Source organism: Bacillus sp. SIMBA_031, from assembly GCF_046535225.1.
GTDB lineage: Bacteria > Bacillota > Bacilli > Bacillales > Bacillaceae > Bacillus > Bacillus velezensis.
Genome location: NZ_JAWRXC010000001.1, coordinates 57672 through 114804, shown reverse-complemented (window position 1 = coordinate 114804; position 57133 = coordinate 57672). Strand labels below are relative to the sequence as shown.

Sequence of the window (57133 nt, the reverse complement as noted above, 5' to 3'; positions counted from 1 at the left end):
TCTTGTCTGATGATAAACAGTCCGTCCCATTCACCGTCTTTGACACGCTTTACGGCATCTTTTTCGGACTCCTTCGTCTCCATTGCCTGCAGATCATTGTCTGTATCCGCCGCTTTAAGCTGTTTTGCAAACGCCGGGTACAGCCCGCCCGTTTCATCAATCACCGCGATTTGCTGCTTGCCGTCATCCGATTGAAACACGGATATAATCGATTGCAGGTTGGTCACCGCTAATACTAATAAAACGGTAATGGCGGTCGAAATAATGAATGACTTTGTCGTGATTTTGTTTTTATATGTATGAAACAGCATAATCCAAAATTTACTCATAAACGGCCCCCACCTTTTCTATAAAAATATCATGCAGTGACGGCTCTTCCAATTCGAACTTCCGTATAAAACCTTTCCCTTGAAGCGCCCGGAAAATATCCTGAGAAACAGGTTCATTCGCGACCTGCAGTCTGATCCCGTCATTTGTTTCCTTCCATTTCACGACGCCTTCATGCGTTTTTAAAAAGCTGAGGTCATCATCTGAATGAACGGTGACATTTTTTTTGCCGAAAGACCGCTTAATGTCTTTCAGATTGCCTTGAACGACGGGTTTTCCCTTCTGGAGAATGCACAAATTCTCGCAAAGCTCTTCCACATGCTCCATTCGGTGGCTTGAAAAAACGATGGAAACGCCGCTGTTTTTCAAAGAAATAACCGCTTCTTTCAGCAGCTCGACATTCACCGGATCAAGACCGCTGAAAGGTTCATCGAGAATCAGCAGTTCAGGCTTATGCAGGACGGCCGAAATGAACTGGATTTTCTGCTGGTTTCCTTTCGACAGCTCTTCGACTTTCTTATTCTTGTAATCTGTAATGCCGAACCGCTCGAGCCATGCCATGAGCTCTTTTTCCGCCTCTTTTTTGCCCATTCCTTTTAATCTCGCCAAATAGACAAGCTGGTCACTCACCTTCACTTTCGGATACAGCCCCCGCTCTTCCGGGAGATAGCCGATTTTTTCACTGATGGAATAATTGACCGGCTGCCCTTTCCAGGTGATATGCCCGTCAGTCAGGCTTAAAAGACCTAAAATCATCCGAAAGGTCGTCGTTTTTCCCGCGCCGTTTGCGCCGAGCAGCCCGAACATTTCCCTTTCAGGTATTTGCAGGTTCAAATTGTCAACAGCGGTAAAGCTGCCGAATGTTTTCGTTACGTTTTCAATTGTAAGCACGAATCCAACTCCTTCCTTGACCCATTATATACTATTAATGGGTAAAAATTAATGGAGGATTTTAAATTCTTTATTAGAATATCATTCTATAAAGGGGGTGACATGATGGGACAATATGTATTGACCGCATTCCATGCGTCGGGAGAAACGCTGCTGAATGAACGGATCGAAGCGGATAATGAGGCGGAGGCGAAGGCCGCCGGAGAGGCTTTGTTAAAGGAAAAAAAGCTTGAGAACAGTACTCATCGCTTGGTAAATGAAGCCGGAAAGCTGATTTTATTCCACAGATAACAGAAGCTTTCCGGCTTCTGTATTTTACCGGTTAAATTGCGGCGTCCGTTTTTCTAAAAAGGCGCGGATGCCCTCTTTATGATCATCCGTTTTTCTCATATTTTCCTGGGCCTTTCGTTCAAGAGACAAAACGTCTTTTAACCGGCTGATATGGAGGCTCTGATAAATAGCCTTCGTTTCAATCATCGCTGACAGCGGCGCATGCAGCAATCGGTCGATATACGGTTGTGCCCCCTCCGCAGGACCTCCGCTGAACAGCCCGTCGGCCAGCTTGAGCCGCACCGCTTTTTCAGCCGGCAATTTTTCACCGCTCCAAATCAGTTTTTTCGCTTCGATCTCACCGACGCGTCTCATTAATAAATAATGGCCTCCTCCGTCGGGAACCAATCCGATGCCGATGAAATTCATCGCGAGGCGGGCGTTTTCTTCGGCGAGCACCATATCGGCGCACAGCGCGAAACTCAGCCCGAGCCCCGCCGCGGCTCCGTGGATGGCGGCAATCACAATTTTTTTCATATCATAGAGGGTCAGCGTAATGGATTCGATCATTTTCATGAGCCGTTCATATTCTCCTGAATCATGATCCGACGTCATCATCTGAATATCACCGCCCGCGGAAAATCCCCGGCCTTCCCCCCGTAAAAGCACGATAAGCGCTTCGCTGTCGGCTGCCATAACGCATGCATTTTCCAATTCCCGGAGCATTTGTTCATTCAGCGCGTTGTAACTGTCAGGCCGGTTCAGCACAATCTCTGCGATCTTTCCCTTTTCTTCATAACGAATATACTGCATGTTTACATCCCCCTTGAATCCGCTTACATATTTTGTTCAAATGATATATTCCTTTCCCCGAAGCAAAACTCCTTTATTTTTCAAGGTCAACGGATACCGAAAAATGCATATCATTTGAAACTGAACATACATTTTTATATAGTGAAATTGATATACAAAACAAAAGGGGGGAAAAACGCCGATAATGAAATATGTGATACTCAGCTTATTACTGAGCTTTTTTATGGTGCTGTTCCCCCCTTCGGATGTCGCTCTTCCTTCCCAATTGGTGACAGAAACAGACAGCCATGTACAAATTTCGGTTTACCCGCAGGAAACGGATTCGGCAAAGACGCCGGTTCAAACCAAAACCGCTCCGCAAGGCCTGTCAAAAGGATACGGTGCGTTATCCCGGATGATCTCCCTGTTATCTGTCAAACCTCTTGATCAATTCATTGATTCCACAATGGAAAGGACATGCGCCATCCCGATACAATACCAGTCAAATTACCTCCGGCATCAGACCATTTCTCATTGCCAATCTGTATTTACGGTGTAAAAACAGTATATTCCGGAGGTATTTTTTATGAATATTAAAGAAAACGATCTGCCCGGCATCGGGAAAAAATTCGAAATCGAAACGAGAAATCATGAAAAAATGACGATCATCATTCATGATGACGGCAGGCGGGAAATTTACAGATTCGATGACCGCGACCCTGATGAGCTTCTGGCAAGCATTTCACTTGATGATGCGGAAGCAAGACAGATTGCCGCGATTATCGGCGGGATGGTGTACAAACCGCAGGCGCTTGAATCGATTGAAATGGCGTTCAGCGATCTGATTATCGAATGGTTTAAAGTTGAAAAAGGGGCAAAAGCGGCAGGGCGTACGCTCGGCGAACTGGATGTGCGCCAAAACTATGACGTGACGGTCATCGCCATCATTAAGCATGACCAGAAAAAGTTTTTAAACCCGGGCGCTGATTCGCTCCTTGAAGCAAACGATACACTCGTCCTCTCAGGTGAAAGAAAGCATCTGAAAAAACTGATCCAAGACTTCCTCTCCAGAGACGGAGTGTGATCTATTTATGGATCATCTCGTATTTGAAGTCGGTACGGCATTAGTTCTTGTGGCCATTGCGAGTGTCATCGCCAATAAAATTAAATTCTCGATCATCCCCTTCCTGATCATTTTAGGAATGCTCGTCGGGCCGCACGCGCCCCAAGCGGGCATCATTGACCTGACGTTTATCGAAAGCCGGGAAGTGATTGAATTTTTCGGACGGATGGGCGTCCTGTTCCTCCTCTTTTACCTCGGGCTTGAATTCTCGGTCGGAAAATTAGTCAAATCCGGACGTTCAATCGCCGCCGGCGGAACGATTTATATTCTAATTAATTTCAGTTTAGGGCTGATCTACGGCTTTATCACGGGCTTTTCCTTTTTGGAAGTGCTTGTATTGGCGGGTGTCATCACGATATCATCAAGCGCCATTGTCGCAAAGGTGCTTGTCGACTTAAAACGCACGGCCAATCCGGAAACGGAGCTGATTCTCGGCATCATTATGTTTGAGGATATCTTTCTGGCGGTTTACTTGTCCGTCGTCTCCGGGCTTGTTCTGGGAGACGCGACGTCTGTCGGAGGCGCGCTGATGTCAATCGTAATCGCTTTCGGATATATGCTGCTGTTTTTCATTGCCGCTCGAAAATTGCCGCCTCTGCTGAACAAGCTGCTTGATATCCGTTCAAACGAGGTATTTGTCATCGTCATTTTCGCCGCGCTCTTTTTCATTGCCGGCTTTTCCGAAACGATTCATGTCGCTGAAGCGATCGGCGCGCTCTTGCTCGGACTCGTGTTTTCGGAGACGGCCCATTCTGACAGGATTGAGCACCTTGTCGTGCCGTTCCGTGACTTTTTCGGGGCCATGTTTTTCTTCAGCTTCGGTCTCAGCATTGATCCGTTTTCACTCGGAGATGCGGTATGGCTTGCCCTCGGCGCCGTTCTGCTGACGATTGCCGGAAACTTTATCGCCGGAATGATCGCCGGACGCCGGGCGGGGCTTTCTCATAAAGCATCGTCTAATATCGGGCTGACCATTGTGTCACGCGGCGAATTCTCCATTATCGTCGCAAATCTCGGCATCGCCGGCGGCCTGTCCGCTTCACTTAAACCTTTCGCCGCCTTATATGTTTTGATACTGGCCATCTTCGGCCCTTTGCTCACGAAAGAATCGAAGCGGATATATCTCCTGTTGAACAGCGTGTTCAAATGGAAGACGCCTGAAAAGAAGCCGCAGAAATCATAAAAAAAAAGCTGACCTCTTCATAAGAGGTCAGTTTTTTTGAGCGGGAAGAAATTGCTGAAAAGCCGTTTTTTTATTAATGGAGAAATGCTCTTTTCCCAGAATGGTATTGATGATTTTTTGGTTTCTGTAAACAGACAGCTTCAAATTCGTAGCGCCCGTTCCGTGAGCATGATCAAGATTCGTTAATGTGAAAAAATGATGCCGCCTGTCGTCCTTAAAGACAAGACGGGAATCGGCCGTCACTTTAAACCGTTTCTCATCCTCCCATTCGATATCGGGGGCAATTGCCGTAAACCATTCCGGAATATGAGGTTTAAAGCCGGTCGCCAATATCACTTTTTCTGAATCGGCCGTAAAGGTTTCATCCATCTGCCATTGATGAAAGCTCAGTACGCAGCGCCCGTTTTGCTTTTCAATTTTTTCAAGCTCCGCCATCGGCTGAATATACACGTCAGGCGAACCTCCGCTGATCGATCTGTGATACAGGGCATCGTAAATGGCGGCAAGTGTGTCAGAATCAATGCCGTGGCGCAGTCCGTCCAGCTCAGGGAGTGTGTTCAGCCGTTCTTTAAAAGGCAGGCGGTTAAAATATTCCACATAATCAGGTGTAAACATTTCCTGCCCGAGCTTGGCGGTTTCCAATTCTCGAAATCCGGCGGAGCGTGTCACCCATTGCAGCCGGCTGCGGCGGTATTGTTCATCGTGCAATAAGTCAGAAAAGATCTCCGCGGCGCTCTGTCCGGAGCCGACTACTGTAATTGATTCGGCGCCGGCGAGCTCGTCTTTCCGAAACAAATATTCCGTGCTGACCATCGTGTTCTGACGCGCTTCGTCAGCAATCTCTGCGGGAATAAGCGGCTCAGACCCCGTCCCCATGACGAAATGCTTCGTTTGATAGACACTGATGCTTCCGTCCTCAATGTTCTTGACGCTGACGTCATAATGGTCGCCGGCATTTTTCACACCGATTACCTCTGAGCCGAAACGGCATGATTTGATTTCTGAAGCCGCCCAGCTCAAATAGTCGTTAAATTCCCGTCTCGGAATATCAAATTCATTAAACGTATAAAACCGGTACAGCCGGTCATGTTCATGGAGAAAGTTTAAAAACGTGTAGCGGCTTTTCGGATCGGCGAGCGTGACCAGGTCCGCCAGAAACGCCACCTGTAAATCCGTCCCTTTAATTAATAGACCGGGATGCCACGCAAATTCTTTCTTTTTATCGAAAAAAAGAGCGTCTGTTCCTGGTATATCCTCTAACAATGCGGCAAGCCCTAAATTAAACGGCCCGATTCCCGCTCCTATGACATCATACATAATTACACCTCTTACGAATAACAGTCTGATGGTCTTTTCCCGTTTTTGCAGACGGTTAAACATAAAAAAACGGCACGCTGATTCCGTGCCGTTTTTGATATTATAATGCAGATTTGACGAACATCTCATCTAAGTATTTGATTTTCTCTTCTGTATAATGCTCGAATCGGTCATTATATGATTTCGGATCTTTCGGATTGGCGAAGTGCGTGATTTTTCCGGTTTCCGGATGAATGAATTTGCTTGCCGCGCCGCAGCCGATACCGATAATCGTCTGCACTTCTTCCATAATCATAATGTTGTAGATGCTTTCCTGACCAGGGAAGGAGTAGCCGACATTTTCAAGGTTTCCGAGAATGTTTTTCTGCCGGTACAAGTAGTACGGCGTATAGCCGTGCTCTTTTGTCCAGCGGACGGCGTCATCCATCATGCGGGACACTTCCTGTCTGTCGGCAACCTTATACTTATGCTTGTTTCTCGTCATTTCTGACGCCCGTTTAAAAGAAAGCGTATGAACGGTCAAAGATTCAGGCATCAGCTTTTCCGTTTCCTCAAGACTGTGCCTGAACTCAGCCGTCCCTTCTCCCGGCAGGCCGATGATCAGGTCCATGTTGATGTTATTCATGCCGTGTTTGCGGGAAAGATGATATTTTTCGATGGTTTCTTCAACTGTATGGTGTCTGCCGATGGCCTTAAGCGTTTCGTTTTCATAAGATTGCGGGTTAATGCTGATTCTGTCAATCTTATACTTATTTAAAACGGCCAGCTTTTCCTCCGTAATCGTGTCGGGACGGCCCGCTTCAACGGTAATCTCCCTGGTATTCGCGACATCCGGGAAAGAGCGGACCATTTCTTCATATAAAAGATCCATTTCTTCAGCGGTAATGCTTGTCGGCGTGCCGCCGCCGAAATAAATGGTCGTCACTTTGATATCATGCCGTTTCAGCCATTCTCCGATTTTCTGCATTTCATAGTGAAGCCCCCATAAAAAGGAGCCGACTCTTCCCGCCTGTCCTTGAATGGCATAAGCCGGAAACGTGCAGTAGGCGCATTTCGTCGGGCAGAACGGGATGCCGATATATATGCTGACTTCATCTTTGACGCGGTACAGATCGGGAACCGCAGCGAGCTGGCGGTCGACGATCTCCTGCATCAGATTGATTTTTTCATCATGGATCAAATAATCTTTTTTCAGATCGGCGTGCGCCTCTTCTTTTGTCAGGCCGCTCTGCAGCTTTTTATGAAGAAGTTTAGTAGGCCTGATGCCGGTTAAGATTCCCCATTTTTGTGTCATGCCCGTATGCGATTGAAGAAGATTTAAGTAGACATATGACAGCGTGTTTTTCACCTGTTTAAATACTTCTTTTTCGCTCCATCCGGCAAGAAGCGGTTTCGTGTGATGTTCCTTTTCGCCGGTTCCTTTGATTTCTCCGGATACCGACACGCTGTCTGCATCTTGAGAAATGGCAAGTGAGATGACGAGATCAGAGGGCTCCTCCGTTTCGCCGTACGCAAGAACACACTCTTCAAAAAATAAATTCGCGATGTTTTGCAGCGGACGATGCAGCCTGTCATCCGTGATGCCGTCTATTTTTATTTGCAATGTGATCACCTTATTTTTCAGATTCAAAACTTTCTTTAGTGTACAGAAAGAACAGGCTAAAATCAATCCGCGAAAAAGCCGCAGACCGGCGGTTCGCGTCTGCGGCTCTTGATTACGGCCGTTTCATATGGAACTTATCGAGAAAGCCTTTGCGGTGCTGCATGCGGAAATATTCCTTAATCATATAGGCGACTCCCTGTTCATCATTTGACCTTGTCACCCAGTCCGCTTTTCTTTTTAATTCATTTGAGGCATTCCCCATCGCGACGCCGAGACCGGCCAGCTCGATCATCGGCAGATCATCTTCCTGATGGCCGATAGCCACAACCTCTTCCATTGAAAGCCCGAGATCAGCGGCGACCATCGAAAGTCCGCTTTCTTTTGAAACCCCTTTAGGCACGATGTTCAGTTTTTCTCCGTTGACGCGGATCACATCGACGGCCGGGAATGCTTTCATTATCGTATCCGTTATATCAGCCTGCAGGCCATCTTCGGCATGCACTTCAATGACGGGCGCTGAAACCGGCTCATCAAGGAGCAGGTCACTTAATGATTCGACAAACTGCACCGGATAAAAAATCGGGTCAGACGGGTGAATCATCGTTTTCCCGACCAGATTGGAGTTCACTTTCTTCTTGTTTCCGATCGAATATTTTTCGTGAAGAAGCCGGATATTGCATGGATAGCTTTCCAGCACCTGAACAATATTAAACGTGTGATCTTCTGATATTTTCTTTTCAAAAAACGGCTCATCTATTTTTTCAGAAATGTATGCGCCGCTGTGGGTAATCAATTTTGCATTCAGCTTTAATATTTTCGCCACTTTTTGAGCGGAGCGAAAATGGCGGTTTGTGACCAGTGTGACGTAAATTCCTTTTTTCTTGACGTATTCGATGGCATCCTTTGTCGTCTGATGAAGTTTGCCGTTAGAGCGAAGAAGCGCTCCGTCTATATTTAACGCCAGCATTTGTTTTGACACAGAGAAGTCCCCCTCCTTGATGACTGTACTTGTCATTAGGATATGACCCTGTCTCTTTGTTTAGAACAACCTTTTCTCCGCAGCAAAAAAGCCTGCCTCAAGCAGACTTTGAACTGTCGTTTTGTTGGGATACGATCGATTTGCTGCCTTCTCCCCAATGTGTATTTCTATTTACGAAATATATCAGGAACCCCTTATTTGACCGTTGATGCGCTCGTTTCACTTACTCTCTGTTGCTACCCCTTAACATACCAGGCAGTATAGGCGACCGTATCCTTAGATCATCTGTAAGTGTAGGCGCTTTCAGAGTTATTATCTCAATTATATTATTAAAAAACAAGGGTTTTTTTAACTAAAAAAATCAGAAGAAATATCTATGCTGAATGTATGATAAAGTTGAAAGAGAACATACATTCTCATATAATAAAAGAAAAAAAGCGGTGACTGTCATGTCTCTATTAAAAGATATTTATAACGAAGAATTTGCAGAAGCACTGTTCAACAGAATCAAATCGGCGTATCCGGCTTTTGAGCGGGACAAGTGCCGGGCGCTGATGTTTCAGGAAGATTGGTCCGGACTGACGTTAAAACAGCGGATGCGCCGGATCACAGACTCTCTATATGAAACACTGCCGAAGGATTACATACGGGCGCTTGACGTCTTATATGAGACAGCTCCCCACTTCTCAGGGCTCGCCGGGATTATTTTTCCCGATTATGTCCAACAGTACGGAACGGATCACTGGGACGAATCCATGAAGGCGCTTCAGTATTTCACTCGTTTTTCCACTTCCGAATTTGCGGTCCGCCCGTATATCAGGCTTGACCGGGAGCGGATGTTCAAAGAGTTCCTTTCCTGGACGGAGCATCCGGACGAACATGTCAGAAGGCTTGCCAGCGAAGGCTCAAGACCGCGCCTGCCATGGGGAATCTCCATTCCGGCTCTTCTTGAAGATCCTTCTCCGATTCTCCCTGTTCTGGACCGCTTGATGCAGGATGACTCGTTATATGTCAGAAAAAGCGTGGCGAATAACCTGAATGACATCTCCAAAACACATCCGGATCTTCTGGTACAGATCGCAGCCGAGCGGTTCGGAAGCTGTCCGCACACGGACTGGATTTTGAAGCACGCCTGCAGGACACTGTTAAAAAGAGGAGACAAACAGGCGCTTGCGGTTTTCGGGTTTGAAGACGCCTCCCGGATTTCATTGGAACGTTTTACATTGAATTCGGAAACGGCCGCCATCGGAACAAGCATACATTTTTCTTTTCAGATCCGCTCATCCGCCCGGCAAAAAGTCAGGGTTGAATACGCGATTGATTTTGTAAAGAAAAGGGGGCACCGCAGCCGCAAGGTGTTTAAGATGTCGGAGTCCGCCATGGATAACGGAGACGTAAAAACCTTCAGCAAACATCATTCCCTTAAAGATTTAACCACCCGCAAGCATTATCGGGGAATTCACACTCTGTCTGTCATCATTAACGGAACGGTAAAAGGTTCGCTTGATTTTTCTGTTGAATAAAAAAACCCCTCCATTTCATAGATGGAGGGGTGTGGAGCTTATTCCGGGCTGCCGTAAAGCTCTTCAAGAGGTTTCATAATGATTTTGTTTAACTCGCCGATCAGCATGCTCATGCGCTGTTCCGCTTCCATCAGCTGAGAAATCAATTCATGCTGCTGTACGAGAGCAACCGTTTTTTGTGCCTGCTCTACCTCTTCCTGAGTGATTTCTTCACCTGACATCTGTTTCTGCTGAAGCTGCAACTGTACATTGCGGAAGTTATCAAACATGCGTTTTGCGGATTCATCTGCGTTTACTTGATCATAAAGCCCTCTCAGACGGCTGTATTCATCACTGTTTCGCAAAGCTTTTTCAAGATCATATGCTGCATCATAAAAATGAACTGCCATAATAACCGCTCCTTTCTTCCTTTCGGACATACCACTCCACTATAACAGACTGCGGAGCGACTTTCATCATCGGCGTATGTTTTCCTTAGAAAAGAATGACAAACAAAGCCTGAATTGCTCCGATTATCCCGCCGAGCAAACCGCCTAAATACGTTATCATCTTAAATTCTCTCTTGGAAATCGACAGCACCATTTCCTCCAGCCGTTCAACGGGAAACTGATCAACCTGCTCTTTGACCACTTCCTCAAGACGCAGCCGTTTCAGCACATCCTCCAAATGAGCGGCAATACCGCCGAGTGCCGCATCAAGCAGCTTCGGCGCGTACGTCCCCGTAATCTCCCCTTCATAACGGGAGATGATGTCACCGAGCCGGCATTCGAAAAAGGGCGCGGTTTGAAGTGCGGCCAAAGCCCGCTTTTTCATGCTGAACAGCAGATCTTTCGCATTCCACTTTTCATCGGCCTCATAAAGTGTATAAGATTTGAGCTTGCCCCATTCTTGAGAAAGCAGATCAGCCAGAAGCTTTTTCGTTTCCTCATTGCGCAAAAACTTTAACAGCTCAGGCAGCACACGGTCTGCCAAGCTTGAATTGCCGAGGAACATCTGCACCATGCCGCCGAGCATCCCCCGGGAATTCAAAAAGTCGTCAATCATATTTCCGAGCCTGTCTTTCCCTTCTTCGCTTTCAAAATAATCGATGCTCCGCTTCAGGATATAATCTGCGGCCAGCGGGATTTTTTCATCCAGCTTTTCCTGAAGCTCATCAGGAAGCCAGTCTTTTATGGCGCGGTGCTCATATTTCCGGTAAAGGTCCGAAAGCTTTTCATCGGTAAAACGGTCAATCCAGGCATCCGTCTTTTCCTGCGGATTCCGGATGCCCGCGGCGGCCAAAGCTTCGTGCATCGTCATCTCGGAAGCGGCCATTTTTTGCGTGAATTGTTCGGCGAAAAGAAGCGCCTGGTTTTTAACGGTATCTGATAAAAGCCGCTTTTTTATTCCTTCCGGGGTTAAAAGGTGGTTCGTCACCATGAGCCCCATTTGTTTTGCCAATTCATCCCGCCTTTTCGGGATCAGCCCCGGCGTAAACGGAACCCGTTTTCCGAACAGGTAATACGGCCGGTACGGACGAAATAACATCTGAATGGCAAAATGATTTGTCACCGCACCGATCGCGGCTCCGATCACAATCATAAATAGAAACGTTCCTGCTATGCCCATTCCTTTTCTTCTGCCTCCATCTAATGTTCTATTTTCTTGATGATATATCTATTCGTATTATAGAGGCTGGCGGGCATGCGGGCAAATGAAGAACCTGAATTGTTGTTTGTGAGGAATAAGGCAAGATGCTGTTTCGTACTCTTTACAGTAGATCATCTTTTATGATGCGCTTAGCATATTTATTGGATGGAAGGGCCGTTCCATCAGCGGCTTTTTGAATAAAGGGGGAGTAATAATATGACAACACTCGGTTTTATGTCTGTATCCCGCCGGCACGAAGAAGATTACGCCGGGGAATTGGCTGAAAGAGCGCCTCAATATAATGTGCGCTTAGCCCGCTTTACACCGTTTGATATATTTCCGGATTCTTTGCGCGTGAAAGCGCTCGTCTATCACCCGCAAAGCGGAAAGTGGAACGAAACGGAAATCGATATTCCCGAATATATTTACGACCGCTGTTTTTACGGAAAATCCGCTGAAGCGCAAAAAGCCAAACCGATCGTCGAATGGCTGAAAAAATATCGGAAAACGGAATTTATCGGCCGGGGGCTTCCTGATAAATGGACGATCACGGATGCGCTCCAAAAGCATCATCTGATCAGTCCCTATATTCCTGAAACGGCCGAAGTCAGCCGCTATGAACAGGTGCAATCATACTTAGCCAAGGAAAAAGCATGTATACTTAAGCCCGCTTTCGGCGCGGGAGGCAGAGGCATCATCCTGCTTGAAACAGGCAAAAAATCAATTACGGCCACTTACTATATCGGAAAAAACAAACAAACAAAATCATTTTCCAATCACGTGTCTTTTAAGTCTTGGTGCAAAAAAGTGCTGCAGCACCGCTATTTGCTTCAATCCTACTTAAATATCCAGGATAAAGAGCGGCATCCGTGCGACATCCGCATTTTCATGCGCAAAACGGAGTCAGGCGTTTGGGAAACGGTCGGAAAAGCGGTCAGAAGGGGTTATCAGAACGGTCTTTTATCTCATTTGCCCGGAGGATCCGAACCGATTAAGTTTGACACATGGTTTGAGGAAATTCCGAGAAAGCAGCAGGCCGTTTTATTGGATGATGTCTTTTCGATCACCCAATCCGTCCCTTATTTCCTTGACGAACGGTTCGGGCCGCTGTTTGAGCTGGGGCTCGATATTTGTTACGCCAAAGACGGACGCATCTGGCTTTTGGATGTCAACTCAAAGCCGGGACGGAAAGCTATTTTAAGCGTGGCTCCGGAGGCGAAAGAGGATTTGTATACGAGTCCGCTGAGACGCTTCCGTGAGCTTCAGTCACAGGAAAGCCGGAAAGGAGTATTACCGCGTGAATCATAAAGGGATGATTGTCGGCATCGATAAAAAAAGCAAAAATACGCTGTTTCTCCCCTCCTCCATGAAACGGGAAGGGCTTTTATCCGCTGCCTTCGGGACCAAGGTTGTCAAATGCCGTGTAGCCTTTTCTCAATCACTTGAAAAAAGCGCGCTCCTTTCTGAAGATTTGTTTGAGGAGCTGTTGATACCGCATAAAAGCCGGGCTGACTTTCTCATACACGGCCAGACGGTGCACATCGGACCGCTGATCGGCGTTTTCACAGCCGGGTTCACATCATCGCCGTCCCGCCCATTAAGAGACCGTACAGCCTTCTTTTCCAAGATGCTCTCTCTTCATGAACAGGCGAACGGATATTGTTTCGTTTTCGGGGCCCATCAGATCAACTGGGAAGAAGGCACCGTCCAAGCGCTGATTTATAAAGAAAACAGCTGGAAGCGGACGGCCGTCCCGCTTCCGAATGTCGTATATGACAGGCTCCCCAGCCGAAAAACGGAAGAAGTTCCGCTTTTACAGCAGACAAAACAGAGGCTGATGAATGACTATCAGATTCCGTGGTTTAATCCGCAATTCTTTAATAAGTGGGACATTCATAAGCTTCTGGAAAAAAACAGTCTCACCGCTTCACTTCTGCCAAAATCTGTCCTGCACCCGAATGCGGAAGCGTTAGAGACGTTATGCAGCACGTTTGGCACCGTCTATATCAAACCTGCAGACGGCGCACTCGGAACGGGGATTTACAAGGTGGAAAAAACAGATGCCGGCTTATCTGTCAAACACACGAATGAGGAAAAAACGGTGGTGACGGCAGAGTATTCAGATGCGGCATCCTTCATGACATCATTTAAAGAAAACAATGACCCGTCCGCATTTTTAATTCAGCAAGGCATTGACCTGATCCGGCTGGATGGGCGCCCCGTCGATTTCAGGGTGCACACGAATAAAAACGCCGAAGGAAAATGGACAGTGACGGCCATTGCGGCAAAAATTTCCGGTGAAAACAGCATCACGACGCATCTGGCAACCGGCGGAGAAGTCAGGACGTTAGCTGAATTATACGGTGATCCGCGCGAGAGAGTCGGCATGATGCGGAAACTTTCAAAAGCCGCCTTGGCGGTCAGCCGCGTGTTAAATGAGCACATTGAAGGTTTTATCGGCGAAATCGGTTTTGACCTCGGTGTCGATCATTCAGGGAAAGTTTGGATGTTTGAAGCCAATTCCCGCCCCGGGCGCAGCATTTTTTCCCATCCGAAGCTGAGATCGGTCGATTACCTGACAAAACGGAGAAATTTTGAATACGCGTCGTATTTATCAGAACGGTCCATCACCGCCCCGGAAAAACTTTGGCGGTGAGGCTGTCTTTTTTAGGTTTACCCGGGACAGGCAATGAACGATGAGCTACAATGAACAAGATCAACATTTCCCATAAGGAGCGTGAACGTCATGATTTCGCACTTCAGCTGGAAACCGTTATTCAAAAAAGAGAAACTGCCCGGATGGCGGATTTCATTTTACTGGCAGGGTACGCATTACGAAGGGATTTACCATAAGTCCGGAGACATTGAATGGGGACACACACATCCGGGAAAAGAAGAGCCGGCTCTCGTAAAAGAGCTGCATGAATTAATGCTTTATCACATATATGACTGAAAGCTAAAAGCTCAGCCGCACCAGGCTGGGCTTTTCTTTTTCCTTCCGCTATTTACCACACCGTTTTCCGAATGAGATGCCGTTTGATTCACCATAATACGTAGTACAAAGCGGCAAACAGCATTGGGTGAAGCCGAGCTGGCAATGGTTTTCATTCCGGAAATCATCGGCTGGTGCAATTCCAGCAAACCCAACCATATTACTTTATAAAGGAGATCATACAAATGGCAAACAACAACTCTTCAAACCAACTAGTAGTACCTGGCGCTGCTCAAGCAATCGACCAAATGAAATACGAAATTGCTTCTGAGTTCGGCGTAAACCTTGGCGGAGAAACAACTTCTCGTGCAAACGGTTCTGTCGGAGGAGAAATCACTAAACGTCTAGTATCTTTCGCACAGCAGAGCATGGGCGGCCAAGGCGTACAATAACTCAATAAATGGCTTACAGAAGGCGCGGGATACCGCGTCTTCTTTTATGCCGTCACCCTTTTTTCCTATCCCACATACCCTAGGAAAAAAGGAGGGAAAACATGTCATTCATTGCCTCAGTCAATTGGGAGCTGTTTCAGTTCGTAAGTGTTTCTTTGGTCAATGAATATGTTGCCCACCATTTCCCGTTTATTCACAGGTATTCTTTTCCCCGCTGCTTTGAATGATATAATGAGCGGCGAGGAGGTTTTTTACATGAACATCGCTTTATTCGGAGCAACGGGAAGAGTCGGACAGGCTTTTATAAAAGAAGCGCAGAAACATGGACATATGGAGATATTCGCTCTTGTCAGATCAGCCGGAACAGTCCTTCCCATTCCTGAAAAACAAATCATAACAGGGAATGCGAGGCGGCGGGAAGATGTAAGCCGATTGATTTCCAAAGCGGACACAGTCGTGAGCTGTCTCGGCACGGACGGTGACGATACCCTTTCAGCCGCTATGACCCATATAATAGACGGCATGAAACGGCATCATGTTCAGCGTCTGATTACGATCGGCACCGCGGGTATCCTTCAGTCACGGCTTATGCCTGATCAATACCGTTTTGAATCGGCAGAATCAAAACGAAAATCAACAAGAGCCGCAAAGGAACACGCCCGCGTATACGAGATGCTGCTGGCAGAGGATCTTGACTGGACGATCATCTGTCCCACCTACCTTCCTGACGGAGATGCTGCCGGAGTTTACCGGTTCGAACAGGATCGCCTTCCTGAAGACGGCGCTGAAATCACCGTCGGAGACACGGCGCATTTTCTGTACCGTGAGCTGATCAGCCCTCAGTTTGTCAGAAAACGGGTGGGACTGGCTTACTGAATGAAAAAAAGGGCGAATCTTTAGATTCACCCTTTCCGATTACACCGCGGACTTCGCCGTTCCTTTCTGCAATTCATACATTTGATGGTACTGCCCCTTTTGCGCCATTAATTCGTCATGGCTTCCCTTTTCAATAATACGGCCCTTTTCCAGCACGAGAATCTGGTCTGCGTGTCTGATCGTGGAAAGCCGATGGGCGATAATAAATGTCGTGCGCCCTTCTTGAACCACTTGCAGCGCTTTTTGAATGACTGCTTCTGTTTCGGTGTCAATGTGCGCCGTCGCCTCATCCAAAATTAAAATGGCCGGATCGAACACAAGCGCTCTTGCAAAAGAAATCAGCTGACGCTGGCCTGAGGACAGGGTGCCGCCTTTTTCGGTGACGGGCTCTCTGATGCCCTTCGGCAAAGATTGCAGAAGGCTTGCGGCACCGACTTGGCGAAGCGCTTCTTCCGCCTGCTCCAGAGAAATACGCTGATCATCGAGCGTCACATTGGAGCCGATCGTGCCCGAGAAAAGATACGGGTCTTGCAGCACAATGCCCATATGCGACCTCAGCTCCTGCCTTGACATGCCGTATATGCTCTGACCATCCAGCAGAATATCCCCTTTTTGAGCATCATAAAAACGGAACAGAAGATTCAGGATGGAGCTTTTGCCGGACCCCGTATGGCCGACGAGGGCGACCGTCTCCCCTTTTTCAGCTGTAAAGCTGATGTGTTTCAGCACCTCTTCTCCCTTTCGATATCCAAAAGAAACATCGCGGAATTCCACAGTTCCTTTCGCCTTTCTGTCTGCGGGAGCGCCTTCTTCTTCCGTTTCCTCCTCCTGTAAAAGCTCGAATACCCTGGCGGCAGAGACACGGGCCAATTCAAGCTTTGAAAATTGGTTGACAATCCCCGTAACCGGCTGGAACAAACGGTTTAAATAATCAACAAATGCATATAAAACACCGATTGAAACAATTCCGGCCGCACTCAGACTCGCGCCCCCGAAATACCAGATCAGCCCGACAAACGCCAGATTGCGCAACACATTGACAAGACTGTGGGACATGAGGGAATTTAAGGACAGCATTTTGTTTTTGTAGCGGAAATGAGCTTCATTCAATTCTTCAAATTCCTTCATCGTTTCCTTCTCTCGGCGGAACGCCTGAATAATCGGCATCCCTTGAATGGACTCGTTCATTTTCGCATTGATGTCACTGTTAATGGAACGGATTTTTTGGTTGAAGACGGATGCGTATTTGCGGTAGACAACCGACCAGATCATTAAAATCGGAATAATCAGCAGGCAAACGGCGGCCAGCCTGACGTCAAGCATAAACAGCGCCGTAAAAATGCCGAGCATATAAACGCCGCTTGTGATAAATGTCGACAGCACCGTTACATATAAATCCCTGACCGCTTCTGTGTCATTCGTAATGCGGGCCACGACTTTTCCGGCAGGCAGATTATCAAAGTAGCGGATCGGCATTTTCTGAATGTGTGAAAATACATCCTGCCTCATGCGCTGTATGATCCGGTTCGCTCCCATCTGCAGCAGATAATGCTGGCCGTAATGAAAACATACGGAAAACATGAGCAGTCCCGCGTAAATGGCGGTCAACGTCAGCAATCCTTTTATTTCGGGACGGTAAAATTGAAAAATCTCCTGTCTTGATAACGTAATGGCGGGATATGACCTGCTTTCTTTACCGTTTGATATTGTCAGCCGGCCGTCAGACACTGAACGGTTTCCGTCAAAACTGACGGGACGGTCAACAAAATAGTAGCCCGCACCGACTTGATAAATGTGCGCCTCTCCGGTTTTGTCCGCCCCCGGTTTGAGCCGGTCCTCCCTGACATAATCATGCCCCCGGAACCTGACGGCGCCCGGATCGTCCGCAGAGGCTTTAATCCATGTTTTTTCAATGCCGAGAATGTGGTCGTCAATCATTTTTTTTCCGATAAACGGGCCGGTCAGCTCAGTGCCGACCGCAATAATGAGCAGGACGACCGCCCATATCAGCAGCTTCTTATATTGAAGCGCGTAATTCCATAATCTTCTCCCGGTCTTCATGCGCCCGTCCCCCCTTCTTCAAGAGAGGACAGCTGCTGCCTCTCATATTGTTTACGATACCAGCCGTTCTGCGCCAATAGCTCCCGGTGCGTGCCTCTTTCAGACACCCGGCCTTCATCCATGACGAGAATGAGATCTGCGTGTTCAACTGCCGAGAGCCGGTGGGTGGTGATAATCGTTGTTTTATGCCGCCGTTTTTTACGGATGCTGTCAATGATGGCGGCTTCCGTTTTCGCGTCTACGGCAGAAAGCGAATCATCTAATATGAGAATGTCAGGATCGGTCAAAAGCGCTCTCGCAATTGAGATGCGCTGCTTTTGTCCGCCAGAGAGCGCTACGCCCTTCTCACCGACAAGCGTCTCAAGCCCGTCGGAAAGCATACCGATATCGTTTTCAAAATGCGCATCTTTCAGCGCGCTGCCGATTTCCTCTTCGTTTACATCCTGCCGGCCGTAAAGCAGATTCTCTTTTACAGTCTTTGAAAATAAAATATGATCCTGCGGCACATAGCCGATCCACCCGCGGAGCTCCTCGAGCGGAATCTCCTGAATCGGTACGCCTGTAAACGTGATTGCACCCGCCCCGGGCGGATATTCACGCAACAGCTGCTTAATGATCGTCGTCTTTCCGCTTCCCGTCTTCCCGACGATGCCGAGTGTCTGCCCTTTTTCTACGGAAAAAGATACATCGGAAACCGCCGGTCCCGCTCCGCTCGGATACGTGAAAGTCACTTGTTCAAAAACAAGACGCCCGGGCTCCTTGATGCCGGCGGGGTGCTTTGGTGCCGTCACGTCAGGCTCATAGGAAAGCGTCTCATTCACACGATCCAAGGAGGCATTTCCGCGCTGCATGATATTGATTAATTCTCCGATCGCAAACATCGGCCAGATCATCATTCCGAGGTACACGTTAAACGATACCAGCTCTCCCAGCGTCAGCCGGTTTTGAAAAACGAGATAAGCGCCGTAGCCGAGACCGATGAGATAGCTGAGGCCGACGAGAAGTTTCACAGTCGGTTCAAAAAGTGAATCGATAAACGCCACCTTCATATTTTTCTCATATACATCCGCCGTCATATCACCGAACCGGCTGACATCATTTTTTTCCTGCACGAATGCCCGGATGACCCGGACGCCGGATACCGACTCCAGCACCTTGTCATTTAATGATCCGAAAGCATCCTGCGCTTCCGTAAACCGCTCATGGATCTTTTTTCCGTACAGGCTGACCGCAGCCGCCATTATCGGCAGCGGAATAATCGCGGCAAATGTCAGCTTCCAGCTGATGAGAAGCCCCATTGTCAAAAATATCGTCAGCATATACATCGTCGAATCAACGAGCGTTAAGACCCCGAAGCCCGTCGTCATACTGACGGCCTGCAAGTCATTTGTCCCCCGCGCTATTAAATCGCCCGTTCTGTATTTCTCGTAAAACGGCGGTGACATTTGAAGAAGCCTTCCCATCAGCTTTGAACGGAGAATCTTCTCCATGACATTCGCCCCGCCGAAAAGCTGATACATCCAAAAATAAGACAGTAAATAGACGGCTGCCGTTAATGCGAGAAAAACACATATGTAAAACAGCATCCCGCTTTTTGTAAACACGCCCGCCTTCATATCGTCTATCGCGTTACCGAGAAGTTTAGGCGGAAACATTTCAATGACATTCACAATCAATAACAGAACAATCGCTGTCGTATAGCGCAGCCAATAGGCTTTAAAAAACCACGCGAGCTTTTTTAATACAGTAAACAAATACCGTCATCCCCTTTCATCAATCAGCCGCCCTCAAGCTTTTCCGGATTGTTTTTCATTGTTTTCGCTAATACCGCCACATGCATCACACCTGTCTTTCTTTCATTTTTTTGTATAAAAAAAGACATGAAGCCTCAGCTCCATGCCTCTTATTATTATAAATAAGGTACAGACCCGCCGTTTATGCGCGACTGCCCCGTTTTTAAGCAAATGTTCAGAAAACGGAAGCTGTATGGGAGTCACGCCGGTATTCAGCTGAAGATGAGTTGACAAGCATTAGTTTTGACATGATCCATACCTCCTTTTTCCTATATTGTTCCTTCATCATATAAACAAATCCTTTTTTTGTCAATGCAGGTTTTACATTTCTGCCATTCGGGTATTGTAAAACAAACCTTTTTTACTGAAAGGATGAGGCCGATGTTTCACGCGGACCGGTTGATAGCAGCTTTTGACGGAAGTGATGATAGTAAAAAAGCGCTCCAAAAAGCCATAGACCTTTCAAAAACGTTTCACGCGGATTTAACGGTCGTACATTCCCACAATGCAAAAGATACCCAGACGATTGTTGATCCCCCGAGGCCGGGAGCCGGGGCAACGTATATCGGCGGCGGGATTGCAAGCGTTCCTGACCCGCTCCAGGCGGAAAGAATCTCCCCTGATCCGATGATTTATGAAGACCGTACGGAAGAAATCGTTGCGGAAGCGAGAATGCTGATGAACGACAGCCAGATTGACGGGGATATCGACATTTTAGAAGGTAATCCCGCTGATGCCATTATCGAGCATGCCGACCGTATATCGGCGGATTTGATCGTCATGGGGAGCCGGGACCAGAACAGGCTGAAAAAACTTTTATTCGGAAGTGTCAGTGAAAAACTGTCATCGAAATCCGATATTCCCGTGCTGATCGTAAAATAATTCTTTCTGTAAAGCAGCTTAATCAAAAGCTGCTTTTTTTACAGCTCCCGGCTGTTTCTTCTTTTTTTCGGCATCACAAAAAAACTCGCCATGATCAAAAAATCGATGCACAATACAACAGACCAGCCCTTTAACAGTACGCTTAGCGCTTCGGTGCGGGAAGCGTCCTGAATGAGAAATACCGTTCCGGCTAAAAGAACGCCGCCGATGACAAATGCTAATACATGTCTTCCCCATCCTTTCGCATAATGTTTGGCATAATCCAGTCCGTACCGTTTGACCGGTTTTGCCCCTTCCTTGACCACATAATAGCGGAACCGCTCATCCGCCCATTGAATCATGCTTTTCCCGAAGGCGACAGACACTCCGATATAAATGGCCGCCACCGCATGCGCCATAGTCGCCGCCGCCCCTCTGTATAAATCAGCTGCGGCCGCCAGAAACAGTACGGCATCCAATAAAGGAATGAGAGCGAAAAAAAACATTCCGAGCTTTTGCCGCCTGAATATATAGCGCGCCACCAATCCGAAGATGACAGCCGCCCAAAAAGCAGCCTCACAAATGACAATCAACCAAGCAATCGCGTTCAATCCGGTTCCCCCTTATCGTTTTCTAAAATGCATTGTATCACTGCTTTTTATTTAATACAACTGTATTACAAAATTGCAAGAAAAAATATTTCCTGTTACACTGGAACCATGCCTAAAATAATCGATCATGAAAAAAGAAGAAAACAAATAGCCGAAGCCACTTGGCGGACGATTTTGGAGCGGGGAATGGAAGGAGCGACAGTGAGAAACATCGCCCAGGAAGCGGGTCTTTCTTTAGGCGCGCTGAGGCACTATTTCACCACCCAGGATGAGCTTTTAGGGTATGCGATGACACTCGTAAAAGAAAAAGCGGCCGCCAGAATTAACGAAGTTGCCATGAAAGATCTGCCGCCGAAAGAAAAAGCGGTGCGTCTGATGCTTGAAATCATCCCGACAGATGAAGAAACGATGGCTGAAATGGAGGTATGGTTCGCTTTCACAGCTTATGCCAGACATAAGGGAGAAGAGTTTCAACCCCAGCAGGACGGGATCTTGGCATATATCCGATGTCTGATTGACTGGCTGGATGAAAATAAGCTTCTGAAACCGAATCTTGATAAAGAGATCGAAGCGGAGAAAATGTACGCCATCGCCGACGGATTGGCGCTGCATGCCATGCTTGAACCTGAGCGTCTTTCAAAAGAGAAGATCTCCCGTGTGCTCGTTCAGCATATCGAATCTCTTTTTATCTGACTGAAGCAAAAAGGCCGGATGTGTTCCGGCCTTTTTTCAGCTTATGACTGAACGCCGAGCTCCTGCTGAATGTGCGACTGAAAAGCCTCCTGAATCGTTTTGGCTACAGGTCCCGGCACTCCGCTTCCGACCGGTTTTCCGTCAAGGGTTACGATCGGGATTAGTTCAGCCGTCGTTGACGAGATGAAAATTTCATCCGCATCCCTGAGTTCGTCTTCGGTAAGAGCCTGCTCCCGCACCTCAATCCCGTTTTCTTTCATCAGCTCTAACAGTTTCATCCGCGTAATGCCGTTTAAAATCAGCTCATTTGCAGGATGCGTCCGGACAGTGCCGTTTATGACGGCGTATACATTGGAAGAGGTTCCTTCCGTGACCGCTCCGTCCCTTATCAGCACCGCTTCATAAGCGCCTGCTTCATAGGCTTTTTGTTTCATCATCACATTATACAGTAAATTCAGACTCTTAATGTCACACCTCAGCCAGCGTTTGTCTTCCGCCGTTATGGCCTGCGCTCCGGCTTTTTGTTCATTTTCCGGTTTTTTCACTGAAAAGGTGTATGCCGTCGTCTGCGGTTCCAATCCTTCGTCATACTGGTGCTTCCGCGGCGCCTTCCCTCTCGTCGTCTGTATATAGACCCCGCCGTCAATGAGTTTGTTTTCCTGTACGAGCTTTTGCAGATCCCATTCTATGTCCTCTGCGGAGAAAGGCAGGGTGATGCCGATTTCTGCGGCGCTTCTGAAAAGACGGTCAATATGCTCGCGCAGACCGAATAAGGCGCCGTTGTACACTCTGATGACCTCATACACACCGTCACCGAATTGATATCCGCGGTCCTCAATATCAACTGCCGCTTCTTCACGATCAATCAACTGGCCGTTTACTAATGTCTTCATGTAAACCCTCCTCATCGTTATCTGCCGTGATGTGCATTCTCAGCTGTTATTGTCAACTATTCTATCATACTGAACGAGCCGGCCGCAGAGTTTATTTTTTTCTTAAAATCTTATTATTCGACATCTTTTCTATGTCTTTTCCAGTTTTGTTCCTGTATACTTGATTCGACATACATATGCTGTTAACTTATGGCACTTCGCAAGCCTCCGCTGTTATCGGCATTATGCAGAAATTTATGCTACTGGAGAGATTGTTATGCGCAACACAAAAGAAGGTGCTTCCCCTTCTCTGTTTTCATTGGCTTTTAAACTTACGAGTTTAGCAGTTTTGTGCGGACTGCTTCTGGTAATCGTCATAATGGGATATTCCGCTTCCGCCGCAAAAAACAAACAGGTCACTGTGACCGCAAACGGGCAGCTTCGGGATGAAGCAGAAAGCCTGCGGCTGAAAAATGATTCTCCCGACGTCTTAATGAAACATTTGCAGAGAGAGCGTGACCCAGAGAAAAAAACGGTATATTTAACCTTCGACGACGGGCCGTCTCCATATACTGAACAGCTGTTGAATGTATTGAAGGCAAATGGCGCAAAGGCCACTTTTTTTATGCTTGAACCGCGGATGAAAGCCTATCAGCATTCCGTGCAAAGAGCGAAGCAGGAAGGAATCGCGCTCGGCCTGCACGGCGTGACGCACGATAATCACCTGTTTTATCAAACACCGACATCACCGCTGAACGAAATGCAGCAGGGACGCGATACACTCGAGGCAATCACCGGAGTAAAAACGGATCTTGTCCGCACGCCTTACGGCAGTAAACCGTCATTGACGGATGCCCAGATTAAGAATCTCGAAAAAGGCGGATTCGTGTACTGGGACTGGACGATAGACAGTGAAGACTGGAAGTACAAAAACGCACGGTACGTGCCGGAAGTATTAAATCAGCTCGCATATTTGGAAAGCGTTCATACGAGCAGGCCGCATGTCATTTTAATGCACGATCTGCCTGCGACGGTGCACGCTTTGCCTAGCCTGATCCAAAAACTGAAAGCCCAGGGCTACTCCTTTGATGTTCTGACGGATCAAATGATTCCCGTCCATGAATAAGAAAAGCCGGATCTGTATATGATCCGGCTTTTTTTATGTCGCGGCGCTGATTCGTTTTGCAAATTCACCGATCTTCTCATGGATGACAAGGTCAAATAAATGGTCGCAATATGTCGGCTCAAGGTTAATAATCACCTGCTTCAAACCGGGAATCCGGCCCGCATCCTCAGGGACAAACCTTGCCGGCGCCACTTCAAGCGAAGTGCCGATCACAAGAAGAAGATCAGCTTTATCAAGCTTTTCATAAAGGGTTTCAAAATGCTGAACGAGATCGCCGAACAGCACGACATCCGTCTTTAATACGGTGCCGCATACCGCATGATTACCGATTTCCGCCGTACATTCCGGCACTTCGTCCTTCAGCAGATGAGAAAGCCCGTAGCGAGCTCCGCAGCGGGGGCATGCGGCGGTCTGAATTGAACCGTGAAGCTCATAGACACTGCTGCTTCCCGCTTTCTTATGCAGCCCGTCAATATTCTGCGTGAAAATGTCTACCTGCTTTCCCCGCTTTTCAAGATCCGCCAAATACGTATGGCCGGCATTCGGCTCATAACTTCCGCTCATTTTCATCTGAAAGAGCTGTTTGAATTTAGGCCAGAATTCACACGGACGGCGTTCAAAGTATTCCCTGCTCATCGCTTCCATTCTGGAGGTGTCTTCGGTCCATATACCGCCCGCCGAACGAAAATCAGGAATGCCGGATTCCGTGCTCATTCCCGCTCCCGTCAGCACCACGATACGTTCCGCCTGATTGATCAATGTCATAAACGCTTCCACTCTTCCACCGCCTTTTCTTTTTATCATATCATGAAAAAAGAACGGCGCCTGTTATGCCCGTTCTTTTTCTCCGGAATGATCCTTCACATGAACCGGATCATCGTGGCTTTTTTGTTTTACGAATACATTCTGGCCCGGATAGGCGAACTCCACGCCTTCCTCAGCAAAAATATCAATAATCCGGCGGTTGATATCCTGCCGCACGTCCAGGCTTTCCGCCCAGACGATGGTCTTTGTGTAAAAGTTGAAAAACAGATTGTAATAGCTGTCCGCAAACACGTCAAAGTTAACCATAATCGTATCATCATGCACGCCTTCATGTTCACGAAGCATTTCTCTGAGCCTTGTGATGCACCGCTCTAGACGATCAATCGGCGTCGCATAAGAAACACGAACGGAAAACGTGACCTGGCGCTTCGTCATCCTCGTCCAGTTTGTGATGGCTTCCATGGACAGCGTTGAATTGGGTACGGTAACAAGCGCCCCCTGCGCCGTGCGGAACCTTGTGCTTCGGAATGTGATATCTTCAACGCCCCCCGTCACAGATGACGTCTCGACCCAGTCGCCGATCGTAAACGGCTTTTCCGTAATGATGATAATGCCGCCGAAAAAATTGCTGATCGTATCTTTAGCCGCAAGCGCGAAGGCCAATCCGCCAAGTCCGAGTCCGGCCACGAACCCGTTTACATCATAATTGAATTCCTGCGCGATTACACTGACGCTGAGCGCGAGAATGACAAAGCGCAGCACCTTGGATAAAAACGGCGCCAAAATGTCATCCATATCAAGCTCAAAGCGCTGATTGACTTTATGAAATAAAAACGAAGACGCCGATGTCAGATTGCAAAGCCCCCAGGCGATCAGCGCAACGATCAGAGAGCGGTACAATTTTTTGACAATGTCCATCTGCCCGTCTAAAAACGGCGAATACTCAATCGCCAAAAACAGACCCAGCGCCGCGAAAAACCATCTGGCCGGCTTGTCAAACGCTACGGCAATCTGTTTGAATATGTCGGTTTTCGGCTTGTTCGCCAATTTGTAAATGAGCTGAAAAAAGTATTTGACAAACAGTTTTCTCAAAACGAGAAAAGCCGCTAAAATTCCGATGCTGATACTGATCTGCGAAATATGGTCAAGCGTAAAAAAGCTCTGAAATTGTGTCATCATGGCATATGCTCCTTTGTCTTGTCGAAAATCTATTATACTAAAACATTCGGACATCAGCTTCTTTTAATGTCTTTAGGCAGCCTGAAAAACCCCGGCATCAGAGCACAGCCGGGGTTTTCACACATTCGTTCATCTTTCAGCCAGATACAACAGGGTCAGGCACTATTTCTTCTTTGATTGTGTCTGTTTCAGGAGAGTCGCTTTTTGGATTTCAGCATCGGTTTCGGCCTTAATTCTTTCTTCCACTTTCAATCTCCCTTTTCCCATGATCTCGCCTCCTTTTTGCCATTATAAATCATCAATGCGGATTGTAAACCGAAAAAAGCACTATCTTTATTCCAAAAAAATACTGTTTTGCACATTCACCAGTTTGAATCGCTGTGCATATACGAATCTGATATAATAACAGAAATGCCCATGAGGGGAGCTGACAAGCTTGTATACCATCGCTCATCGCGGCGCCTCCGGTTACGCGCCCGAAAATACATTTGCGGCATTTGATATCGCTGCCGAAATGAACGCTGATTTCATTGAGCTTGACGTCCAGCTCACAAAAGACGGTCAGATTGTCGTCATCCATGATGACAAAGTCGACCGGACGACGGACGGCTCCGGTTTTGTAAAAGATTTTACGCTGAAGAAGCTGCAGTCTCTGGATGCCGGCAGCTGGTATGGGGCTGAGTTTAAAGGGGAGCGGATTCCCCTGCTCGAAGAGGTTCTGAAGCGTTATCATTCTGAAATCGGATTTTTAATTGAACTGAAGGGGCACGTTTCTCAAGTCGGTCTTGAAAAAGCAGTCGGCCAGCTGTTAAGCAGGTTTTCCTTTTCCATCCACCCTATCGTTCAATCATTCAGCCTCAAGTCGATTCAGACCTTTCACGGCATGTATCCGTCCGTTCCGACTGCAATTATTGCAAGACCCAGCTTTGGGATGTTTTCCAAAAACCAGCTGAACGCCTACAAATCAGCCGTAAATTATGTCAATATTAAATATACCCGTCTGAATCGGTTCTTGATTTCCACCGCTCACAGACACGGCCTGAAAGTATTTGCCTGGACGGTCAGAAATCAAAAGACGGCCGAAAAGCTGCAAATGATGGCAGTTGACGGCATTGTAACTGATTTTCCGGATTTTATTTCTAAGGATGGCTGATTATGAAACAATACATCGCAATTTTTATCGGAGGCGCGCTTGGCGCATTGCTCCGCTTTGAAATGAGCGCGCACATTCACAGCGGTTCTTTCCCGGCGGCCACTTTCCTCGAAAACGCGGCGGGAAGCCTTTTACTCGGTCTTATTACGGGTTATTTCATCATTCGGGCTAAACGCCCTCTTTTGACCGCCTTTTTAGGAACCGGTTTTTGCGGAGGTTTCACAACGATGTCAACCTTCGCAAAAGAAACCATTTTTCTGCTGCAATCGTCTCCCGCAGCGGCTTTTTGTTATGCTGCCGCGACTTTATTCGCTGGTCTTGCCCTTGCATACGCCGGCATTTTTTTGGGACGGCGGATTGCCCTTCACGCAGCGGGAAGGGGGCATGATACACCATGACGATTGTCCTGATGCTTATCGCAGCGGGTATCGGAGCGGTATTACGGTCTCTGCTGGGTAAAACAATTTCAGAAAGAACAAAAAGTTTTCCGATTCCGCTTGGAATGGCTGCGGTCAACCTGCTCGGCTCCTTCGGCCTCGGCATGTTCACCGGACTGGGCCTGGATAATCCTTCCGCCGGCATCATCATCGCGACCGGCTTTTTCGGTGCGTTTACGACCTTTTCCACGTTCAGTATTGAAGCCGTGCAGCTGATGATGAACAACCGCATAAAGGAAAGCCTGCTCTACATCGCTGTTTCAGCAGCCGGAAGCCTTTTGGCGTTCTGGTGCGGCTTCATTATCATGTCCATTTAAAAAAACCTTGAGCTTATTTTTCGCTCAAGGTTGCGTTATGAAGCATGACCGTTTCAGGCACAGGCAGCTGGCGGTTTATTGTTCCCTGACCGCCCGGGCGGCCCTGTTCTTCTTTGAGTTCAAGCTGTTTAATAAACCGGCCGTCCATTTCTAATATGAGGGCAGTGTATCCCCCGATTTGTATCGACTCACCCGCACAGATGTCAATATTCCGTTTCAGCACAAGACCGCCGATCGTGTCGACTTCCTCTTCAATCCCTGCGCCGAGAAGATGATTCACCTGATCAATCCGAACCTTTCCGTCCAGCACATAATGGCGTTCGGACAGCTTTTGAATCTGCGGCTGTTCGTCCTCATCAAATTCGTCTCTGATATCGCCGACGATTTCTTCAAGGATGTCTTCGGTCGTCACAAGACCGGACGTTCCGCCGTATTCATCAGACAATATCGCCAAATGAATCCGTTCTCTCTGCATTTTTATCAGCAGGTCGTGTATCGGGATCGTCTCGATGACTTCAATCACCGGGCGGACGTAAGATGTGATGGATACTTCCGCTTTTTCATCTTCTGTCATAAACAGCAAATCTGAAAAGAGATGCTTCGTATTGATCATGCCGATGACACTGTCTTTGTCCCCGTCCGTTACGGGCCAGCGCGTATATTTGTCTTTCAGCATCATATCAAGCATTTCCGGCACGTCCATATCAGTGGAAATAGCCGCGATTTCTTTTCTCGGGATCATGATTTCCTTGGCGATCCGATTATCAAAATCAAAAATTTTATTCACAAATGTATATTCAGACGGATTGATTTCTCCGTTTTTTAAACTTTCTGACAGCAGAATCCGCAACTCTTCTTCAGAGTGGGAGCCTTCATGCTCAGATGCCGGCTTTAATCCGGCCAAACCGGTCAGAATTCTCGCGGAGCCGTTCAGCACCCAAATAAACGGGAACATGAACACGTAAAATAACCGAAGCGGTCCGGCAATCCATAACGTCAGCTTTTCCGCTTTTTGAATCGCAACCGTTTTAGGCGCAAGCTCACCGACGACGACATGTAGAAACGTAATCAGCCCGTACGCCGCAGCAAAAGCAATCACATGCTCAGCAGAATCCGGGAGCCCCATGCCCTGAAACACAGGATGAAGCATCCGCTCAAATGCAGGCTCTCCCAGTACGCCGAGCCCGATGGATGTGAGTGTAATGCCAAGCTGCGAGGCGGATAAATACTCATCAAGATCCGTAATGATACGCTTTGCGAGCACCGCCCGTCTGTTCCCTTCTGAGATGAGCTGATCGATTCTGGATCTCCTCACTCTGACGATCGCAAATTCACTCGCCACGAAAAATGCCGTTAACGCAATGAGCACACCGATTAAAATCAAACTGTCAATATCGTCCATTTCACCTTATCCCGAATTGAAGGATAAGGACGTCACCTCCTGATTTCATCGTTTTTTCTTAAGCGAGAGGAACGAAATGGGTGATTGACTACACAGAGGGCCCCATCCTGCCACCTCCTAAGTCAAAGCATGATTGTCATTTGTATATTTTATTGTATCACAACTCCATTCTTTCATCATTTTCAGATTTTTTCATCATATAAAAAACAGCCTTCAAAAAGAAGGCTGCCGTTATCTGCTTCGGAAATGATTTTCTAAACAAAGCGCCGTATTAATCCCCCCGAATCCCATGCTTAAGCTTAACGCATGGTGTACGGTATGGGCGCTCGGCCCGTCGGTCACCCACTGAAATGAATCGTCAATCGGCTCCGTTAAATTTCGGATCGGATGAAGCTTGTTTTCCCGCATTTGCAAGAGAGCAGCAATGATTTCCACCGTTCCGGCCGCACTCAGACCGTGTCCGGTAATCGATTTTGTCGCATTAATCCGCGCGTGCGACAGGCCGCTTTCAGAAAGCGCCCGGCATTCAGTCTTATCACCGATCGGTGAACCGGTGCCGTGCGGGTTGATGTAATCGATCTCTTTTGCTGAAAGACCAGCCCGCTCCAGCGCCTGGCGGATCACCGTCATTTCGCCCTCTGCTGAAGGATTCGGGTTGCGGTTCGCATCGGAAGCCATCCCCCAGCCCTTTAAGCCGGCCCACGAACGGGCGCCCCTCTCTTCGGCAGATTCAGCGCGTTCCAGCACAATCGCCCCGCACGCCTCTCCGAATATAAACCCGTCCGTATGCCGGTCAAACGGGCGGCAGGCGGCTTCAGGCCGTTCAGCGTATGTATCAGTGCCCATCGCTCCCAAAGAACGGAGAGCATGACACTCCATGTACGACAGATCGGCCAGCGCCCCGATCACGATACATCGGTCAAACAGGCCTCCTTTGATTCCTTGAGCAGCCTGGATAACCGCCGCCTGGCCGCTTGCCGACGCGCCGCCGACCGTAAAGGCCGGCCCTTTTATCCCGAATTGCTCCGTACAAAGCCCCGACAAATCACTATCCATAAAAGAAAGCCCGTATGTCGGATTTACAAATTGCGGCGTTTCACCGTTTTTCTCAAAGGTCTGCAGCAATTCGCGCTGCGTCATATTCGAGCCGCCGATGATCAGACCGGTGCGGCTGTGGTCAGCGCCGTCTAATTGAGCGTCATGCCACGCTTCATATAAAGCGATAAGCGCCGTCTTTCCTGATAATGCGGCCCTTCGGTACAAGCGCTTGGACAGCGCGTCCGGCGGCGTTAATTCGCTAAGCTCCGCGCCGATAAACGAACTGCCTTTCTGCCGGCCGGGCCGTTTCATCACATCAAAGGCGTGCCGCCCCTCCATAAGCGCATCGAGAAACGCCTCCTTGCCTTGTCCGACCGCGGTTAAGACTCCGATTCCTGTAATGCTGATGTCTGACGTGCCATTATTTCTCCTCGACATTTGTCCGCTCTCCCATCTTTATGTATTGGAAGCTATGAAGAAAAATCTTGATACAGTGCTTTGAAAACATCGCGCGACTGTCTGATCTGTTCTGAAGGCACGCTGAAAGATAATCGGAAATAGCCGCTTTTTCCAAATCCGCTGCCGGGTACGATCAATAGTTTGTATTTCTGTGCGGCATGCATGCAGAACGCCACCTCGTCTTCAATCGGTGATTTCGGAAAGACGAAAAAGCCTCCTTTCGGCATTTCAAATTCGAAGCCGGCTTCTGTGAGGATGTCCACCATAAGGTCTCTCCGCTTTCTGTAAGGTTCAGCGTCAATCGAAAGATCATCCATTTTCGCCACGGCGCGCTGCATCATGACCGGAGCGTTCACAAAGCCGAGCGTCCGGTTGCAGAAAACGAACGCATCCGTCAGAAGATCGCCCTCAGGCATTTGGGCGTCTGCCGCGATATACCCGAGCCTTTCCCCCGCAATGCCGAGATCTTTACTGAACGAACTGACTAAAATCACGCGGTGATACGCCTGAAACGGATTCGCCTGCTCTTCTCCGTAGATCAGCTGGCTGTACGGTTCATCAAATAAAATAAATATGCTTTGGCCGTTCCGCTCTTCGGCTTCTTTTAATAAAGCGCCTAATTCGTTAAGGTTTTTCTGGCTGAGCACAGTCCCCGTCGGATTATGCGGCGTATTAACGATCAGTCCTTTCGTACGGGGGGTGATCGCACCTTTAACCGCTTCAATATCAATCTCAAATGAGTCAGTCAGCGGGCAGATGACGGGTCTGCCGCGGTAATTTTCAACATACGCTTTATATTCCGCAAAATAAGGCGAAAGAAGGATGACTTCTTCCTCCGGGTTTAAAATGCTCTTCAGCGCGACATTCAGCGCCCCGCCGGCTCCGACCGTCATGACTGTATGCCTGGCGGAAATTTCTGTCTGAAACCGCTCTGACAAAAAGCGCGCAACCTTTTCTCTCGCCTCCGGAAGCCCCTGGTTTTGTATGTATCCGTGCCGCCCTGTTTCAGCCGCTTCGCAAAGCGCCTTCTTAAATGTTTCAGGCGGCTCCGCAACCGGATTTCCTATCGAAAAGTCAAATACCTTATCGGCGCCGAACTCTTTTTTCAGCCGAGCGCCTTCATCAAATAGTTTGCGTATCCATGAACCTTTCTCCAGATTCTGTGTCACTTCCCGTGATAAACCAGCCACTGTCATCTGTCCCTTCTGTCTTTTTCTTCCGTTTCTATTTACAATGATTATGAAAGATTTACATGGCGCAGTCAACGCTTTTTCAGACAGCCCGCCGCGCCGTTTCAGGAGAAAGACGGAAAACAATAAACTTGTGCAAACTCCCCTTCATATATTAAACTATTCTCATAACTATAACGTGATGGTTGGGGAGGGATTTAGATGGGGCTGAGACTTATCGCATCAGTGAATTAGCAGAGCTTGCCGGTGTAACGAAACGCACGGTGGATTACTACACAAACCTCGGGCTTTTAAAGCCTGACAGGTCTTGTTCGAACTATCGTTACTACGATACACTTGCACTTAATCGGTTAAAGTTTATAGTCGCTTGTAAAAAGCAGCGATTGGCCCTGTCTGATATAAAAGATCGACTGGAGAACCAGTTTCCCTCTTCAGCCCTGCCTGACGATATTGGAAATCTGGCATCGGAAATTGATCACATGAATCAAAACATCTCCGTGATCTTGAATCGGTTTGAAAAGCTTGAACCAGAGGAGCGCGCCCAGCTGAAAAAAAGGCTGGCTCCTGAAAAGCTTGCAGTGCTTCAATCATTTATGCTGCTGTTAAGTTAAACCATTATCTTACTAACAGGAGGTGTTACCTTCATCTTCCCAAAAGAAGTGAAGGTTCTAATTGGACATTGTGAATTTGATTTTAGTCGCGGTTTTAATCGCGCTGACGGCATTTTTCGTAGCATCTGAGTTTGCGATAATCAGAATCAGAGGCTCACGGGTTGACCAGCTTATAGCAGAAGGAAATAAAGCCGCAATCGGTGTCAAAAAAGTGACCACGCATTTAGATGAGTATTTATCGGCGTGCCAGCTCGGCATAACATTGACTTCCATCGGTCTTGGTGTCTTAGGCGAATCAACGATTGAACGCTTGCTTCATCCGCTTTTCACAAAGATAAACGTACCAAGCTCATTATCGCATATTATTTCATTTATTCTCGCCTATGCGATCATTACATTCTTACACGTGGTCGTGGGAGAGTTGGCGCCGAAAACAGTCGCCATCCAGAAAGCGGAAGCCGTTTCAATGCTGTTTTCGAAACCGCTGATTTGGTTTTACCGCATCATGTTCCCGTTTATCTGGCTTCTGAACAACTCTGCCCGTCTTTTAACGAAGACGTTCGGTCTGGAGACGGTGTCTGAAAATGAGCTTGCCCACTCTGAAGAAGAGCTGCGCATCATTTTATCGGAAAGCTATAAAAGCGGTGAAATCAACCAGTCTGAATTTAAATATGTGAACAAAATCTTTGAATTTGACGACAGACTTGCAAAAGAAATCATGATTCCGCGTACGGAAATCGTCAGTCTGCCGCATGATATCAAAATTTCTGAAATGATGGACATCATTCAGATTGAAAAATATACCCGGTACCCTGTCGAAGAGGGTGACAAAGATAATATTATCGGCGTTATTAACATTAAAGAAGTGCTGACCGCCTGCATCAGCGGCGAAGTATCAGTCGACTCGCCGATTACCGATTTTGTCAATCCGATCATCCATGTGATTGAGTCGGCACCGATTCACGATCTGCTTGTAAAAATGCAGAAGGAACGGGTTCATATGGCGATTCTGTCGGATGAATACGGCGGAACCGCGGGGCTTGTCACGGTTGAAGACATTATTGAAGAAATCGTCGGGGAAATCCGTGATGAATTTGATATCGATGAAATCAATGAAATCCGCAAACTCGGCGACGGCCATTACATGCTTGACGGCAAGGTCCTGATTGATCAAGTGAACGAACTCCTCGGCATCCATTTAGAAAATGACGAGGTCGACACCATCGGCGGCTGGTTCCTTACCCAGAAATACGACGTCGAACAATACGACTCGATTATCGAAGAAGGCTGCGAATTTATCATTAATGAAATTGACGGCCACCACGTCGCATATATCGAAGTGAAAAAACTGGCGTTTGATGAACTGCTGGAAACCGCCGAACAAAAAGAAGCATAACAAAAAAGCTTGCGCGTCTGATACAGACGGCAAGCTTTTTTCGTTTACAATTGTTCAAGTTTTTTCTCAAGCTCTTTAATTCTGGCATTCAGCTCTTCTGTCATGGCCGCAAGCCTCTCCTTCGGCGCAAGATCGGAAAAGTCCTCCAAAAAAATCGGCTCGCCGATGATAAGCCGCATTTTTCCCTTTTTAAACAGCGCTTTTCCCGTAGACGGCCCTTTATATGCGGCCGGAACGAGCGGCGCTTTTCCCATTTGGGCGATGGTCACGGCCCCTCTTTTCAGCGGGACGTCTTCTGATGTTCTCGTACCGCTCGGAAAAATCCCGACAATCTTTCCTTCCTTCAGAAGCTTAATCGGCGTTTTAATGCTGCTCGGGCCCGGATTTTCACGGTCAACCGGGAACGCGTGAATCTTCTTCAAAAAACTTCCGATCCACTTTTTCTGAAACAGCTCTTTTTTCGCCATATAATGAATCTGATGGGGCAATATCCCGACACCGAGCGTGAGGACGTCCACCCAGCCCGCATGCGTGCACGCGATAACGAATCCTTTATCAGACGGAAGATTCTCTTTATTGTACACTTTCACTCCTCCGCGCAGGGATAGAATGCATTTGATGGCATTTGCACAAAACTTATACATAACGCACTTCCTTTGTTGTAATGATCAAAAGTGTTCTCTCTCTATTATAACAATATTTTTTATTACCTGGTACTAATAATTATATTTTTCCTCCGCCGATCTCTATCTTTTATGACGGATTTTGGGTACTATAGAGAAATGGTGTTTGATGAGGTGAAAATGAATTTAAGCCGTTTGCATGGAACGTGCAACTTTAAACCTTTCTTATGCGTGTATAACATAGAGGGGAGAAAAGGCAGTGACGATCGATGAAATTTACCAAATGTATATGAATGATGTTTACCGGTTCCTGCTCTCCATGACAAAAGACAAGCATCTCGCTGAAGATTTGCTGCAGGAAACCTTTATGAGGGCATACATACACATTCACTCCTACGACCACAGCAAAGTAAAGCCATGGCTTTTTCAAGTGGCGAGAAATGCGTTTATAGATTATGTCAGAAAACATAAAAAGGAAGTGACCATTTCCGATGACTTAATTGGGAGCCTTTTTCAGACGGCTGTTCAAAGCCCGGCTCATCAGATTGAAATCAAGGAAGTGCTGACAGGGTATATGTCCGAACTTCCCGACAATTATCGGGAGGCCTTAACACTGTATTATTTAAAAGAACTGAATTACAAAGAAGCATCCCATATTATGAATATTTCAGAGGCTAATTTTAAAAGTGTTTTATTTCGTGCCAGACAGCGGCTGAAAGCACTTTATAATAGAGGTGTTAATGATGAATGAAGAATTTAAAAAGCGTTTTTACCAATACAAAAATGGAGAAATGAGCGACCGAGAAATGGCCGCCTTTGAAGAAGAGCTGGAAAAGCTGGAAGTCTATCAGGAGTTGATTGAAAGCGAAATGCAGGACGACCGGGAATGGGACGTCGGCATCAGCCCGGAAAAACAGAAGGCCATTTTATCATACGGAAAACGCAAATCGTATTTGCGGATTTCAGTTCTCGCCGTCATCTCCACTTTGATGATTTTGCCGCTTTGCACTTTAGGAAGCTACCTCTATTACGGTCTGGGAGGAAAAGAAAGCACCGGCAATCAATTAATGGAGACCGCGGCAGTGACGGTGGCGACCACAATGCCGAACGTCCTCGTCGATACCTCCGGACTGAAAAGCCAGGTGAAGCTGTTTGGAATGAATACGGAATTTCCGCTGCAAAAGCAGATCGGCACAAAAACGAAATCCGTCGGCGGAGAACGGATTGAAATGTTTTTAGATACGGTCAAATCGCCTGCCGTTAACTACTATGATCTAGACGCGGCACAGGCAAAGCATTATTTCGCCCATCCTTCCGGCTTAAAGGAACGCACGATCGACAAAGCCGGACAGACATTAAAAAAATTGCCTGAAGGAAGCGTGGCGGAGGTCTATCTTTCTTATGACCGGGCCTACCCTTCTTCTCAAGTATATTCGACTTTTAAAAAATACGATGTGAAGTTTTTATGGAACGCGGTCGAAACGGAGAAAAATCTGAAAGACAGTCCTTATGCCGAGCCGTTAGGATTTCCCGGGAAAGATTCCAAGATGGTGTCCTCTTTCGAAACGCAAGGACAGACAGACCGTGAACAATTTATCAATGCCCTTGAATTTATGTCCCGCCATAAAAAATGGGCGCATGCAATATCGAAACGCAAAGACATGAATCTTGGCAACCGAATCGACTATGTTGAACATCACGGAATGAACGTATACGGCTCTGTCGTGACGGGGCCGACAAAAGAAATCGAACGTCTGCTGAAAAACAAAACAGTAAAAGCAGCAAACATCGGTGAGGTGGAATTATGGAATTGGTAAGAATTTTTAAAGAGCATAATGTTTTCGGCTGGATATCAGTCGGTACCGCGATTTTGTCGCTGCTGCTTTTGAACGTGGCAATCATCAGCAATGTGACTTTCTATTCTTATCAGATGCTGCCGTTTGCGATGGCCGCCGTGCCGTTCGGCATCATTGAGCTGTTTATTAAAAAAGGACGGACGGGCCCGGGACTGCTCGGTGTCATTCTCAATCTGTTCGTCATTGTCTGTGTATATACGATCGTTGCGGTTGATACGAATCTGCAATTCGGTTTTTAAACATAAAAACAGGCCCTTTTACGGGGGCCTGTTTTTTTAAAATGAAAGAACGCCGATTAAATGCAGCAATACGACGATGATAGCCAGCGGCACGAGATATTTCAGAAGGAAATACCACACCTGAAAGAAACGATAGCCGATGGCGGAACCGCTTTTCATCTCGGCAAACAGCTCCTGCTTCGGTATTTTCAGCGGGACGAAGATTGATATTAATAAAGCGCCGAGCGGAATCAGCACATTGCTGACGGTGAAATCCGCAAGATCAAAAAACGTTTTTCCGAACAAATGAACATCACCGAGAACACCGTATGATAAACAGGATGGAATTCCGACTAAGAAAATGAGCAGACCGCTTGTCCACGACAGCTTCTTTCTTTTCGTTTCATCACCTTTCCCGACAGTCGCCACGATAATTTCCACCATCGAAAAGGCCGAAGTCAGCGCGGCAAAGAAAAAGACCGCCAAAAAGCTGATAAAAAACAGCGAGCCGAACGGCAGCCGGTCAAACACAGCCGGCAGCACGGTAAACAGCAGTGTAGGCCCTTCATCCGGTTTAAAGCCGAACGAAAAAACCGCTGGGAAAATGGCCAGTCCCGCAAACAGCGTGACGAGCACATTCATCATAACAATGGAACCCGCCGAACCCGGAAGATTTTGGGTTTTCGGCAGATACGAACTGTATGTCACCATGACCGAAACACCGAGCGTTAATGTAAAAAACGCCTGTCCTAAAGCATATAGGATGGATTCTGGCGTCAAATCTTCAAAGTGCGGAACCAATAAAAATTTAATCCCCTCAACGGCATGATCGAGCGTGACTGATCGCAGCACAAGCAATAGAAACAGCACGAATAAAATCGGCATCAGCACCGCACTGACACGTTCAATTCCTTTCTGCACGCCTTTTGCGACGACCGCCACCGTCATGATCATAAATACAAGCTGCGCAATGAGAGTCTGGATCGGATTTTCAATGACCGTCCCGAACACCGTGCCGTACTGCTCCTGAGTGAGCCCGGATAAAGAACCGGTAACGGCTTTTAACACATAAAGCAAAATCCACCCGCCGACAACACTGTAAAAAGACAAAACTAAAAAACAGGCCGCCACACCCACATAACCCGTGAGGTGCCATACCGACTTCGGCGCGGCTTGTTTGTAGGCATCAATCGCATTTGTCTGGCTCCGTCTTCCGAAAATAAATTCACCGAGCAAAAGCGGATAGCCTAAAAGCACGGTAAAGAGGACGAATACAAGAAAAAAAGCGCCTCCTCCGTTCGTACCCGCTACGTAAGGGAACTTCCAAATGGCTCCCAGGCCGATCGCCGAACCGGCAGCGGCCATAATAAATCCTATTTTTGAGGCCCATTGAACCCTTTTTTGGTCAGACACGACTTTCCACTTCCCTTCCGCCCTATATTATCCCTTATTCGCTGCGATAACTTAAGCCCATTTCAATATGTTTCATTATTCCGAAAAATAAAAAGGAGCGGCGGGTGCCGCTCCTTACAAATCCCCGTTTAATTTCGAATGCTTTCTTGAATATAAGAAATAAATCACCAGACCGATGATCAGCCAGATAAAGAAACGGAATATGGTGGTGGCGCCAAGGTTAATAATCAAAAACACGCAGAACAGAATGGACAATACCGGAATAAAGGGAACCCCCGGACATTTAAAAGCCCTTGGCAGATCAGGCTGTTTCTTTCTCAATACGATAACCGCCACGGAAATCAGGACAAACGCGGCAAGCGTGCCGATGTTCACCAGCTTCGCCAGTTCATCAAGCGGGACGAGCGAGCCGAGTAATGCCGACAGGATGCCGAACACCCATGTCACCACGTGCGGCGTTTTATGCTTCGGATGGACTTTTGAAAGCGCCCCCGGCACCAAACCGTCACGGGACATGGCAAACATCACCCTCGTCTGGCCGTACAGCATGACGAGCATCACCGTTGTCATTCCCAACACTGCGCCGATATCAATAATCCCGGCCACCCAATTCTGTCCGGCCATCTGCAGGACGAGAGACACGGGATGGTCAACGCCCTCAAAGCGGGCAAACGGAACGACGCCCGTCATAATCGCCGATACGGTCACATACAGCACGGTGCAGATGATTAATGAAAAGATAATTCCTTTCGGCAGATCCTTCGCCGGATTTTTCGTTTCTTCAGCGGCGGAAGAGACGGCGTCAAAACCGATAAAAGAGAAGAAAACGAGCGCCGCGGCACTGAAAACACCGCCGAAACCCATCGGTATAAACGGCTGCCAGTTGTGAGGTTTGACATATACGGCCGCAACGGCGATAAACAATAGAACAACCAGAACCTTCAAAATGACCATGATATTATTGACCCGCTTCGATTCCCTAATGCCTAAGTAGAGGAGGAATGTAATCGCAAGCACGATAACAAATGCGGGGAGATTAAAGAATGTGACCGTGCCTTTAATGGATCCCGGCGCGGCCGTTAATGCGGTCGGAAGATGAATGCCGAAGCCCGCCAAGAATGATTGAAAATAGCCGGACCAGCCGACCGAAACCGCGCTGACGGCGAGCATATATTCCAAGATTAAATCCCATCCGATGATAAACGCGAGAAGTTCACCCAGTGTCGCATAAGTAAACGTGTAGACGGAACCTGAAACCGGGACGCTTGAAGCAAATTCGGCATATGACAAAGCCGCAAATAAACACGCAAGAGCGGCGATGACAAATGAAACAGTCAGCCCCGGCCCCGCCGTGACAGCGCCTGTTCCGGTTAATACAAAAATTCCCGTTCCGATGATGGCCCCTATCCCCAGAAGGGTCAGATCAAAGGCCCCTAACTCTCTTTTCAGCGACTTTTCCCCGCTCGTTGCGGCAAGCAGGTCCTGAATGCTTTTCTTTCTGAATACGCTCCCCTTCATCTGCTTCACTCCTTGTAAATCAATATATGTTAGAATATTCAGATAACAATAGCGATAATGACTAAATTCTTATTTTTCGCATGAAATGTTTTAGCACATCATCCCTTTCTCCTACATCATATTATAGCGAAAAATATAAAAATGAAAATAACTTTTTTGAAAATTCTATATATTATTTTTCATAAAGCAAAACTCAGCGGATTCTCTTCTGTGAAATATTAACATTAGTGATTCAGCTGGCGACTTCCATTTTTTTAAAATCGTATTCATATATACGTTCAAATAAAAATCCCGCACTTTTTAAAAGCGCGGGATAAGACTTGCGTATTATGTCGAAATAAATCTGCCGCCATTTACGTGAATGGTTTGCCCCGTCATATAGGAAGATTCGTCTGAAGCCAGAAGCACGTAAGCTCCGGCGTGTTCCGCAGGCTGTCCCGGTCTTCCCATCGGAGTGTCCAGACCGTGCTTTTCCACCTTTTCTTCAGTAAACGTCGCCGGAATCAAAGCGGTCCAGATCGGGCCCGGGGCCACCGCATTTACTCTGATCCCCTGATCGGCCAATGACATCGCCATTGAACGCGTAAAGGAAACGATGCCGCCTTTCGTGCACGAATAGTCGATCAATGAAGTGTCTCCCTGATAAGCGGTAATCGACGTTGTATTAATGATGGCGCTCCCTCTTTTGAGATGAGGCAGCACGGCTTTTGTCATATGAAACATAGAAAACATGTTTGTACGGAATGTCTTCTCCAGCTGTTCAGCTGTAATATCAAGAATCCCGTTTTGCGGATGCTGCTCAGCCGCATTATTAACGAGAATATCTATTTTTCCGTAGTGATCTAAGACTTGCCGGACCGCCTTCTGACAATGCGCCTCATCACCGACGTCTCCCGGAATTAACAGGCATTCGGCCTGGTATTCTTCCGCACGCTTTTTCGTTCTCTCGGCATCGGCATGTTCGTCTAGGTACAGGATGGCAAGATCCGCCCCTTCCTTCGCGTAAGCGATCGCAGCCGCTGCGCCGATGCCGCTGTCTCCACCCGTGATGACGGCGACTTTTCCTTTTAATCTGTCCGACCCTTTTACATCCGGGTCCTCCAAGAGCGGTTTCGGCTCCATGTCTGACTCAATACCGGGCTGGCGTTTTTGCACCTGCGGCTTTTGTCCTTCCGTCTGTCTGTCCATCGGATTCATATTCTCACACTCCTCCAATTGGTATTACTGAGACGATACCACGCAGCGCGGGGAGTTAAACGGACAAATATGCCGGTAATTAAAGCTGCTGAGCCGTTTCGGGAAAAGCGCCGGTGTATTTCGCAGACGGCCTGTAAATCATGTTGTCAGCGGACTGTTCAAGCACGTGTGCGCACCAGCCTGCCATTCTGCTCGCTGAAAAGGTCGGCGTAAACAAATCATTGTCGACATCAATGGCCTGCATCACAGCCGCTGCGTAAAACTCCACATTCGTATACAGCTTCCGTCCGGGCTTATATTGCTCTAACAAACGGATGGCTTCCTTCTCCACATAAAGCGCCAAGTCAAGCGACGGATCATTTCCCGCCACTTCTTCAGCCTTTATGCGCAGCGCTTCCGCCCGCGGGTCTTTTGTTTTGTACACCCTATGTCCGAAGCCCATCAGGCGTTCTCCCTTCATAAGCTTCGCTGCCAAATACGCTTCTGCATTTTCTTTTTCCCCGATGTCTTCAAGCATTTTCGTGACGCCTGAAGGTGCGCCTCCGTGCAGCGGCCCTTTCATCGTACCCAGTGCGGCAGTGACGGCAGACACTAAGTCCGATTCAGTCGAAACGGTGACTCTCGCTGAAAAAGTCGATGCATTCATCCCGTGCTCCATCGCCAGAATCATATACGTCTCAAGCGCTTTCTTTTGGGCTGCGGACGGCTGCCTGCCTGTCAGCATATACAAATAGTTTTCAACGTGTCCGTATCGCGCCTCAGGTGACAACGCTTCCTGCCCTTGTTTACGGCGGTATCTGTACGCAATAATCGTCGGTGTGACGGCAATCAGTTTAATCGCTTCTTCCGGCTTGGGCGGATATGTAAATGAATCTGTGCCCAAACCTGAAACAGCCGTTCTCAGCACCGCCATGTCGTCCATTTCATCCGGAAGCGTTTCCAGTAAGTCGATCAAATGTTTCGGAAGCCCGCGCTCGGCTGCAAGTTCTTCCTGAAACGCAAGCAATTGCCGCTCATCAGGAAGCGTCCCGTTCAAAATGAGATACGCCGCTTCTTCAAAACTGAATTGCAGCGCGATATCCTTTGCGTCATAGCCGCGATATATTAAATGCCCCTTTTCTCCGTCAATATGGCTGATAGCCGTTTCTGCACAAGTAATCCCTTTCAATCCACGATAAATCAATTTCATTCCCCCTTATCCTCTTTCTGTTATTATAGTAAATATAATATTTAAAAAATAATGAATATTTTTAAGGGAATTAATTAAAACTTTTAATCAGAGGAGTGCATCTATGGATTTTAAATGGCTTCACACCTTCGTCACCGCGGCAAAATATGAGAATTTCAGAAAAACGGCGGAAACGCTTTTTTTATCTCAGCCGACCGTCACCGTTCATATAAAATTATTAGAGAAAGAAATCAGCTGCAAGCTGTTTCAGCGGAGCGGCCGGAAAATACAATTGACGGAAGAAGGAAAAGCATACGTGCCGTTTGCCATGAGGCTTTTGGAAGACTATGAAAACAGCATGGCGGAGCTGCACAGGGTGCGCCAGGGCTACTCGCACACGCTGACACTCGCTGTTTCGCCGCTTATCGCCGACACCGTTCTCCCGTCTGTCATGAAGCGTTATACAGAGGACAATAAAGAAACCGAAATGACGGTCACCATTTTCGAATCGGAAGAAATCGCCTCTCAAATCAGAAACGGCTCAGCCGATATCGGACTGAGCTGCTTAAAGGTGCAATCATCTTCCCTCACTTGCCGCCCCCTGTACAATGACCCCGTTGTCCTCGTCGCGCCGCCCGGCCGAAAACCCGGGACAGGGAAGGCGGATGAAGTGAAAGACCTGTTCGGACAATATCTGCTTTTGACCCATAACCATCCTGACTATTGGGATGATTTGCTCCGCCAGGTCAGAATACAGTTCTCTTTCGTCAGGACAATGAAGGTGACACAGACTCATATTACGAAACGATTTATTAAAGAGGGGCTGGGCGTCTCATTTCTGCCGCTGTCAGCGGTACGGGCCGAACTCGCCGCAGGCAGCATGATTGAAATTCCGTGCGAATTCACCCAGATGCCGAGCGCGGGCGCGTACGCCATCGCCCTCTATGAAAATGAAAAAAAGAAAACCTTTTTAGATTTTTTATCACATTTTCATTTTTAGGTGAAACAAATGGAGCTCTGTCCCGTCTAAATAAAAAACCCGTTCTGATGAACGGGTTTCTATCGCTGCTAGAATCTTTTCGCGCCAAGGTAGCGAGGTTTCCAGTAGCTGTTATTCAGATCACTTGTTGTGACGCCGTCAGAACCGGCATGGATGAACTTGTTGTTTCCGATGTACACACCCATGTGTGAAGGGCCGGCCTGATATGTTGTAAAGAAGACGAAGTCTCCTCTTGACGGGCTGGACACGCTCTTCATTGAGCTCCAGTATCCCGCAGTGCTCGTTCTCCCGACACTCGTCTGTTTGTTTAATAGGTACCAGATAAATCCGCTGCAGTCAAAGCCGGAAGTCGTTGTTCCGCCCCATACATACGGCGTGCCGGTTAAAGATTGCGCATCAGAAATCAGCTTGTTTACATTCAGGCTCGTCTGTGCAGCATTATGGCTGGATGAAGGCTGCTTTGATGACGAAGATCCTGAAGACGTTGAACCGGAAGTTAATCCCTTTACTTTAAGAACTTGTCCGATGCGGATCAGGTCCGTTTTTAAACCGTTTAAACTTTTTAATTGGTTTACCGTCATTTTATATTTATTCGCAATTTTCCAAAGGCTGTCGCCTTTTACGACTTTATATGTAGACGATGATGACTTGCTGCTTGAGCTTGAACCTGAGGATGATTTACCGTTAATCGAAAGCGTCTGGCCGATGTAAATGATATCCGATTTTAATTTATTCTCAGATTTAATGGAATTAATTGACGTTCCATACCGATTTGAAAGTCCCCATAATGTATCGCCTTTTTTTACCTTAATCGTTTGCGCAGATGCCGCGCCCGCAAACAAAGTCGTCCCCAAAACCACTGCCGTTGTTGCTGTAACAAGTTGCTTTTTCATATTTTCCTCCCTGAATGATTCTATCTATTTTATTTGTCTCTTTTTTAAAGTTTTTATCTGTTTCCTATTATAAGGTTCAATTTCCACTAGAAATAGACTTGACTTCCCGTGACAAATTTCTTACTAATTCGTTTTAGAAAAAAGTTTTTAAGGGTATTAAATATTTCAATTTGATTTCAAACGTGACGAAAAACGAGTCAATTTGTCATGTTTTTTTCCTGTGATCCTCGTATTTTGGAAAAACAAAGCAGTTTACTTTCCAAATAACTCCTTGTTAAAAAAATCCTCATCTTTTTCAAAAAAGTGAATGGTTTTCACTCTTTCTTGAAAACATAAGTTACACCGGAATTTACATTTCTAACAATATTTCACCTGAAATTTACAGGAGAAACAGGCGCTCTTTACAAACACCCCCTACCATTAGACATGCAGACACGATTAAAGGAGGACGAGTGAGAATGAGTCTATTTAAACAGGTTCGATCAAAACTTCTGCCGGCGGCAGCCGTATCTGTACTGACAGCCGGTCTGATTGCGGGCGCGGGGCTTCAGCACTCCGAACAGGCTGCGGCAAAAAAACAGCCTGACAAAAACGAAATCAGAAACGTCATCTTCATGGTCGGCGACGGAATGGGCGCTCCCTATATGAACGCCTACCGTTCGGTCATTAACAAAGGAAAGCCTTCGGATGGTATGAAACTGACGGCATTCGATCCCAATCTCACCGGTATGATGATGACTTATCCTGACGATCCTGATTCCAATATTACCGATTCCGCAGCGGCTGGCACGGCAATGGCCACAGGCGTGAAAACGTATAACGCGGCGATCGGAGTCGATAAAAAAGGAAAGCGGGTAAAATCCGTCCTCGAAGAAGCGAAACAAAGAGGGAAATCCACCGGACTTGTCGCAACTTCGGAGATTGCGCACGCCACCCCTGCGGCATTCGGAGCCCATAACAAATCCCGAAAGAACATGGATGACATCGCAAGCAGCTACTTTGATGACCGCATCAACGGAAAACAGAAAGTCGATGTGCTCCTTGGAGGCGGCAAGTCAAACTTTATCCGTAAAGACCGCAATGTAACAAAGGATTTCAAAAAAGCGGGATACAGCTACGTGACATCAAAACAGGAGCTCAAAAAGGATCGTAACAAGAAGATTCTCGGCCTGTTTGCCGATGGCGGACTCGACAAAGCAATCGACCGCTCAAACGCCGTCCCTTCATTAGAAGACATGACAACGGCAGCGATCGACAGGCTGAACAAGAATAAAAAAGGGTTTTTCTTAATGGTCGAAGGCAGCCAAATTGACTGGGCGGGACATGACAATGATATAGTCGGCGCAATGAGTGAAATGAAGGATTTTGAAAAAGCGTATAAAGCAGCAATCGCATTTGCCAAAAAGGACAAACATACGCTTGTCGTTGCCACGGCTGATCATACCACCGGCGGATTGACGATCGGCGCGAATGACGATAAAAACTGGCATGTTGAACCGATTCTTGCCGCCAAAAAAACACCGGCGTTTATGGCTGACCAAATCAAAGCGGGCAAATCCGTATCTTCCGTGCTTGCGCGTTATACAGACCTGAAATGGTCAAAAGCGGAAATCAAACAGATCGAAACGGCCTCAAAACAGGATGCTGACAAGAGCGTCTACAAAGCGATCATTAAGCTCTTTAATGCGAAAACCAACAGCGGCTGGACAACCGGCGATCATACGGGCGAAGAAGTTCCCGTTTACGCATACGGTCCGGGAAGAGAGTCATTTACGGGGCTTTTAAACAACACGGATCAGGCCAAAAAGATCTTTCACATCCTGAAACACGGAAAATAAAAAAGGATGCGGGGGTTTCCCCGCATCCTTTCTTCTTTTACAGATATCTCCGGTGCACTCCTTTGCCGTCATACGAAAACATCACTTCTCTGTCTTCAAGAACAGATTCGATGTGCACGCTCCTGCCCCACAGCTGGTACAGATACGGCAGCACTTTCTCCAAATATTTCAGATCAAGCTCAATTCCCTCATACCAATGTTTAATATAAAGCTCATTATTCTTCAGGTAATCCCCGTCATTGACGGTCAGATAAGGAAATCCCCCGTTCACCCGCATGTTCACGAGCTGATCTCGCACGGCCTTCCATTCTTTGTCGATCACTTTATAGTCCCTGCCCTGCTTTTGGAATAAATACAAATCCTCACGCATTACGAGATCTTTCGTCAAATAATTGCGGATAAATGATATATCCGATTCAATTTCCCTGACCTCAAACATTTTCTCGCGTCCGGAACCGGGCTTTACTCCTGTTTTTTTCATTTCATCTGTCGGGTTGTCATAACGCTCTTCGATGTCTTCAAAAATTTTCAGCCCTAAATAATACGGGTTGATTCCCGTTTTTGACGGCTGAACGACGCCTGCGTTCAGCTTCGCAAATTCGATGGCTTCATCTGAAGTCAGGTCAAGCTCGCGGATAATCCGCTGATGCCAATAGGATGCCCAGCCTTCGTTCATGATTTTCGTTTCCAGCTGCGGCCAGAAATACAGCATTTCTTCTCTCATCATGGTTAAAATGTCACGCTGCCACGGTTCAAGCTCCCGCGAATGTTCTTCGATAAACAGCAGAATATCTTTTTCCGGCCGGGGCGGAAACGGTTTTTTCCCTTTTTTCTTTTTCACCTGCTTCGGCTTATCCATTCCCCATAAATCATCGTAAGGCGATGGCGCGGTTTCTTCTTCGTCCTCCTCTTCGTCATCGACGCTCCACAGCAGCTTCGGCCTGACGAGCGACGGATCGATATGCTCCTGAACCGCCAGAATGGCATCTAAAAAGGACTCCACCTCTTTTATCCCGTGAATTCTTTCATAATGCTTAATCCGCTCCGCCGCAGCCGCCATACTCTCAACCATGTCCCGGTTCGTATTTTGAAAGCGGCAGTTATGTTTGAAAAAATCACAATGGGCAAGAACATGGGCTACAATTAATTTATTTTGGATCAGCGAATTGCTGTCCAGCAAAAAAGCGTAGCAAGGGTTGGAATTAATGACAAGTTCATAAATTTTGCTCAAACCGAGATCATAATGGAGTTTCATCTTATGAAATTGTTTACCGAAACTCCAGTGGCTGAATCTCGTCGGCATGCCGTACGCGCCGAATGTATAAATAATTTCAGCCGGGCAAATTTCATATCTCATCGGGTAGAAATCAAGGCCGAAACCCTTCGCAATCTCGGTTATTTCCTCAATTGCCCGCTGTAAACCTTTTGTCTCCTCCGCGTTCAACCGAATCCCCCCTACTTGGACTTATTTATAATGTATGACCCCTCCTCTCAAAAGATGAAATAACAGACCGGTTTCCGGCTGAAAACTTTCGGCACATCCGCGCCGTTTGCTTTATATGTAAGTGGGTAAAACACACACCATACCCCAAAAAAAAGGAGCGATTCTACTTGAATACAGCAGACATGCTTACGACGTATCTCAGCAAACTCCCGAATCTGGTCATTGCACTGCTCGTCCTGCTTATCGGCTGGGGCATTGCCAAAATCATTGAAAAAGCCGTATACAAAGGTTTGCAAAAAACAAAAATTGACGACAGACTGTTCGCCGAAAAAAAGCCGGCGCGCTATTCCTCAGAAAAAGTCATCAGTAAAGTCATTTATTTTATCGCATTAATCATCGTTTTTATTCTATTCTTTAACATTCTGCATCTGACAACCGTGGCTTCGCCTTTTGTCAGCATGCTGTCAGCGATAACGGCGGCTGTGCCGAGCATTTTAAAAGCCGGCTTGATTCTGCTGTTGGGCTGGGCGGCCGCTTCGCTTTTCAGCTATCTCGTCAAAAAAGCGGGCATGAAACTCGCTGAAAACGGCCGGTTCAGAAAATGGACAATGGTGTCTGAAGAAGCGGAGATGAGCAGATCCGTTACGGCCGCTTCACGAATCGTTTTCTACTTCGTCTTGCTCTTGTTCCTGCCCGGCGTCTTGGCCGCTCTCCAAATCAAAGGAGTATCAGGGCCGTTTACAAATATGATCCAAAGCGTTTTGTCCTTTATACCGAAAGTATTCGCCGCGGCGCTGATTGTTTTAATCGGCTGGCTTGTTGCCCGTCTCGTCCGTGATATCGTCACAAACTTTCTGGCGAGTATCGGCACGGAAAGGCTCGCCGCACGTATGGGGCTTTCTATTTATCTGAAGGATACAAGCCTGTCGGCAATCATCGGAACGATTGTCTACGTGCTGATTTTCATTCCGGTGATCATTTCTGCGCTTGACCGGCTTGATGTGGCGGGTATTTCTGAACCGGCGTCAGCCATGCTGCACACGGTCTTCACAATGCTCCCTAATATCATCATCGGTATCGTGCTGATCATCGCCGGCATCTGGATCGGAAAATGGGTCAACAGCATTGTATCCGGGCTCTTGCACCGGGCCGGTTTCGACTCTCTTCTCGGTAAAATGGGCTTTGAACAGGCGGGTACCCCGAAGCTGACGCTTTCTCAGACGGTCGGCATGATTGTTCAGATCATCATCGTCCTGCTCTTTACGGCAGAGGCGCTGCAGCTTGTTCATCTCGAATTTCTCGTCGTTATCGCAACAGGTATTATCGCTTACCTGCCTAATGTTCTGGCCGCTGTATTTATTCTCGGAATCGGGCTTTTGGCCGGACAGCTCGTCAGCAGGCTGCTTGCCGGCATGCTGAGCGGAAAGGAATTCAGATTCCTGGCGCCGCTTGCGAAATATACCATTATCACTCTCTCAATCTTTATGGCGCTGGATCAGCTCGGTGTCGCCGACACGATCGTAAATGCCGCGTTTATTCTGATTCTGGGCGGTTTCGCGCTTGCCTTCGGACTTTCATTCGGTCTTGGCGGAAAAGAATTTGCCTCCCGTTATCTCGCAAAATTGGATCGCAAAATTGAAAAACATCAATCGGCTGACGATCGTAAGCCGCCGATGTCTTAACAAAAAAACGTGTGCTCAGAAGGAGCGCACGTTTTTTTTTGAGTTAAAGGGGCAAATTCCTTTTTTTTCATTTTAGATTCATATATGATAGACTGTAACAGAAGCAAAATCTCTTTTTCCGAGGTCATTCTATGAAATTAACGAACTATACCGATTATTCTTTACGCGTTTTGATTTTTTTGGCTTCCAAACATTCCGACGAACTTTCCAACATAAAAGAAATCGCAGATACTTATTCCATCTCTAAAAACCACCTCATGAAAGTCATTTACCGCCTCGGCCAGCTCGGGTATGTCGAAACGATCCGGGGCCGGGGAGGCGGAATCCGATTAGGAATGACACCGGAAGACATAAACATTGGAGAAGTCGTTCGAAATACAGAAGACGACTTTAACATCGTAGAATGCTTTGACTCCAAAAAAAATCTCTGTATCATATCTCCCGCCTGCAACTTAAAGAACCTTCTGAATGAAGCCCTGCAAGCTTACCTGGCCGTTTTAGACAAATATACGTTAAGGGATCTGGTCAAAAACAAAGAGGAGATTATGAGACTGCTCAGAAGCTGAAGGAATGTCCGCATTCCTTCTTTTTTTTTATGCCGGCGTAAGAAAAAAGGACTATTTCTATTAATATGATAAACGATTGCAGACAAGTGCCGATATAAAGATTATCATTACTGATATCCTCACCTTGCGGCTGCAACGAATGGGGATAGTAAAATCATCGCAGGAAAAGGGAGATTCATTATGAAAAAAAAGGTAGCGGTCGGTTTGACTGCATCTGCGATCGTCGGGTCTGCGTTAGCTGTAACACCGGCAGAAGCACAAACGATTAAGGTTAAAAGCGGAGATTCATTATGGAAGCTTGCCCAAAACTACAATACAAGCGTGGATGCCATTACATCAGCCAATCATCTAAAATCCACCGTTATTTCTATCGGGCAGACGCTCAACATTCCTAACGGCAAATCAGATTCCGGCAGCAAAAAGCCGTCTTCAAAGAACAGCGGCACGACTAAAAGCGTCTATACAGTGAAAAGCGGCGACTCGCTGTGGCTGATCGCATCTGATTTTAAAATGTCCGTACAGGAACTGAAAAAATTGAACGGTCTGACAAGCGACTTAATCCGCGCCGGACAGAAGCTGCAAGTGACGGGGAAAGTTTCCTCAAGCACCGATCAGAAAAAAACCACACCGGGCAGCAGCTCAAACAGCAGCAAAAAGCAGTCATCATCTTCCGGGACGTATAAAGTCAAACTCGGCGATTCACTATGGAAGATCGCAAACAGCGTCAATATGACCATTGCGGAACTCAAAGTATTAAACAATTTAAAAACGGATACGATCTACGTAAACCAAGTCCTGAAAACAAAAGGAACGTCTTCTTCGGGAAACACGCCGTCAAAAGACAATTCAAACCAAAATAAAAACCAGACGCAAACGTCCTCCTATACAGTAAAAAGCGGAGACTCACTCTGGAAAATCGCAAACGCATACAACATGACGGTTCAGCAAATCAGAAGCATCAACAAACTGACTTCAGACATGCTTCGGGTCGGACAAGTGCTTAAGCTGACAAAAACGTCATCTTCCGGCTCTTCGTCTTCACCGTCAACTCCGAACCAGTCCGGAGATACAGGGAAAACCACTACATATACCGTAAAAAGCGGGGATTCTTTATGGGTGATCGCCCAAAAGTTCAATGTGACCGCCCAGCAGATCCGCGAGAAAAACAATCTGAAAACAGATGTTCTTCAAATCGGACAAAAGCTGACGATTACCGGGCAGCAGACAAACACGACACCGAATCAGTCCGGCAACACAGGCGGCACAGGTTCAACAAGCGCGAAGATTAATGTAATGATCGATGCCGCAAAAGCTCAACTGGGCGTACCGTATGTATGGGGCGGGACAACGCCGAGAGGCTTTGACTGCAGCGGTTTCATTTATTACGTTCTCAATAAGGTCACTTCTGTATCCAGACTTTCAGCCGCAGGCTACTGGAATACGATGACATCAGTCAGCCAGCCGGCGGTCGGTGACTTTGTCTTTTTCTCAACTTATAAAGCCGGACCTTCCCACGTCGGTATTTATCTCGGGAACGGCCAGTTTATTAATGCCAACGATTCGGGTGTCGTTATTTCCAGCATGAACAATTCCTATTGGAAACAGCGCTACCTCGGCGCAAAACGTTTCTTCTGATATCTGACAAGCTGTACGGCCTCAATTAGGCTGTGCAGCTTTTTTTACAGTCTGAAAATATTAATGCTGATCACATGTTTTGTCACGGGATGGAAATACACTTCAGCACGGGATGAAAACGTTTCTTTTGCTGTTTGCACCGTTACGCGAAACACATCTTTCGTCTGTTCCCGGTTCACTTTTGTACGGCCCATGTACGAATAATCAGTAAGCTCGGCCCCCTTGTATTCACGTTCAAGCTGGTTCCATGCGAGCTGCTCCCATTTTTCAACTGATGGATCAAGGTGTTCTGTATGCCCTTTTTCAGCGATCGAGGCAATGAGAATGCCGCAAAACAAGAGGGCAAGCGCAAATGGAAGGGATTTCATCTTTATGTTCTCCTGAGTCGTTTTTTGTCAATCTTAGCGTGTCCAAAGAAGAGACGGATATGCGGTTTTATTTTATGTCTCCCTCATATTGCTATGCCGCATTGATAAGGACACCAACTTTTCCCCCGTTGCATCCGGGCTTCAGCGGCATAAACTAACGGAGAACTTCTCATTGAAAGGAGAAGCGTTAGATGGATCATGCCGATTATGACAAAGCCTTGTATTACACACACCGATCTCAATGGGACAATTTGTTAATATTGATGGTTCGTACAAAAGATGATTTATTATCAAAGCGTATTGAGCACTTTCTGCACGCGTATCATTTCGAATATGATCATGCGGTGCTTGAAAAAGAGCTGTATTCTCTTCTCGGGTATATTGATCATGCGGCAGAGCTCGCTTATGAAGATCAATTAGCCATGCTGACATAAAACAATCCCGGCGTCAGACGCCGGGATTTCTTGTGTTTGTGAACATATTCAGCTCTTCGATCATCTCTTTCAGGCTGACCGCCATATCCTCAGATACGGTCCGGCGCTCCATGTCAATGTGAATCGGGTCTAAGACCAGCTGTTTCGGGATGACATTTGCATAAACGCCCCGCATGACCGTCCGCATATTCGCCAGCGCGTTCATGCCTCCTTTTCCTCCGCCCGCCGCGGCAATGATTGCCACCGGTTTGTATGCCCAGTGATCGCTGCTTAAAAAATCGATGGCGTTTTTTAAAGCGCCGCTCATGCCGCTGTGATACTCGGGAGATAATAAGACGACGGCCGCCGACTTTTTCACCTGCCGCCTTAACTCTTGCACTGAAGGCAGCTCGTTCTGTTCTTCTTCACCGTTATAAAGCGGCAGATCACTTTCGCTCAAATCAACATAATCGGTATGAAACCGGTCTCTGATATAAGAAGCGGTAATTCTAGTCCGCCCGTTTTTTCTCGGTGTTCCGCTGATCACTAATATGCTCATGATTTTACCGCCTTTCCAAAAACATTATATTTTACCGCATACAATGCCGCCTGCGTCCGATCGGAAAGATTCAGCTTTGACAGCAGGTTGGACACGTGGGTCTTCACTGTTTTTTCTGAAATAAACAGGGCCGCCGCAATTTCCTTATTGCTTTTTCCTTTGGCTATTTCTTGAAGAACATCTTTTTCACGAGGGGTCAGGTGATAATATTTTTCCTTATCCTGATCATCCTGAACCATATGGGTCAGCACATGAGGCACAATATCCGCCGACAGCCGGTAACGTCCGGAATATACTTCCCGGAGCGTTTTCACTAAATCATCGGGCTGGGCGTCTTTCAGCTGATACGCTTTTGCGCCGGCTTTAAGGGCGGGAATGACATGCTCCTGATCAGAATAGCTCGTCAAAACGACGATACTGATGTCCGGAAATCGTTCAGCCGTAATTTTTGCCGCTTCTATGCCGTCCATATCAGGCATTGATAAATCCATCAGAATGATGTCCGGCTCCGTCTTTTCAGCTTGCTGAAGCGCTTCAGCACCGGTGGACGCCTCACCGACAACTTCAATGTCTTCCTGAGTGGCGAAGAAATAGCGCAGTCCTTTGCGGACAACGTGATGATCATCAGCAATCACAATTTTCATCAATCAGACCTCCTGTCCCGAAACGGAAGCCGAACGGAGACAATCGTTCCGGCGCCAAGCTCGGATTGCAATGTAAAGCGGCCTCCGATCGCTTCGGCGCGCGCTTTCATGCCGGCCACGCCGAGCGATGGGAGCACAGCATGCGCATCAGCGCTGAAGCCCGCTCCACGGTCGCTAATGTGAAGCTCAGCGCAATCCGGCTTTTTAACGGCGGAAATGATAACCCGGTCCGTTCCCGCATGCTTTTTACAGTTATTCAAGGCTTCCTGGGCGATCCGCCAAAGCGCGTGTTCCTGTTCATCCGTAAGCTCCAGCTCATCCTCCATTTCACAAACGGCTTCCAGGCCGATAAGAGCGGCATAGCTTTTGATCGACGCATACAGCCCTTTCGTCAAACTTTCCGGCTTCAGCTGCCAAATGAGCGCCCTCATTTCTGTTAGCGCATCCTGAGACAGCTCTTGAATAAACGTAATCATCTGACGGAGCCGATCATCATCTGTAAAGCTCTTTGCGGCTTTTGCCGTTAAGCTGACAGAAAACAGCATCTGATTGACGGAATCATGCAGCTCTTGCGCAAGTCTGCTTCGTTCCACCAACAGGGCGTTCTGCTGCTCAAATTCGGCCAATTTCATCCGCTGAATCGCCGTTCCGATTTGAAATGCAACCGCTTCAAGAAGATGCAGTTCTTCTTCGTTAAAAAATGTCTTTTCACTTGCGGCGACGTTTAATAAACCGAACTTCCGGCCGCCGTCCTCAAGCGGTACGGTCGCATGATGGGTAATGCCCTCCGTATCGCGGCAGTTCGTCGTCTGTTCCGCAAATTCAATCCGTTTACAATTCATTATGTTTACGGCCTTTGTCAAACCCCCATTGCTGAATTTGGTCAGACAATAGCATTCCCCGCTGCACATGAGTGCATTTTCCCGCTGACCGAGAGCCGGCGGTAAATAAGCGGATGCGGCGAGCGTATAAGATCCGTCCGGCTTAATCAGAAAAATCCACCCTGTCTGCAGCCCGGTCAGGCTGAGCAGTTCGCGGAGCACTTTATCAAGCGCTTCCTTTAAATCGTGGCTTTGGTTTAAAGTTTCCGCAATCGCTTTTAACGTTTTTAACGTTTCTACCGTCGTTTTCGTCAATTTCCCTCACTCCGGCCAATCAGAATTATCCATATTATATCAATTCTTTTCTGTATATTCCTTTGTTTTCAGCATGAATTTTCCTCATACTTTCGGATGAGACGTATAAAAAAACCGCCGGATGTCGCTTCCGGCGGTTTGTTGTTATTTCGTTTTTTCCACTATGCCATCCACTGTTTTCATGACGGCTTCAGATAATGAGGCAAGACGCTGTTCGCTGTCTTGTAAAGAAGTTCCCTTCACGGCGAAATAGAACTTCACTTTCGGCTCCGTTCCCGATGGACGAAGACAGAACCAAGAGCCGTCTTCAAGGAAATATTTCAGGACATTTGACTTCGGCAGATCAATATCCTCTTCATGATGATCGGCAAATACAGTCCGTTTTCCCGTTGAATAGTCTTCAGCCTGCGTGATTTTTTTTCCGGCCATCTGCTTCGGCGGATCGTTTCGGAATGAAGTCAGGATAGCGGAAATCTGCTCGGCTCCCTGCTTTCCTTTTAACGTCAATGACTTCAAGCCTTCACGGTAATATCCGTATTCTTTAAAAATGGACAGCAGCGCGTCATAAAGCGACATGCCCTGCTTTTTATAAAAGGCGCATACCTCGACGGCTAACAGCGCAGCCTGGATCGCGTCTTTGTCACGCGCGAAATCGCCGATTAAGTAGCCGTAGCTTTCTTCATACCCGAACTGGAACGTGTATTGGCCTGATTTTTCATATTCTTTGATCTTTTCACCGATAAATTTGAAGCCTGTCAGCGTGTCAACCGTATCTAATCCGAACGATGAAGCAACGGCGCGGCCCAATTCGCTCGTGACAATCGTTTTCATGACGACACCGTTTTCAGGAAGGGTGCCCTGTTTTTTCTTCTCGGAAAGCAGGTAATGCAATAAAAGCGCGCCTGTCTGGTTTCCCGTCAGCACTGTGTACTTGCCTTCGCTGTTTTTTACAGCAATGCCGAGACGGTCGGCATCCGGGTCCGTAGCGACGAGAATATCAGCGTTTTGTTCTTCTCCGAGCTTAATGGCATATTCGAATGCCGCGTGCTCTTCCGGATTCGGCGATTTGACGGTTGAAAAATCCGGGTCCGGCAGCTCTTGTTCCTTTACGACGGTGACGTTTTTGTAACCGAGTGCTTCAAGACCGCGGCGTACCGGTTTATTTGCCGTGCCGTGCAGCGGAGTGAACACGACGCTGACATCCACTTCATCCGAAAGCTCGGGATGTACGGAGATGGAAGTCAGTTCTTCAGTATACGGTTTATCAATTTCTTCACCGATTATTTTAATCAAACCTTTTTCTTTCAGCGACTGTTCATCTTCAACTTGAATCGTTAATTCATTTTCTATGGCATTCACTTCCGCAATGACGATGTCCGCTTCTTTCGGCGGCAGCTGTGCGCCGTCATCGCCATACACTTTATATCCGTTATATTCAGGCGGGTTATGGCTGGCCGTCACGACGATACCGGCATAAGCGTTCAGCTTTCTCACCGCAAAAGACAGCTCAGGCGTCGGGCGGAGCTCATCAAATACGTATGTTTGAATGCCTTGGGAAGCAAGAGTTTTTGCAGCTTCCATCGCAAACTCAGGAGATTTATGACGGGAGTCGTATGCGATCGCAACCCCTCTTTTTTTCGCGTCTTCCCCCTGTTTCGCGATATACGCCGCAAGTCCGGCGGATGCTTTGCGGACCGTGTAAATATTCATCCTGTTCGTACCCGGCCCGATTTCTCCTCTCATGCCTCCTGTTCCGAACTCAAGATTTTTGTAGAAAAAATCTTCCAGCAGCTGCTCGTTTCCTTCTGCGTCCGCCAATAATTTTTTCAATTCTGAATCTAATTGTTCGGCCTGATTCCAGCGTTCGTAACTCTTACTCCAACTCATGTTCGTCCTCCTATAATTTCAGCTTATGACCATATTTTAATATGAAGCGGCTGCCCGTGTCACTTGATAACTTAACCAAATGCTTTATGTAAGAAGATAAAAGAAGGGCTCATGCCTTTTCGGCACAGCCCTCCGGTAATTATTGTTCGAGCGGAACAACCGCGTCGTGCAGCAGCGTATTTAACCACTCAGTGTGTTTTTCTTTCGTTTCGTCATTCCATTGGAATCGGTCGCTCATGTAATCAATCACGGCCGTTTTATACGTTTGCACCCATTTGATGTCGAAGAACAGTCTTCCCGTTCTGCGGACGAAGAAATCGGCAGGTGTCGCAGCCATTTCTTCTTCGATGCTGTAAGCTGCTTCAGCCAAAATGTGAACCGGAATCTGGCGTTTTTCCGCTTCGTCTTTCAGACCCTCAATCCGGCTGAATACATTTTCAACGTTAGAGCCGTATCTGATGGCTAACTGCTTAGCCGTTTCCTGTGATAAACCGATTTTCAAGCCGTCTTTTGTCTTTGCTTCCACAAATGACTCGAAGTTTTTAGAGCCGCCGACATGCCCGCCGGATATCGGCATCGTCTTCGTTTTGCAGCCGCCGAAGTCCTGGCCGCCCTCTTCTTTCAAGCGGTCGCGGACAAGATCGACAATGTGCTCAGCCATTTTACGGTAGCCCGTCAGTTTTCCTCCGGCGATCGTAATCAGGCCTGATTGAGATGTCCAGATTTCATCTTTACGGGAGATCTCAGACGGGTCTTTCCCTTCTTCGTGAATAAGCGGTCTGAGGCCGGCCCAGCTTGATTCAATATCGTCCGCCGTAATGTTCAGTTCCGGGAACATATAATTGATGGAGCTGACGACATAATCGCGATCCTGCACCGTCATGCGCGGGTGCTCAAGTTTTTGTTTGTAAACCGTATCGGTCGTACCCACGTATGTTTTTCCTTCACGCGGAATGGCGAACACCATCCGGCCGTCCGGCGTATCAAAGTACACCGCCTGTTTAAGCGGGAATACGGATTGGTCGAATACGAGATGGACCCCTTTTGTGTGCTGAAGATGTTTTCCGCTTTTGCTGTGGTCTTTTTCTCTCAGCTCGTCGACCCACGGACCTGTCGCATTGACGATTTTTTTGGCGTAAACTTTGTATTCCTTGCCTGACAGCAGATCCTCAATTAAAACGCCGACAACTTTTCCTTTTTCATAAAGCAGTTCT

Annotated in this window: 59 protein-coding genes (2 of these 59 only partly in view); 28 read left to right on the top strand and 31 right to left on the bottom strand. The window is 47.4% G+C overall.

The features are described from left to right. Together SB724_RS00615 and SB724_RS00610 are read right to left on the bottom strand one after the other, a co-directional pair. Positions 1–329 carry the 5' portion of an ABC transporter permease gene (locus SB724_RS00615; RefSeq protein WP_007610385.1) on the bottom strand. The gene continues 931 nt to the left of window position 1, outside the view, so 329 of the gene's 1260 nt are visible here — the first part of the coding sequence; its start codon is at positions 327–329; its stop codon lies beyond the left edge, outside the window. Next, positions 322–1218, bottom strand: coding sequence for an ABC transporter ATP-binding protein (locus SB724_RS00610; RefSeq protein ID WP_108654871.1), 897 nt, complete (start codon positions 1216–1218; stop codon positions 322–324). Before SB724_RS00610 ends, SB724_RS00615 begins: the two co-directional genes overlap by 8 nt. A 105-nt stretch (positions 1219–1323) precedes the next feature. On the opposite strand from SB724_RS00610, the gene SB724_RS00605 reads away from it, so the two are divergent. Next, positions 1324–1509, top strand: coding sequence for a YhzD family protein (locus SB724_RS00605; protein WP_015239502.1), 186 nt, complete (start codon positions 1324–1326; stop codon positions 1507–1509). A gap of 24 nt (positions 1510–1533) precedes the next feature. On the opposite strand, the gene SB724_RS00600 is transcribed toward SB724_RS00605, so the two are convergent. After that, on the bottom strand, positions 1534–2301 hold the full coding sequence (locus tag SB724_RS00600; RefSeq protein WP_044053066.1) for an enoyl-CoA hydratase: 768 nt from the start codon (positions 2299–2301) through the stop codon (positions 1534–1536). Positions 2302–2485: 184 nt separating this feature from the next. On the opposite strand from SB724_RS00600, the gene SB724_RS00595 reads away from it, so the two are divergent. The 3 genes from SB724_RS00595 to SB724_RS00585 are packed head-to-tail and all read left to right on the top strand — an operon-like array spanning position 2486 to position 4586. After that, complete coding sequence (locus SB724_RS00595; RefSeq protein WP_014417322.1) at positions 2486–2839, top strand: hypothetical protein; 354 nt, start codon at positions 2486–2488, stop codon at positions 2837–2839. 27 nt (positions 2840–2866) lie between these two features. Then, a complete protein-coding gene (locus tag SB724_RS00590) occupies positions 2867–3364 on the top strand; it encodes a cation:proton antiporter regulatory subunit (RefSeq protein WP_003155265.1) in 498 nt (165 codons plus the stop codon). Positions 3365–3371: 7 nt separating this feature from the next. After that, on the top strand, positions 3372–4586 hold the full coding sequence (locus SB724_RS00585) for a cation:proton antiporter (RefSeq protein WP_003155266.1): 1215 nt from the start codon (positions 3372–3374) through the stop codon (positions 4584–4586). Positions 4587–4613: 27 nt separating this feature from the next. Here SB724_RS00585 and SB724_RS00580 read toward each other — a convergent pair whose 3' ends face one another. From SB724_RS00580 to SB724_RS00570, 3 genes are all read right to left on the bottom strand, one after another. After that, complete coding sequence (locus SB724_RS00580; RefSeq protein WP_265972315.1) at positions 4614–5903, bottom strand: lysine N(6)-hydroxylase/L-ornithine N(5)-oxygenase family protein; 1290 nt, start codon at positions 5901–5903, stop codon at positions 4614–4616. Positions 5904–6003: 100 nt separating this feature from the next. Further along, positions 6004–7506 (bottom strand): coproporphyrinogen III oxidase, encoded by a 1503-nt coding sequence (locus tag SB724_RS00575; protein WP_265972316.1) that lies wholly within the window; start codon positions 7504–7506, stop codon positions 6004–6006. Positions 7507–7618: 112 nt separating this feature from the next. Next, complete coding sequence (locus SB724_RS00570; protein WP_007409237.1) at positions 7619–8485, bottom strand: Cof-type HAD-IIB family hydrolase; 867 nt, start codon at positions 8483–8485, stop codon at positions 7619–7621. 383 nt (positions 8486–8868) lie between these two features. Between SB724_RS00570 and SB724_RS00565 the strand changes: the two genes are divergently transcribed. Beyond that, complete coding sequence (locus tag SB724_RS00565; protein WP_265972317.1) at positions 8869–10008, top strand: DNA alkylation repair protein; 1140 nt, start codon at positions 8869–8871, stop codon at positions 10006–10008. 38 nt (positions 10009–10046) lie between these two features. Here the strand turns inward: SB724_RS00565 and SB724_RS00560 are convergent, their stop codons facing one another. Both SB724_RS00560 and SB724_RS00555 read right to left on the bottom strand, forming a co-directional pair. After that, on the bottom strand, positions 10047–10397 hold the full coding sequence (locus SB724_RS00560; protein ID WP_014720937.1) for a YlbF/YmcA family competence regulator: 351 nt from the start codon (positions 10395–10397) through the stop codon (positions 10047–10049). Between the two features lie 85 nt (positions 10398–10482). Further along, positions 10483–11616: a DUF445 domain-containing protein gene (locus tag SB724_RS00555; RefSeq protein ID WP_410569725.1), complete on the bottom strand. Its 1134-nt coding sequence runs from the start codon at positions 11614–11616 to the stop codon at positions 10483–10485. Positions 11617–11853: 237 nt separating this feature from the next. On the opposite strand from SB724_RS00555, the gene SB724_RS00550 reads away from it, so the two are divergent. The 6 genes from SB724_RS00550 (at position 11854) to SB724_RS00525 (ending at position 15897) form a co-directional block, all read left to right on the top strand. Further along, positions 11854–12945, top strand: coding sequence for a YheC/YheD family endospore coat-associated protein (locus tag SB724_RS00550; RefSeq protein WP_410569723.1), 1092 nt, complete (start codon positions 11854–11856; stop codon positions 12943–12945). Next, on the top strand, positions 12935–14293 hold the full coding sequence (locus SB724_RS00545) for a YheC/YheD family endospore coat-associated protein (RefSeq protein WP_007409242.1): 1359 nt from the start codon (positions 12935–12937) through the stop codon (positions 14291–14293). Before SB724_RS00550 ends, SB724_RS00545 begins: the two co-directional genes overlap by 11 nt. A gap of 81 nt (positions 14294–14374) precedes the next feature. After that, the gene (locus SB724_RS00540) at positions 14375–14590 is read left to right on the top strand and encodes a YheE family protein (RefSeq protein WP_012117190.1); all 216 of its coding nucleotides are present in this window, start codon (positions 14375–14377) and stop codon (positions 14588–14590) included. Between the two features lie 224 nt (positions 14591–14814). Continuing rightward, complete coding sequence (locus SB724_RS00535; RefSeq protein ID WP_014417315.1) at positions 14815–15021, top strand: alpha/beta-type small acid-soluble spore protein; 207 nt, start codon at positions 14815–14817, stop codon at positions 15019–15021. 101 nt (positions 15022–15122) lie between these two features. Continuing rightward, a complete protein-coding gene (locus SB724_RS00530; protein WP_007610363.1) occupies positions 15123–15248 on the top strand; it encodes a hypothetical protein in 126 nt (41 codons plus the stop codon). A gap of 28 nt (positions 15249–15276) precedes the next feature. Then, positions 15277–15897 (top strand): NAD(P)-dependent oxidoreductase, encoded by a 621-nt coding sequence (locus tag SB724_RS00525; RefSeq protein ID WP_252052739.1) that lies wholly within the window; start codon positions 15277–15279, stop codon positions 15895–15897. Positions 15898–15936: 39 nt separating this feature from the next. Here the strand turns inward: SB724_RS00525 and bmrD are convergent, their stop codons facing one another. Then, entirely contained in the window at positions 15937–17958 is a 2022-nt protein-coding gene (gene bmrD, locus SB724_RS00520; protein ID WP_265972325.1) for a multidrug resistance ABC transporter ATP-binding protein/permease BmrD, read from the bottom strand. Then, on the bottom strand, positions 17955–19712 hold the full coding sequence (gene bmrC / locus SB724_RS00515; RefSeq protein WP_410569719.1) for a multidrug ABC transporter ATP-binding protein BmrC: 1758 nt from the start codon (positions 19710–19712) through the stop codon (positions 17955–17957). The genes bmrD and bmrC overlap by 4 nt, the downstream gene beginning before the upstream one ends. Before the next feature lie 420 nt (positions 19713–20132). Between bmrC and SB724_RS00510 the strand changes: the two genes are divergently transcribed. Next, positions 20133–20633: a universal stress protein gene (locus SB724_RS00510; protein ID WP_410569717.1), complete on the top strand. Its 501-nt coding sequence runs from the start codon at positions 20133–20135 to the stop codon at positions 20631–20633. Positions 20634–20671: 38 nt separating this feature from the next. On the opposite strand, the gene SB724_RS00505 is transcribed toward SB724_RS00510, so the two are convergent. Further along, a complete protein-coding gene (locus SB724_RS00505; protein WP_410569715.1) occupies positions 20672–21223 on the bottom strand; it encodes a hypothetical protein in 552 nt (183 codons plus the stop codon). A 108-nt stretch (positions 21224–21331) separates the two neighbouring features. Here SB724_RS00505 and SB724_RS00500 point away from each other — a divergent pair, with 108 nt between their 5' ends. Beyond that, the gene (locus tag SB724_RS00500; protein WP_061581868.1) at positions 21332–21916 is read left to right on the top strand and encodes a TetR/AcrR family transcriptional regulator; all 585 of its coding nucleotides are present in this window, start codon (positions 21332–21334) and stop codon (positions 21914–21916) included. 41 nt (positions 21917–21957) lie between these two features. Here SB724_RS00500 and dat read toward each other — a convergent pair whose 3' ends face one another. Beyond that, complete coding sequence (dat, locus tag SB724_RS00495) at positions 21958–22809, bottom strand: D-amino-acid transaminase (RefSeq protein WP_044801676.1); 852 nt, start codon at positions 22807–22809, stop codon at positions 21958–21960. A gap of 256 nt (positions 22810–23065) precedes the next feature. On the opposite strand from dat, the gene SB724_RS00490 reads away from it, so the two are divergent. Then, a complete protein-coding gene (locus tag SB724_RS00490; protein WP_061581867.1) occupies positions 23066–23914 on the top strand; it encodes a polysaccharide deacetylase family protein in 849 nt (282 codons plus the stop codon). A gap of 33 nt (positions 23915–23947) precedes the next feature. On the opposite strand, the gene SB724_RS00485 is transcribed toward SB724_RS00490, so the two are convergent. From SB724_RS00485 to SB724_RS00475, 3 genes are all read right to left on the bottom strand, one after another. Beyond that, the gene (locus SB724_RS00485; RefSeq protein ID WP_410570522.1) at positions 23948–24679 is read right to left on the bottom strand and encodes an NAD-dependent protein deacylase; all 732 of its coding nucleotides are present in this window, start codon (positions 24677–24679) and stop codon (positions 23948–23950) included. A 63-nt stretch (positions 24680–24742) separates the two neighbouring features. Beyond that, on the bottom strand, positions 24743–25858 hold the full coding sequence (locus SB724_RS00480) for a mechanosensitive ion channel family protein (RefSeq protein WP_032874303.1): 1116 nt from the start codon (positions 25856–25858) through the stop codon (positions 24743–24745). Positions 25859–26020: 162 nt separating this feature from the next. Beyond that, entirely contained in the window at positions 26021–26125 is a 105-nt protein-coding gene (locus SB724_RS00475) for a YhdX family protein (protein WP_003155299.1), read from the bottom strand. A 169-nt stretch (positions 26126–26294) separates the two neighbouring features. Between SB724_RS00475 and SB724_RS00470 the strand changes: the two genes are divergently transcribed. The 3 genes from SB724_RS00470 to crcB are packed head-to-tail and all read left to right on the top strand — an operon-like array spanning position 26295 to position 27765. Next, on the top strand, positions 26295–27011 hold the full coding sequence (locus SB724_RS00470; protein ID WP_007610342.1) for a glycerophosphodiester phosphodiesterase: 717 nt from the start codon (positions 26295–26297) through the stop codon (positions 27009–27011). 2 nt (positions 27012–27013) lie between these two features. Beyond that, complete coding sequence (locus SB724_RS00465) at positions 27014–27409, top strand: fluoride efflux transporter FluC (RefSeq protein WP_029325977.1); 396 nt, start codon at positions 27014–27016, stop codon at positions 27407–27409. After that, positions 27406–27765 (top strand): fluoride efflux transporter CrcB, encoded by a 360-nt coding sequence (gene crcB / locus SB724_RS00460; protein WP_032874296.1) that lies wholly within the window; start codon positions 27406–27408, stop codon positions 27763–27765. The genes SB724_RS00465 and crcB overlap by 4 nt, the downstream gene beginning before the upstream one ends. A 13-nt stretch (positions 27766–27778) precedes the next feature. Here the strand turns inward: crcB and SB724_RS00455 are convergent, their stop codons facing one another. The 3 genes from SB724_RS00455 to SB724_RS00445 all read right to left on the bottom strand — a co-directional run bounded on the left by SB724_RS00455 (position 27779) and on the right by SB724_RS00445 (position 31860). Beyond that, positions 27779–29167, bottom strand: a complete 1389-nt coding sequence (locus SB724_RS00455) for a hemolysin family protein (protein WP_410569711.1) — start codon at positions 29165–29167, stop codon at positions 27779–27781. 231 nt (positions 29168–29398) lie between these two features. Next, positions 29399–30643: a beta-ketoacyl synthase N-terminal-like domain-containing protein gene (locus SB724_RS00450; RefSeq protein ID WP_038463734.1), complete on the bottom strand. Its 1245-nt coding sequence runs from the start codon at positions 30641–30643 to the stop codon at positions 29399–29401. Between the two features lie 32 nt (positions 30644–30675). Further along, a complete protein-coding gene (locus SB724_RS00445; protein WP_044801950.1) occupies positions 30676–31860 on the bottom strand; it encodes a pyridoxal phosphate-dependent aminotransferase in 1185 nt (394 codons plus the stop codon). A 179-nt stretch (positions 31861–32039) separates the two neighbouring features. On the opposite strand from SB724_RS00445, the gene cueR reads away from it, so the two are divergent. Then, positions 32040–32465, top strand: coding sequence for a Cu(I)-responsive transcriptional regulator (gene cueR, locus SB724_RS00440; protein WP_007409263.1), 426 nt, complete (start codon positions 32040–32042; stop codon positions 32463–32465). Positions 32466–32526: 61 nt separating this feature from the next. Continuing rightward, the gene (locus SB724_RS00435; RefSeq protein WP_003155308.1) at positions 32527–33861 is read left to right on the top strand and encodes a hemolysin family protein; all 1335 of its coding nucleotides are present in this window, start codon (positions 32527–32529) and stop codon (positions 33859–33861) included. Positions 33862–33905: 44 nt separating this feature from the next. Here the strand turns inward: SB724_RS00435 and SB724_RS00430 are convergent, their stop codons facing one another. After that, positions 33906–34505, bottom strand: a complete 600-nt coding sequence (locus SB724_RS00430; RefSeq protein WP_007610331.1) for a lysophospholipid acyltransferase family protein — start codon at positions 34503–34505, stop codon at positions 33906–33908. 238 nt (positions 34506–34743) lie between these two features. On the opposite strand from SB724_RS00430, the gene sigM reads away from it, so the two are divergent. From sigM to SB724_RS00415, 3 genes are read left to right on the top strand one after another with little or no spacing between them, the layout of a single operon-like run. Beyond that, positions 34744–35235 carry an RNA polymerase sigma factor SigM gene (gene sigM / locus SB724_RS00425; RefSeq protein WP_003155312.1) on the top strand — a complete coding sequence of 164 codons (492 nt, stop codon included), beginning with the start codon at positions 34744–34746 and terminating at the stop codon, positions 35233–35235. After that, entirely contained in the window at positions 35225–36301 is a 1077-nt protein-coding gene (locus SB724_RS00420; protein WP_410569709.1) for an anti-sigma factor, read from the top strand. Before sigM ends, SB724_RS00420 begins: the two co-directional genes overlap by 11 nt. Next, positions 36289–36579 carry an anti-sigma-M factor gene (locus tag SB724_RS00415; protein WP_003155315.1) on the top strand — a complete coding sequence of 97 codons (291 nt, stop codon included), beginning with the start codon at positions 36289–36291 and terminating at the stop codon, positions 36577–36579. Before SB724_RS00420 ends, SB724_RS00415 begins: the two co-directional genes overlap by 13 nt. A 36-nt stretch (positions 36580–36615) precedes the next feature. Here the strand turns inward: SB724_RS00415 and SB724_RS00410 are convergent, their stop codons facing one another. The 4 genes from SB724_RS00410 to SB724_RS00395 form a co-directional block, all read right to left on the bottom strand. Continuing rightward, entirely contained in the window at positions 36616–37971 is a 1356-nt protein-coding gene (locus SB724_RS00410; protein WP_038457445.1) for a sodium-dependent transporter, read from the bottom strand. Positions 37972–38085: 114 nt separating this feature from the next. Continuing rightward, positions 38086–39489 carry a branched-chain amino acid transporter BcaP gene (gene bcaP, locus SB724_RS00405; RefSeq protein ID WP_088462355.1) on the bottom strand — a complete coding sequence of 468 codons (1404 nt, stop codon included), beginning with the start codon at positions 39487–39489 and terminating at the stop codon, positions 38086–38088. Positions 39490–39816: 327 nt separating this feature from the next. Further along, complete coding sequence (locus SB724_RS00400; RefSeq protein WP_342794534.1) at positions 39817–40686, bottom strand: SDR family oxidoreductase; 870 nt, start codon at positions 40684–40686, stop codon at positions 39817–39819. A 79-nt stretch (positions 40687–40765) separates the two neighbouring features. Beyond that, positions 40766–41869 (bottom strand): citrate synthase/methylcitrate synthase, encoded by a 1104-nt coding sequence (locus SB724_RS00395; RefSeq protein WP_045207585.1) that lies wholly within the window; start codon positions 41867–41869, stop codon positions 40766–40768. A gap of 109 nt (positions 41870–41978) precedes the next feature. Here SB724_RS00395 and citR point away from each other — a divergent pair, with 109 nt between their 5' ends. Next, positions 41979–42854: a transcriptional regulator CitR gene (gene citR, locus SB724_RS00390; protein WP_410569708.1), complete on the top strand. Its 876-nt coding sequence runs from the start codon at positions 41979–41981 to the stop codon at positions 42852–42854. A gap of 68 nt (positions 42855–42922) precedes the next feature. Here the strand turns inward: citR and SB724_RS00385 are convergent, their stop codons facing one another. Then, entirely contained in the window at positions 42923–43747 is an 825-nt protein-coding gene (locus tag SB724_RS00385) for a C40 family peptidase (RefSeq protein ID WP_410569706.1), read from the bottom strand. A 458-nt stretch (positions 43748–44205) separates the two neighbouring features. Here SB724_RS00385 and phoA point away from each other — a divergent pair, with 458 nt between their 5' ends. Next, the gene (phoA, locus tag SB724_RS00380) at positions 44206–45585 is read left to right on the top strand and encodes an alkaline phosphatase PhoA (RefSeq protein WP_224181913.1); all 1380 of its coding nucleotides are present in this window, start codon (positions 44206–44208) and stop codon (positions 45583–45585) included. Positions 45586–45622: 37 nt separating this feature from the next. On the opposite strand, the gene SB724_RS00375 is transcribed toward phoA, so the two are convergent. Then, entirely contained in the window at positions 45623–47029 is a 1407-nt protein-coding gene (locus SB724_RS00375) for a SpoVR family protein (protein ID WP_410569703.1), read from the bottom strand. Between the two features lie 167 nt (positions 47030–47196). Between SB724_RS00375 and SB724_RS00370 the strand changes: the two genes are divergently transcribed. From SB724_RS00370 to lytF, 3 genes are all read left to right on the top strand, one after another. Continuing rightward, complete coding sequence (locus SB724_RS00370) at positions 47197–48711, top strand: mechanosensitive ion channel (RefSeq protein ID WP_373418789.1); 1515 nt, start codon at positions 47197–47199, stop codon at positions 48709–48711. Positions 48712–48842: 131 nt separating this feature from the next. Beyond that, positions 48843–49277, top strand: a complete 435-nt coding sequence (nsrR, locus tag SB724_RS00365; RefSeq protein WP_032874275.1) for a nitric oxide-sensing transcriptional repressor NsrR — start codon at positions 48843–48845, stop codon at positions 49275–49277. Between the two features lie 180 nt (positions 49278–49457). Further along, complete coding sequence (lytF, locus tag SB724_RS00360) at positions 49458–50912, top strand: peptidoglycan endopeptidase LytF (protein ID WP_410569701.1); 1455 nt, start codon at positions 49458–49460, stop codon at positions 50910–50912. A gap of 44 nt (positions 50913–50956) precedes the next feature. On the opposite strand, the gene SB724_RS00355 is transcribed toward lytF, so the two are convergent. Beyond that, entirely contained in the window at positions 50957–51280 is a 324-nt protein-coding gene (locus SB724_RS00355; protein WP_003155332.1) for a DUF3889 domain-containing protein, read from the bottom strand. Between the two features lie 191 nt (positions 51281–51471). Between SB724_RS00355 and SB724_RS00350 the strand changes: the two genes are divergently transcribed. After that, positions 51472–51714, top strand: coding sequence for a YhdB family protein (locus SB724_RS00350; RefSeq protein ID WP_021494909.1), 243 nt, complete (start codon positions 51472–51474; stop codon positions 51712–51714). Positions 51715–51727: 13 nt separating this feature from the next. On the opposite strand, the gene SB724_RS00345 is transcribed toward SB724_RS00350, so the two are convergent. The 5 genes from SB724_RS00345 to glpD all read right to left on the bottom strand — a co-directional run. Beyond that, entirely contained in the window at positions 51728–52252 is a 525-nt protein-coding gene (locus SB724_RS00345; RefSeq protein ID WP_410569699.1) for an NADPH-dependent FMN reductase, read from the bottom strand. Continuing rightward, positions 52249–52896, bottom strand: coding sequence for a response regulator (locus SB724_RS00340; RefSeq protein WP_044801687.1), 648 nt, complete (start codon positions 52894–52896; stop codon positions 52249–52251). The genes SB724_RS00345 and SB724_RS00340 overlap by 4 nt, the downstream gene beginning before the upstream one ends. Next, the gene (locus SB724_RS00335) at positions 52896–54032 is read right to left on the bottom strand and encodes a GAF domain-containing sensor histidine kinase (protein WP_410569697.1); all 1137 of its coding nucleotides are present in this window, start codon (positions 54030–54032) and stop codon (positions 52896–52898) included. Before SB724_RS00335 ends, SB724_RS00340 begins: the two co-directional genes overlap by 1 nt. 144 nt (positions 54033–54176) lie before the next feature. Continuing rightward, the gene (locus SB724_RS00330; RefSeq protein WP_410569695.1) at positions 54177–55919 is read right to left on the bottom strand and encodes a phospho-sugar mutase; all 1743 of its coding nucleotides are present in this window, start codon (positions 55917–55919) and stop codon (positions 54177–54179) included. A 139-nt stretch (positions 55920–56058) separates the two neighbouring features. Beyond that, positions 56059–57133: the 3' portion of a glycerol-3-phosphate dehydrogenase gene (gene glpD, locus SB724_RS00325; RefSeq protein WP_003155341.1), read on the bottom strand. 593 nt of this gene lie beyond the right edge of the window; the window shows 1075 of its 1668 coding nt (coding positions 594–1668); its start codon lies beyond the right edge, outside the window — the gene reads right to left on this strand; it ends in the stop codon at positions 56059–56061.

Excerpts from the sequence above, each read along its gene's own strand:
- SB724_RS00605 (WP_015239502.1), top strand. The coding sequence starts at position 1,324 with ATGGGACAATATGTATTGACCGCATTCCATGCGTCGGGAGAAACGCTG.
- SB724_RS00600 (WP_044053066.1), bottom strand. The coding sequence starts at position 2,301 with ATGCAGTATATTCGTTATGAAGAAAAGGGAAAGATCGCAGAGATTGTG.
- SB724_RS00595 (WP_014417322.1), top strand. The coding sequence starts at position 2,486 with ATGAAATATGTGATACTCAGCTTATTACTGAGCTTTTTTATGGTGCTG.
- SB724_RS00590 (WP_003155265.1), top strand. The coding sequence starts at position 2,867 with ATGAATATTAAAGAAAACGATCTGCCCGGCATCGGGAAAAAATTCGAA.
- SB724_RS00585 (WP_003155266.1), top strand. The coding sequence starts at position 3,372 with ATGGATCATCTCGTATTTGAAGTCGGTACGGCATTAGTTCTTGTGGCC.
- SB724_RS00580 (WP_265972315.1), bottom strand. The coding sequence starts at position 5,903 with ATGTATGATGTCATAGGAGCGGGAATCGGGCCGTTTAATTTAGGGCTT.
- SB724_RS00565 (WP_265972317.1), top strand. The coding sequence starts at position 8,869 with ATGTATGATAAAGTTGAAAGAGAACATACATTCTCATATAATAAAAGA.
- SB724_RS00560 (WP_014720937.1), bottom strand. The coding sequence starts at position 10,397 with ATGGCAGTTCATTTTTATGATGCAGCATATGATCTTGAAAAAGCTTTG.
- SB724_RS00555 (WP_410569725.1), bottom strand. The coding sequence starts at position 11,616 with ATGGGCATAGCAGGAACGTTTCTATTTATGATTGTGATCGGAGCCGCG.
- SB724_RS00550 (WP_410569723.1), top strand. The coding sequence starts at position 11,854 with ATGACAACACTCGGTTTTATGTCTGTATCCCGCCGGCACGAAGAAGAT.
- SB724_RS00535 (WP_014417315.1), top strand. The coding sequence starts at position 14,815 with ATGGCAAACAACAACTCTTCAAACCAACTAGTAGTACCTGGCGCTGCT.
- SB724_RS00530 (WP_007610363.1), top strand. The coding sequence starts at position 15,123 with ATGTCATTCATTGCCTCAGTCAATTGGGAGCTGTTTCAGTTCGTAAGT.
- SB724_RS00525 (WP_252052739.1), top strand. The coding sequence starts at position 15,277 with ATGAACATCGCTTTATTCGGAGCAACGGGAAGAGTCGGACAGGCTTTT.
- bmrD (WP_265972325.1), bottom strand. The coding sequence starts at position 17,958 with ATGAAGACCGGGAGAAGATTATGGAATTACGCGCTTCAATATAAGAAG.
- SB724_RS00510 (WP_410569717.1), top strand. The coding sequence starts at position 20,133 with ATGTTTCACGCGGACCGGTTGATAGCAGCTTTTGACGGAAGTGATGAT.
- SB724_RS00500 (WP_061581868.1), top strand. The coding sequence starts at position 21,332 with ATGCCTAAAATAATCGATCATGAAAAAAGAAGAAAACAAATAGCCGAA.
- dat (WP_044801676.1), bottom strand. The coding sequence starts at position 22,809 with ATGAAGACATTAGTAAACGGCCAGTTGATTGATCGTGAAGAAGCGGCA.
- SB724_RS00490 (WP_061581867.1), top strand. The coding sequence starts at position 23,066 with ATGCGCAACACAAAAGAAGGTGCTTCCCCTTCTCTGTTTTCATTGGCT.
- SB724_RS00485 (WP_410570522.1), bottom strand. The coding sequence starts at position 24,679 with ATGACATTGATCAATCAGGCGGAACGTATCGTGGTGCTGACGGGAGCG.
- SB724_RS00480 (WP_032874303.1), bottom strand. The coding sequence starts at position 25,858 with ATGATGACACAATTTCAGAGCTTTTTTACGCTTGACCATATTTCGCAG.
- SB724_RS00475 (WP_003155299.1), bottom strand. The coding sequence starts at position 26,125 with ATGGGAAAAGGGAGATTGAAAGTGGAAGAAAGAATTAAGGCCGAAACC.
- SB724_RS00465 (WP_029325977.1), top strand. The coding sequence starts at position 27,014 with ATGAAACAATACATCGCAATTTTTATCGGAGGCGCGCTTGGCGCATTG.
- crcB (WP_032874296.1), top strand. The coding sequence starts at position 27,406 with ATGACGATTGTCCTGATGCTTATCGCAGCGGGTATCGGAGCGGTATTA.
- SB724_RS00455 (WP_410569711.1), bottom strand. The coding sequence starts at position 29,167 with ATGGACGATATTGACAGTTTGATTTTAATCGGTGTGCTCATTGCGTTA.
- SB724_RS00450 (WP_038463734.1), bottom strand. The coding sequence starts at position 30,643 with ATGTCGAGGAGAAATAATGGCACGTCAGACATCAGCATTACAGGAATC.
- SB724_RS00445 (WP_044801950.1), bottom strand. The coding sequence starts at position 31,860 with ATGACAGTGGCTGGTTTATCACGGGAAGTGACACAGAATCTGGAGAAA.
- SB724_RS00430 (WP_007610331.1), bottom strand. The coding sequence starts at position 34,505 with ATGTATAAGTTTTGTGCAAATGCCATCAAATGCATTCTATCCCTGCGC.
- SB724_RS00420 (WP_410569709.1), top strand. The coding sequence starts at position 35,225 with ATGATGAATGAAGAATTTAAAAAGCGTTTTTACCAATACAAAAATGGA.
- SB724_RS00415 (WP_003155315.1), top strand. The coding sequence starts at position 36,289 with ATGGAATTGGTAAGAATTTTTAAAGAGCATAATGTTTTCGGCTGGATA.
- bcaP (WP_088462355.1), bottom strand. The coding sequence starts at position 39,489 with ATGAAGGGGAGCGTATTCAGAAAGAAAAGCATTCAGGACCTGCTTGCC.
- SB724_RS00400 (WP_342794534.1), bottom strand. The coding sequence starts at position 40,686 with ATGAATCCGATGGACAGACAGACGGAAGGACAAAAGCCGCAGGTGCAA.
- citR (WP_410569708.1), top strand. The coding sequence starts at position 41,979 with ATGGATTTTAAATGGCTTCACACCTTCGTCACCGCGGCAAAATATGAG.
- SB724_RS00385 (WP_410569706.1), bottom strand. The coding sequence starts at position 43,747 with ATGAAAAAGCAACTTGTTACAGCAACAACGGCAGTGGTTTTGGGGACG.
- phoA (WP_224181913.1), top strand. The coding sequence starts at position 44,206 with ATGAGTCTATTTAAACAGGTTCGATCAAAACTTCTGCCGGCGGCAGCC.
- nsrR (WP_032874275.1), top strand. The coding sequence starts at position 48,843 with ATGAAATTAACGAACTATACCGATTATTCTTTACGCGTTTTGATTTTT.
- lytF (WP_410569701.1), top strand. The coding sequence starts at position 49,458 with ATGAAAAAAAAGGTAGCGGTCGGTTTGACTGCATCTGCGATCGTCGGG.
- SB724_RS00355 (WP_003155332.1), bottom strand. The coding sequence starts at position 51,280 with ATGAAATCCCTTCCATTTGCGCTTGCCCTCTTGTTTTGCGGCATTCTC.
- SB724_RS00350 (WP_021494909.1), top strand. The coding sequence starts at position 51,472 with ATGGATCATGCCGATTATGACAAAGCCTTGTATTACACACACCGATCT.
- SB724_RS00345 (WP_410569699.1), bottom strand. The coding sequence starts at position 52,252 with ATGAGCATATTAGTGATCAGCGGAACACCGAGAAAAAACGGGCGGACT.
- SB724_RS00340 (WP_044801687.1), bottom strand. The coding sequence starts at position 52,896 with ATGAAAATTGTGATTGCTGATGATCATCACGTTGTCCGCAAAGGACTG.
- SB724_RS00330 (WP_410569695.1), bottom strand. The coding sequence starts at position 55,919 with ATGAGTTGGAGTAAGAGTTACGAACGCTGGAATCAGGCCGAACAATTA.